Origin of the sequence: Mesorhizobium sp. M0140, from assembly GCF_040322475.1 — a bacterium.
Classification (GTDB): Bacteria; Pseudomonadota; Alphaproteobacteria; order Rhizobiales; family Rhizobiaceae; genus Mesorhizobium.
Genome location: NZ_JAMYTM010000017.1, coordinates 57,672 through 115,342, shown reverse-complemented (window position 1 = coordinate 115,342; position 57,671 = coordinate 57,672). Strand labels below are relative to the sequence as shown.

49 protein-coding genes and 2 pseudogenes (2 of these 51 cut by a window edge) are annotated in these 57,671 nt (G+C 62.4%); 19 read left to right on the top strand and 32 right to left on the bottom strand.

Annotated elements, in window-relative coordinates; genetic code table 11:
• Positions 1-38 carry the 3' portion of a DUF6460 domain-containing protein gene (locus NKJ37_RS18500; RefSeq protein WP_023813886.1) on the top strand. The gene continues 226 nt to the left of window position 1, outside the view, so 38 of the gene's 264 nt are visible here — the last part of the coding sequence; its start codon lies beyond the left edge, outside the window; its stop codon occupies positions 36-38.
• A gap of 91 nt (positions 39-129) precedes the next feature.
• On the top strand, positions 130-402 hold the full coding sequence (locus NKJ37_RS18495; RefSeq protein ID WP_352774608.1) for a DUF6460 domain-containing protein: 273 nt from the start codon (positions 130-132) through the stop codon (positions 400-402).
• Positions 403-462: 60 nt separating this feature from the next.
• On the opposite strand, the gene NKJ37_RS18490 is transcribed toward NKJ37_RS18495, so the two are convergent.
• Positions 463-1,365: a histone deacetylase family protein gene (locus NKJ37_RS18490; protein ID WP_352774607.1), complete on the bottom strand. Its 903-nt coding sequence runs from the start codon at positions 1,363-1,365 to the stop codon at positions 463-465.
• 132 nt (positions 1,366-1,497) lie between these two features.
• On the opposite strand from NKJ37_RS18490, the gene NKJ37_RS18485 reads away from it, so the two are divergent.
• Together NKJ37_RS18485 and NKJ37_RS18480 are read left to right on the top strand one after the other, a co-directional pair.
• On the top strand, positions 1,498-2,871 hold the full coding sequence (locus NKJ37_RS18485; protein ID WP_502902003.1) for an MATE family efflux transporter: 1,374 nt from the start codon (positions 1,498-1,500) through the stop codon (positions 2,869-2,871).
• 301 nt (positions 2,872-3,172) lie between these two features.
• On the top strand, positions 3,173-3,346 hold the full coding sequence (locus NKJ37_RS18480) for a hypothetical protein (protein WP_352774605.1): 174 nt from the start codon (positions 3,173-3,175) through the stop codon (positions 3,344-3,346).
• 7 nt (positions 3,347-3,353) lie between these two features.
• Here the strand turns inward: NKJ37_RS18480 and NKJ37_RS18475 are convergent, their stop codons facing one another.
• Both NKJ37_RS18475 and NKJ37_RS18470 read right to left on the bottom strand, forming a co-directional pair.
• A complete protein-coding gene (locus NKJ37_RS18475; RefSeq protein WP_352774603.1) occupies positions 3,354-4,430 on the bottom strand; it encodes a quinone-dependent dihydroorotate dehydrogenase in 1,077 nt (358 codons plus the stop codon).
• Complete coding sequence (locus tag NKJ37_RS18470) at positions 4,427-4,777, bottom strand: DUF952 domain-containing protein (RefSeq protein ID WP_023813891.1); 351 nt, start codon at positions 4,775-4,777, stop codon at positions 4,427-4,429. Before NKJ37_RS18470 ends, NKJ37_RS18475 begins: the two co-directional genes overlap by 4 nt.
• 187 nt (positions 4,778-4,964) lie before the next feature.
• Here NKJ37_RS18470 and NKJ37_RS18465 point away from each other — a divergent pair, with 187 nt between their 5' ends.
• Both NKJ37_RS18465 and NKJ37_RS18460 read left to right on the top strand, forming a co-directional pair.
• On the top strand, positions 4,965-5,393 hold the full coding sequence (locus tag NKJ37_RS18465) for a hypothetical protein (protein WP_352774601.1): 429 nt from the start codon (positions 4,965-4,967) through the stop codon (positions 5,391-5,393).
• A gap of 120 nt (positions 5,394-5,513) precedes the next feature.
• Positions 5,514-6,173 carry a response regulator transcription factor gene (locus NKJ37_RS18460; RefSeq protein WP_352774600.1) on the top strand — a complete coding sequence of 220 codons (660 nt, stop codon included), beginning with the start codon at positions 5,514-5,516 and terminating at the stop codon, positions 6,171-6,173.
• Positions 6,174-6,205: 32 nt separating this feature from the next.
• On the opposite strand, the gene NKJ37_RS18455 is transcribed toward NKJ37_RS18460, so the two are convergent.
• Positions 6,206-7,717, bottom strand: a complete 1,512-nt coding sequence (locus tag NKJ37_RS18455; RefSeq protein WP_352774598.1) for an MFS transporter — start codon at positions 7,715-7,717, stop codon at positions 6,206-6,208.
• 146 nt (positions 7,718-7,863) lie between these two features.
• Here NKJ37_RS18455 and NKJ37_RS18450 point away from each other — a divergent pair, with 146 nt between their 5' ends.
• Complete coding sequence (locus tag NKJ37_RS18450; RefSeq protein WP_352774596.1) at positions 7,864-8,772, top strand: LysR family transcriptional regulator; 909 nt, start codon at positions 7,864-7,866, stop codon at positions 8,770-8,772.
• Positions 8,773-8,919: 147 nt separating this feature from the next.
• Here NKJ37_RS18450 and NKJ37_RS18445 read toward each other — a convergent pair whose 3' ends face one another.
• Positions 8,920-12,408 (bottom strand): PAS domain-containing hybrid sensor histidine kinase/response regulator, encoded by a 3,489-nt coding sequence (locus NKJ37_RS18445; protein WP_352774594.1) that lies wholly within the window; start codon positions 12,406-12,408, stop codon positions 8,920-8,922.
• A gap of 264 nt (positions 12,409-12,672) precedes the next feature.
• On the opposite strand from NKJ37_RS18445, the gene mscL reads away from it, so the two are divergent.
• Together mscL and NKJ37_RS18435 are read left to right on the top strand one after the other, a co-directional pair.
• Positions 12,673-13,095, top strand: coding sequence for a large conductance mechanosensitive channel protein MscL (gene mscL / locus NKJ37_RS18440; RefSeq protein WP_027038576.1), 423 nt, complete (start codon positions 12,673-12,675; stop codon positions 13,093-13,095).
• Positions 13,096-13,207: 112 nt separating this feature from the next.
• A complete protein-coding gene (locus NKJ37_RS18435; protein WP_352774592.1) occupies positions 13,208-14,374 on the top strand; it encodes a pyridoxal phosphate-dependent aminotransferase in 1,167 nt (388 codons plus the stop codon).
• A 73-nt stretch (positions 14,375-14,447) separates the two neighbouring features.
• Here NKJ37_RS18435 and hemA read toward each other — a convergent pair whose 3' ends face one another.
• A complete protein-coding gene (hemA, locus tag NKJ37_RS18430) occupies positions 14,448-15,725 on the bottom strand; it encodes a 5-aminolevulinate synthase (protein ID WP_127297829.1) in 1,278 nt (425 codons plus the stop codon).
• Between the two features lie 268 nt (positions 15,726-15,993).
• On the opposite strand from hemA, the gene galE reads away from it, so the two are divergent.
• The 3 genes from galE (at position 15,994) to NKJ37_RS18415 (ending at position 20,174) form a co-directional block, all read left to right on the top strand.
• On the top strand, positions 15,994-16,989 hold the full coding sequence (gene galE / locus NKJ37_RS18425) for a UDP-glucose 4-epimerase GalE (RefSeq protein ID WP_352774590.1): 996 nt from the start codon (positions 15,994-15,996) through the stop codon (positions 16,987-16,989).
• 105 nt (positions 16,990-17,094) lie between these two features.
• Positions 17,095-18,345: a D-amino acid dehydrogenase gene (locus tag NKJ37_RS18420; protein ID WP_352774588.1), complete on the top strand. Its 1,251-nt coding sequence runs from the start codon at positions 17,095-17,097 to the stop codon at positions 18,343-18,345.
• 2 nt (positions 18,346-18,347) lie between these two features.
• The gene (locus tag NKJ37_RS18415) at positions 18,348-20,174 is read left to right on the top strand and encodes an alanine racemase (RefSeq protein ID WP_352774586.1); all 1,827 of its coding nucleotides are present in this window, start codon (positions 18,348-18,350) and stop codon (positions 20,172-20,174) included.
• Here NKJ37_RS18415 and NKJ37_RS18410 read toward each other — a convergent pair whose 3' ends face one another.
• The 7 genes from NKJ37_RS18410 to NKJ37_RS18380 form a co-directional block, all read right to left on the bottom strand.
• Positions 20,175-21,551, bottom strand: a complete 1,377-nt coding sequence (locus tag NKJ37_RS18410) for an FGGY-family carbohydrate kinase (protein WP_352774584.1) — start codon at positions 21,549-21,551, stop codon at positions 20,175-20,177.
• On the bottom strand, positions 21,548-21,865 hold the full coding sequence (gene rhaM, locus NKJ37_RS18405; RefSeq protein WP_352774582.1) for an L-rhamnose mutarotase: 318 nt from the start codon (positions 21,863-21,865) through the stop codon (positions 21,548-21,550). Before rhaM ends, NKJ37_RS18410 begins: the two co-directional genes overlap by 4 nt.
• Positions 21,865-22,860, bottom strand: coding sequence for an ABC transporter permease (locus tag NKJ37_RS18400; protein WP_352774580.1), 996 nt, complete (start codon positions 22,858-22,860; stop codon positions 21,865-21,867). The genes rhaM and NKJ37_RS18400 overlap by 1 nt, the downstream gene beginning before the upstream one ends.
• On the bottom strand, positions 22,857-23,837 hold the full coding sequence (locus tag NKJ37_RS18395; RefSeq protein WP_352774578.1) for an ABC transporter permease: 981 nt from the start codon (positions 23,835-23,837) through the stop codon (positions 22,857-22,859). The genes NKJ37_RS18400 and NKJ37_RS18395 overlap by 4 nt, the downstream gene beginning before the upstream one ends.
• Positions 23,834-25,384 carry a sugar ABC transporter ATP-binding protein gene (locus NKJ37_RS18390; RefSeq protein ID WP_352774577.1) on the bottom strand — a complete coding sequence of 517 codons (1,551 nt, stop codon included), beginning with the start codon at positions 25,382-25,384 and terminating at the stop codon, positions 23,834-23,836. Before NKJ37_RS18390 ends, NKJ37_RS18395 begins: the two co-directional genes overlap by 4 nt.
• Before the next feature lie 113 nt (positions 25,385-25,497).
• Positions 25,498-26,493, bottom strand: coding sequence for a rhamnose ABC transporter substrate-binding protein (gene rhaS, locus NKJ37_RS18385; RefSeq protein WP_023813908.1), 996 nt, complete (start codon positions 26,491-26,493; stop codon positions 25,498-25,500).
• Between the two features lie 55 nt (positions 26,494-26,548).
• A complete protein-coding gene (locus NKJ37_RS18380) occupies positions 26,549-27,358 on the bottom strand; it encodes a DeoR/GlpR family DNA-binding transcription regulator (protein ID WP_352774575.1) in 810 nt (269 codons plus the stop codon).
• 186 nt (positions 27,359-27,544) lie between these two features.
• Between NKJ37_RS18380 and NKJ37_RS18375 the strand changes: the two genes are divergently transcribed.
• The 3 genes from NKJ37_RS18375 to ggt all read left to right on the top strand — a co-directional run bounded on the left by NKJ37_RS18375 (position 27,545) and on the right by ggt (position 32,986).
• Positions 27,545-29,647 (top strand): bifunctional rhamnulose-1-phosphate aldolase/short-chain dehydrogenase, encoded by a 2,103-nt coding sequence (locus NKJ37_RS18375; RefSeq protein WP_352554096.1) that lies wholly within the window; start codon positions 27,545-27,547, stop codon positions 29,645-29,647.
• 13 nt (positions 29,648-29,660) lie between these two features.
• Positions 29,661-30,950, top strand: a complete 1,290-nt coding sequence (gene rhaI, locus NKJ37_RS18370; protein WP_352441455.1) for an L-rhamnose catabolism isomerase — start codon at positions 29,661-29,663, stop codon at positions 30,948-30,950.
• A 296-nt stretch (positions 30,951-31,246) separates the two neighbouring features.
• Positions 31,247-32,986: a gamma-glutamyltransferase gene (gene ggt, locus NKJ37_RS18365; RefSeq protein ID WP_352441454.1), complete on the top strand. Its 1,740-nt coding sequence runs from the start codon at positions 31,247-31,249 to the stop codon at positions 32,984-32,986.
• A gap of 86 nt (positions 32,987-33,072) precedes the next feature.
• Here the strand turns inward: ggt and NKJ37_RS18360 are convergent, their stop codons facing one another.
• Positions 33,073-33,420, bottom strand: a complete 348-nt coding sequence (locus tag NKJ37_RS18360) for a hypothetical protein (protein ID WP_032808338.1) — start codon at positions 33,418-33,420, stop codon at positions 33,073-33,075.
• Positions 33,421-33,934: 514 nt separating this feature from the next.
• Here NKJ37_RS18360 and NKJ37_RS18355 point away from each other — a divergent pair.
• Genes NKJ37_RS18355 through NKJ37_RS18345 form a run of 3 tightly spaced genes read left to right on the top strand, consistent with a single transcriptional unit; the run spans position 33,935 to position 37,761 of the window.
• Entirely contained in the window at positions 33,935-34,810 is an 876-nt protein-coding gene (locus NKJ37_RS18355) for an ABC transporter substrate-binding protein (protein ID WP_352441453.1), read from the top strand.
• Complete coding sequence (fhuB, locus tag NKJ37_RS18350; RefSeq protein ID WP_352774573.1) at positions 34,803-36,854, top strand: Fe(3+)-hydroxamate ABC transporter permease FhuB; 2,052 nt, start codon at positions 34,803-34,805, stop codon at positions 36,852-36,854. Before NKJ37_RS18355 ends, fhuB begins: the two co-directional genes overlap by 8 nt.
• A 25-nt stretch (positions 36,855-36,879) precedes the next feature.
• Positions 36,880-37,761: an alpha/beta hydrolase gene (locus NKJ37_RS18345; protein WP_352774571.1), complete on the top strand. Its 882-nt coding sequence runs from the start codon at positions 36,880-36,882 to the stop codon at positions 37,759-37,761.
• Here the strand turns inward: NKJ37_RS18345 and NKJ37_RS18340 are convergent.
• From NKJ37_RS18340 to NKJ37_RS18260, 16 genes and pseudogenes are all read right to left on the bottom strand, one after another.
• Positions 37,758-38,867, bottom strand: coding sequence for a DUF4432 family protein (locus tag NKJ37_RS18340; protein ID WP_352441450.1), 1,110 nt, complete (start codon positions 38,865-38,867; stop codon positions 37,758-37,760). The genes NKJ37_RS18345 and NKJ37_RS18340 overlap by 4 nt on opposite strands.
• A gap of 172 nt (positions 38,868-39,039) precedes the next feature.
• Positions 39,040-39,477 carry a hypothetical protein gene (locus tag NKJ37_RS18335; protein WP_023813918.1) on the bottom strand — a complete coding sequence of 146 codons (438 nt, stop codon included), beginning with the start codon at positions 39,475-39,477 and terminating at the stop codon, positions 39,040-39,042.
• A gap of 229 nt (positions 39,478-39,706) precedes the next feature.
• The gene (locus NKJ37_RS18330; RefSeq protein WP_352441449.1) at positions 39,707-40,216 is read right to left on the bottom strand and encodes an RES family NAD+ phosphorylase; all 510 of its coding nucleotides are present in this window, start codon (positions 40,214-40,216) and stop codon (positions 39,707-39,709) included.
• Positions 40,213-40,698, bottom strand: a complete 486-nt coding sequence (gene parS / locus NKJ37_RS18325) for a type II RES/Xre toxin-antitoxin system antitoxin (protein ID WP_352554104.1) — start codon at positions 40,696-40,698, stop codon at positions 40,213-40,215. The genes NKJ37_RS18330 and parS overlap by 4 nt, the downstream gene beginning before the upstream one ends.
• 358 nt (positions 40,699-41,056) lie before the next feature.
• Positions 41,057-42,370: an HlyD family type I secretion periplasmic adaptor subunit gene (locus NKJ37_RS18320; protein ID WP_352720444.1), complete on the bottom strand. Its 1,314-nt coding sequence runs from the start codon at positions 42,368-42,370 to the stop codon at positions 41,057-41,059.
• Positions 42,345-44,120 (bottom strand): type I secretion system permease/ATPase, encoded by a 1,776-nt coding sequence (locus tag NKJ37_RS18315; RefSeq protein WP_352774569.1) that lies wholly within the window; start codon positions 44,118-44,120, stop codon positions 42,345-42,347. Before NKJ37_RS18315 ends, NKJ37_RS18320 begins: the two co-directional genes overlap by 26 nt.
• Before the next feature lie 397 nt (positions 44,121-44,517).
• Positions 44,518-45,318 (bottom strand): calcium-binding protein, encoded by an 801-nt coding sequence (locus NKJ37_RS18310; protein ID WP_352632591.1) that lies wholly within the window; start codon positions 45,316-45,318, stop codon positions 44,518-44,520.
• A 720-nt stretch (positions 45,319-46,038) separates the two neighbouring features.
• A pseudogene (locus NKJ37_RS18305) lies at positions 46,039-46,551 on the bottom strand (beta-barrel domain-containing protein); the annotation flags it as partial.
• 904 nt (positions 46,552-47,455) lie between these two features.
• Positions 47,456-48,406, bottom strand: a complete 951-nt coding sequence (locus NKJ37_RS18295; protein WP_352632218.1) for a LysR family transcriptional regulator — start codon at positions 48,404-48,406, stop codon at positions 47,456-47,458.
• 66 nt (positions 48,407-48,472) lie between these two features.
• Positions 48,473-49,261 (bottom strand): ABC transporter permease, encoded by a 789-nt coding sequence (locus tag NKJ37_RS18290; protein ID WP_352632220.1) that lies wholly within the window; start codon positions 49,259-49,261, stop codon positions 48,473-48,475.
• A gap of 3 nt (positions 49,262-49,264) precedes the next feature.
• Positions 49,265-50,176: a nodulation factor ABC transporter ATP-binding protein NodI gene (nodI, locus tag NKJ37_RS18285; protein ID WP_023736276.1), complete on the bottom strand. Its 912-nt coding sequence runs from the start codon at positions 50,174-50,176 to the stop codon at positions 49,265-49,267.
• Positions 50,177-50,219: 43 nt separating this feature from the next.
• Positions 50,220-50,465, bottom strand: a pseudogene (locus NKJ37_RS18280) (carbamoyltransferase N-terminal domain-containing protein); the annotation flags it as partial.
• A 35-nt stretch (positions 50,466-50,500) separates the two neighbouring features.
• Positions 50,501-51,109, bottom strand: a complete 609-nt coding sequence (gene nodS / locus NKJ37_RS18275) for a nodulation methyltransferase NodS (RefSeq protein ID WP_023770905.1) — start codon at positions 51,107-51,109, stop codon at positions 50,501-50,503.
• Between the two features lie 35 nt (positions 51,110-51,144).
• The gene (gene nodC / locus NKJ37_RS18270) at positions 51,145-52,503 is read right to left on the bottom strand and encodes a chitooligosaccharide synthase NodC (RefSeq protein ID WP_023784692.1); all 1,359 of its coding nucleotides are present in this window, start codon (positions 52,501-52,503) and stop codon (positions 51,145-51,147) included.
• 14 nt (positions 52,504-52,517) lie between these two features.
• Positions 52,518-53,177 carry a chitooligosaccharide deacetylase NodB gene (gene nodB, locus NKJ37_RS18265; RefSeq protein WP_023766912.1) on the bottom strand — a complete coding sequence of 220 codons (660 nt, stop codon included), beginning with the start codon at positions 53,175-53,177 and terminating at the stop codon, positions 52,518-52,520.
• Positions 53,174-53,767: a NodA family N-acyltransferase gene (locus NKJ37_RS18260; RefSeq protein ID WP_023736281.1), complete on the bottom strand. Its 594-nt coding sequence runs from the start codon at positions 53,765-53,767 to the stop codon at positions 53,174-53,176. The genes nodB and NKJ37_RS18260 overlap by 4 nt, the downstream gene beginning before the upstream one ends.
• 238 nt (positions 53,768-54,005) lie before the next feature.
• Here NKJ37_RS18260 and NKJ37_RS18255 point away from each other — a divergent pair, with 238 nt between their 5' ends.
• A complete protein-coding gene (locus tag NKJ37_RS18255; RefSeq protein ID WP_352720455.1) occupies positions 54,006-55,028 on the top strand; it encodes a LysR family transcriptional regulator in 1,023 nt (340 codons plus the stop codon).
• Between the two features lie 472 nt (positions 55,029-55,500).
• On the opposite strand, the gene NKJ37_RS18250 is transcribed toward NKJ37_RS18255, so the two are convergent.
• The gene (locus NKJ37_RS18250; protein WP_023736284.1) at positions 55,501-56,532 is read right to left on the bottom strand and encodes a LacI family DNA-binding transcriptional regulator; all 1,032 of its coding nucleotides are present in this window, start codon (positions 56,530-56,532) and stop codon (positions 55,501-55,503) included.
• Positions 56,533-56,820: 288 nt separating this feature from the next.
• Positions 56,821-57,671, bottom strand: the 3' portion of a protein-coding gene (locus NKJ37_RS18245) for a dicarboxylate/amino acid:cation symporter (protein ID WP_032923201.1). Its footprint extends 478 nt past the window's final position; the window shows 851 of its 1,329 coding nt (coding positions 479-1,329); the start codon falls outside the window, past its right edge; the stop codon is at positions 56,821-56,823.

Sequence of the window (57,671 nt, the reverse complement as noted above, 5' to 3'; positions counted from 1 at the left end):
CCTTCATCCTGTTGAGGATCGCCAACTACCGGAAGTAGAGCATGATCCCGAAAAGTGGGAACCGGTTTTCCGACAAGACCGTGCTTGAAAAAGGACTATCAGGCGTAGCCCGCGGCGACCTCGAACAGGATGGCGTGGCGCGCCGCATTGACGCGCTTTCTTGGCGACTCGCCGCTCAAGGTGATCCTGAAACTGCTGGTGGTGTCTTTCCTCGTCGGCCTGGTCATGAATGCCTTCGGCTGGTCGCCGATGGATGTGCTCTACGGCATCCGGAAGTTCTTCATGGACCTGTGGAATCTCGGCTTCCACGCCATCGACCGCTTTCTCGGGTATATCCTGCTGGGCGCGGCTATCGTCGTGCCGGCCTTCATCCTGTTGAGGATCGCCAACTACCGGAAGTAGAGCATGATCCCGAAAAGTGGGAACCGGTTTTCCGACAAGACCGTGCTTGAAAAAGGACTATCAGGCGTAGCCCGCGGCGACCTCGAACAGGATGGCGTGGCGCGCCGCGAGTGCGGGCACATCCGTTGAATAGCCACCTCCGATGACGCCGCACACCGGAACGCCCTGCGCGCGAAAATGGCTGATGACCATGTCGTCGCGGGCGCGCAGGCCGTCATCCGACAGCGACAGCCTGCCAAGCCGGTCCTCAGCATGGACGTCGACGCCGGCATTGTAGAACACGATGTCCCAATGGGCCTGGGCGGACAGTTCCGGCAGGATGTCGGCGAGCCTCTCGAGATAGGCGGCGTCACCCGTGCCGTCGGGCAGCGCGACATCGAGGTCTGAGGCGATCTTGCGCACGGGATAGTTGCGGTCGCCATGCATGGAAAAGGTGAACACGCGCGGATCATCGGCGAGAATATCCGCCGTGCCGTCGCCCTGGTGCACGTCGAGGTCGACGACCAGGATGTTTTGTGCCGCGGCTTCGGCGAGCAGGACCAATGCGGCGACGGCGACATCGTTGAAGGTGCAGAAGCCCGCGCCCTGCGCGCGCCGCGCATGATGGCTGCCGCCTGCGGTGTTGCAGGCGATACCGTGGCGCAAGGCCAGCCGCGCCGCCAGCACGGTGCCGCCGGTGGCAAGCTGCGCGCGCAGCGAGACGCGGGGTCCGATCGGAAAACCGATCTCGCGCTCGATCTTCTCGGGCACGCGGCAGTTGACGACCTGGTCGACATAGTCCGCCGCATGGGCAAGCTTCAGCCATGACGCTGGTGCCGGTTCGGCGGTGCTGAGCGCGTCGGGGCCGGCGAGGCCGCGCGTACGCAGCGCCTCCATCAGCAACGGATATTTGCTCATCGGAAAGCGATGGTTGACGGCGAAGCCGGCGTCGTAGTCGGGATGATGGACGATCTGCAGAGGCATGAAATCGTATCCGGCTGGCTCACGCCAGACCGGGATTTCGGTTGGCCGTCAAGGGATAGGTGATTGCGCGGTGGCCGGAAAATGGGGCACATCGACGGTTCTATCAAGCCGCAATCAGCAAGGCAGCAATCCTTGGACAAAGGTGCAACACCAGCCGACGCCGGATCCCCTATCCACGCGGGATCCCCGATCCACCCCGGATCATTTGTCGTCACCAACCGCTCCGTGCTCGCCATCGCCGTGCCGATGACGCTTGCCTATCTGACGACGCCGATGCTCGGCCTGGTCGACACGGCTGTCGTCGGCCAGTTCGGCGATGCCGCCCTGCTTGGCGGCCTGGCGGCCGGCGCATTGATCTTCGACGTCGTCTTCACCTCTTTCAATTTCCTGCGCTCGGGCACCACCGGCCTTGTCGCACAGGCGTTTGGGCGTGGCGATGCCCTGGAGGAACAGGCGGTGTTCTGGCGCGCCGTGCTGATCGCGGTTATCGCCGGCATCGTGCTCGCGGCCCTTGCCCCACTGGTCGCCATCGCCGGGCAGAAATTCATGGGCGCCGAACCGCGCGTCAGCGAAGCGATGGGCGTCTACATCCGCATCAGGCTGCTTGCGGCACCCTTCTCGCTGATCAACTATGCCATCCTCGGCTATGTGCTGGGGCGCGGCGAGGGTGGGCTCGGGTTGATGCTGCAGCTGGTGCTCAACGGCATCAACATCGCGCTCTGCTTCCTGCTTGGGTTGGAACTTGGCTGGGGTGTCGCCGGCGTTGCCTGGGCGACCGTCACCGGTGAGTTCCTGGCCATGCTGCTCGGCCTGGCGATCGTGATCCGCCGGTTCCGGTCGGCCCCGCCCTTGCCGCGCCACCGCCTGCTCGACATGGCCGCCTTCCTGCGCATGATGTCGCTCAACCGCGACATCATGATCCGCTCGTTCTCGCTGCTCGCCGCCTTCGCATTGTTCACCCGCCAGGGCGCACAGTTCGGCACGGTGACGCTGGCCGCCAACGCCGTGCTGATGAATTTCTTTCTCGTCGCCGGCTATTTCCTCGACGGCTTTGCCACCGCCGCCGAACAGCTGGCGGGCCGTGCAGTCGGCGCGCGCGCCGCCGCACCGTTCCGCCAGGCCGTCCGGCTGACGCTGTTCTGGGGTTTCGGACTGGCGGGAGCCGCGACGCTGGTAATGCTGTCTGGGGGCGCCAATCTGGTCGCTCTCGTGACGACATCGGAGGACGTCCGTTCGGTGGCCGACATCTACCTGCCGTGGGCGGCATTCACGGCGCTGAGCGGTGTGCTGGCGTTCCAGATGGATGGCGTCTTCATCGGCGCGACCTGGTCCCGCGACATGCGCAACATGATGCTTCTGTCGTTCCTGGTTTTCGCGGCCGCGCTGCTGACCCTTGCGCCCGCCTTCGGCAACAATGGACTGTGGGCGGCGCTGCACGTCTTCCTGCTGGTGCGAGGCTTCAGCCTGCTGACGATCCTGCGGCTCAGGGTACGGACGGCGTTTTAGACGATGTCCCCCGGAAGGCCCTGCGCCGTCCAGGCACCGAACGACACCTGTTCGCGATAGGAATTTTTTCTTGACTCGGTGACCTCAGCTATGGTACATATTTGTTTATGGTGCTGATTTGCGCCAGTGACCCGCCGCACAGGCGGGTTTTTCGTTTGATGCTCCGTCAGCCAACGCCCCGGCGAGACTCCGAAGGAACCCGTTAACCCGGGTTCGTTGCCAATGCTGTGCGGTCGGATGCACTTGCACTTCCAGTCGATTTCCAACAGACTTGATGCACCAATCGTTCCAGGGCGAGCTTATGCGAAGCTACCTGCCATATGTCTTGGGCGCGGCGCTGGGATTGCTCGCTGCGTTCATTCTCTCCGCGGTTTCTGGCATCGGCGGAACCGCGCAGTTGTTTCTCTTCGGAGTGTTGCCTGCCATCGGCGGCACCATCTGCGAGCGGGCCGTCAGTCGCAATCTACGCTCCTGAGAGCGGTTCAGAGTTGCCTGGACGCCCAGAAGTCGAGGCGGCTGTCGCGCAACTCGCAAATCGACTTCAACCGTTCCTTTTCGACGAAACGGATCATTCCGGAAAGAATACGGGCTGGTAGCGAGGGCCCGGCATAGATCATCCCGGTGTAGAGCTGCACCAGATCAGCGCCCGCGCGGATCTTGTCGAGCGCCGTATCGGCGGAATCGACGCCGCCGACGCCGATGATGGCAAGCTCCGGCCCGAGTAATTTGCGCATCTTCGCCAGCACGATGGTCGAACGCTCGAAGAGCGGCTTGCCGGAGAGTCCCCCGGTCTCGCGCGCGGTGTCGCCGCTACGCAGCGGCGGTCGGGAGATGGTGGTGTTGGAGACGATGACGCCGTCCACCTGCTTTTCGGTGACCTCGGCGGCGATGTCCTCCAGCTCTGCCTCGACCAGATCCGGCGCGATCTTCAGGAACACCGGCGGCTGCGCCGTTCCCGTGGCGCGCGCGGCCATGACCCGCGACAAGAGTTCGCCAAGCTGCTCGCGCGCCTGCATGTTGCGCAGGCCCGGCGTGTTGGGCGAGGAGATGTTGACGGTGAGATAGCTGGCGTACTGCGCAAACCGGGCGACGCCGCGCTCATAATCGCCGATGCGGTCGCTGCTGTCCTTGTTGGCGCCGATGTTGACGCCGACGATGCCGGAGCGGCCCTTACGCGCGGCAAGGCGCTTTTCGGCCGCTGCATGGCCTTCATTGTTGAAGCCCAGCCGGTTGATCACCGCATCGTCGGCCGTCAGCCGGAAGATACGCGGCTTCGGGTTGCCGACCTGCGGCAGCGGCGTGATCGTGCCGACCTCGGCGAAACCGAAGCCGAGGCCAAGCAGCGCGTCGGGCACCTCGGCGTTCTTGTCATAGCCGGCCGCCATGCCGAGCGGATTGGGGAAATCGAGGCCGCAGACGCTGACCTTCAGCCTGTCGTCGCGGACCGCCGGCGCACCAACCGGAACGCCGCATCGCAAGGCGGCGATTGACAGGCCATGCGCCGTTTCCGGATCGAAGGCGAACAGCAGCTTCTGGCCGAGCCGGTCGAGCACGCTCATTGCCCCTCCAGTGCCGGGAACTGGTGCACACCATCGGCGCCAAGCGGCAGTGGTCGGACCCACAGCACTGCTTTCAGGTCCAGAACGTCGTAGAGATGCGGAAACAGTTCGCCGCCGCGCGAGACCTCGTATCTCAGCGCAGTGCCCAGGCCGGCGCCGTCGACGGCGACCAGCAAAAGGTCTGTCTGGCCGGCAAAGTGCTTTGTCGCCGTTTCCCTGACCTGTGCTGCCGTGGAGAAGTGGATGAAGCCGTCGGCGACATCGATCGGCGCGCCGGTGAAGCGGCCATGCGTTTCGGCCTCGCGCCATGGCGCTTGCGGGGTTATCTTGTAGATAATCTGAGACATGGTTGCGCTATAGAGCAGTTCCAGGAAAAGTGTGAAACGGTTTTCCCGGGGAAAGCGCATAGCGCTTTCCCTTGGGAATTGCGTCAAGAAGATTCCGAACCAGCCATTCGGGAAAGGCCACGCCAAGGGTCTTCCCCATTTCCGGCGCAAACTTGCGATATCTGAGGCCTTGGCCATGGAGGACAACATGCGTCTGCAGCACATCTTGATCCCCGCCGCGCTCGTTTCGCTGATCGCGGCTTCAGCTTACTCGGAAGAAACCGACCGCTACCGGCTGGAAAAGTCCGATAACGGCTTTGTCCGTATCGATACGCAGACCGGCGCCATGTCGATTTGCGAGGAGCGTTCGGGCCAGCTCGTCTGCAAGATGGCGGCCGACGAACGCGCTGCTTTCCAGGACGAGGTCGACCGCCTGCAAACCTCGATGAAGGTGATGGACGAGCGCGTCACCAAGCTCGAGAATTCGCTCTCCGCCCGCCTCGAATCGAAACTGCCGAGCGAGGAGGATTTCAACAAGACGATGAGCTACATGGAGCGCTTCCTTCGCGGCTTCATGGGCATCGTCAGGGATATGGACAAGGACAACGGCGCCCAGCCCAATTCGCAGAAGACCTGAGCGTTTCAACCACGGGAGGCGGCGCGCTGGCTTTGCCGCTTGAAAACAGCGCGCAGCCCCTCATAATCGTCCAATTGAACCCGAAAAGCCAAAAATCATCGGGGATTTGGGGAGGGACATTTGCCGGCAGGCTATTCTTTCGTCATCGCCGACGATCACCCGCTGTTTCGCGGTGCGCTGCGCGAAGCGCTCGCCGGCATCGGCAATGTCGCCGCCATCCATGAAGCCGGCGATTTCGAGAGCGCCAAGGCGCTGGTCGTGGCCAACGAGGACGTCGATCTGGTGCTGCTCGACCTGTCGATGCCGGGCGCCAGCGGCCTGTCCGGCCTGGTCTCGCTGCGTGGCATCCATCCGGCGGTGCCGCTGGTCGTGGTGTCGGCGCATGACGATCCGGCGACCATCAGGCGGGCGCTCGATCTCGGCGCTTCCGGTTTTATCTCCAAATCGGCCAGCATGGAGGAGATCCGCAGCGCGGTGCAATCGGTGCTTGCCGGCGACATCGCAGCACCAGTCGGCGTCGATCTCGGCATCGAGCGCGATCCCGAAATATCGGACCTTATCAAGCGGCTGCAGGCTTTGACGCCGCAGCAGACACGGGTGCTCGGCATGCTGGCCGAGGGCCTGCTCAACAAGCAGATCGCCTATGAACTCGGCGTCTCCGAGGCTACCATCAAGGCGCATGTCTCCGCCATCCTGCAGAAGCTCGGCGTCGACAGCCGCACGCAGGCGGTGATCCTGCTGTCCAAGATCGGAAGCGACCCGCTGCAGCCGGCGGGTTGATCGCCAGGGCGCCTGTTCAATCAGAATAGTGTTCAATCAGAGCACTGAACCTCCGTCCGCCGCATCGGCCGGCCGTTGAAGCTTGCGAAACTGATGGCGGCCATGATCCAGACGCCGATCCCGCCATAGAGCATGACCCAGCCAAAGCCGTTGCGCAGCGCATCCTGGGCGACGGTCCCGGCGGGCCCGGAGATGGGATTTCCAGCAGCGATAGCTTCGGCGAGAAGACGCAATTGGGCAGCGTCGAGGTCGGGCAGCGCATGCCTCAGATGCGCCAGCACACCGCTGGCCAGGATGAAGCCCATCACCGCGATGTTCAACGCCAATGAAACCATGCGCGCGCTCATGTCGATGCCGGAGGCCATGCCGGCGCGATCGCTCGAAACGGAACCCGTCGTCGTGTTGGTGACAGGTGTGTTGGTTATTCCCAGACCCATCCCCGCGATCAGGCAGCCGGGCAGCATCGTCAGCCAGTCCGGTTGCGCGGCGGCGCTGCCGAACTTCATCAGGATGAACCCGACGCCGATGATGACGAGGCCCGCCGGAATGATGATGCCGGGCCGATAACGCAGCGAAAAGCGTTCTGCCAACGGCGGCAGCACAAGCGTTGGCAGCGTGTAGGCAAGCAGGGCAAGGCCGGTGGAGACGGTGTCATAGCCGAGCCCGGCGTGGAACCAGATCGGCAGGTAGATCATGAAAGGCCAATAGCTGAGGTTCATCGCGGCCGAGCCGACGATGGCGCCCGAAAAGGGCCGGATCCGGAAGACCGAGAAGTCGAACATCGGCCGCTGGCTGACCTTCTCGGCAATGAGGAAGGCGATGAAGCTCACTATCGAGATGCCGAGGATCGCCAGCGCGGCAGGGCTGGAGAAACCCAGATCCGGCCCCTGGATGATGTAGAAAACGAGGCAGAAAACCGACGGCGACAGCGTCAGAATGCCTGCTACGTCGAGCTTGCCCGCCTGTGGATCCTTCGATTCGTGGACGCCCATCAGAGCGAGGGCGAACGCCAGCGCCGCAACCGGCACGTGGACAAGAAATACCCATTGCCAGCTCGAGACCGCGACAATGCCGCCGCCGATGATGGGGCCGAAGCCGAGGCCGGTGCCGAAGATGACGCCCCACCAGCCCCATGCGACGGCGCGTTCGCGCCCTTCCCGGAATTCATGCGACAGCACGGCAAGCTGGCAGATCAGCATCGCACCGCCGCTCAGGCCCTGCAGAAACCGGGCGACAATGAGCGTGGAGACGCTTTCGGCGACGCCGCAAATCAGTGATGTCAGGCCGAAGGCGGCGATGGCGACCAGAAAGACACGCTTGCGCCCGTAACGATCGGCGATCGTGCCGACCGCCATCAGCACCGTCGTGACCGCGATCGTATAGGCGTTCATCACCCATTGCAGTTGCTTGAAGTCGGCGTGCAGCATCTGCTCCAGTGTCGGCAGGATCGTGGGAACGCTTGAAATCTCCAGGCCGAACATCAGGCACGCCAGGCAGGCGGCAAACAGAACGATGATGCCTCGGCGGGTCAATACAGTGGGCATGATTCAACCTTTCGAACGTATTTGTCGGCAATCGGCGAATCCATTGCAACTCGCCCGGCGCGCGTATGGCCCAGAGTAGGCGAGGCTTGATCATTTTAGAATTGCATGGTTGGCTATTTCAGAGACAACAAGTGCGGATAGCTGACATGACGCTGGACGTAGACGCTGTGAAAACATTCGTCGCCATCGCCGATCTTCAGAGCTTTACGCGTGCGGCCGAGGCTCTTGGCAGCACGCAAGGGGCGATCAGCGTGAAGCTGAAGCGGCTGGAAGAGCGCGTCGGCCAGAAATTGATCGAGCGCACGCCTCGGCTGGTGCGCTTGTCGGCGCAGGGCGCGGTGTTTCTCCAGCCCGCACGCGACTTCCTCGCCGCGCACGACCGCGCCATCGCCAGCCTGTCTTCAGTTCGCCGCCGCTTCACCCTGGGCATCGCCACCCATGTCGGAGGCGCGGAAGTCCCGACATTGCTGGCGCGGCTCAATGCGCATGACCCGGCGCTCACCATCGAAGTGCGGCTCGATGATTCACACGACCTGCTGGACGCTTTCGATCGCGGTGAGATCGACGCGGCGATTATCCGCCGGGAGGACGACCGGCGCGATGGTGAATTGCTGGCGCCCGAACATTTCGGCTGGTACGCCGCGCCCGACTTCGTCCACCGGGCCGACGAGCCGCTGCGCCTGGCGGCATCCTCGCCATCATGCGGTATCCGCAACATCACGACCCGCGCGCTCGACGCTGTCGGAATACCGTGGACGGAGGTGTTCCTCGGCTGCGGCTCCTTCGCCGTTGCCGAAGCTGTCTCGGCCGGCCTCGCAGCCTCGGTATTTTCCTGCCGGCTTGCCCCATCCGGCACCATCGAGGTCAGCCGGAAATTCGGGCTTCCGGCGCTGCCGCCTTCCGAGATCGTGCTGCTTTCGACGCTGACGGACGCCAAGTCCCGCGAGGCGCTGAGGACGCTTGCAATGGCCTTTCGCGAGCATCGTCCGCCTGTGGCGGGCAATGCCGGACGGCCCCGGTTCCGCAGTTCCCAGATGGTCGACGGCCTGGCCTAGAGCAATTCTAGGAAAAGTGTGAAGCGGTTTTCCGTCTAGAATTGCGTTAAAACAAAGAGTTAGAGCAGAACGCCGTTTCCATGAAACGGTGAAATGCTCTAGGACACCACCCTCGGACACCAGGGCTGAGACCGGCCGCCCTTGATGCTATTCGGCCGCCGGTGCTAGCGGCCTGACCCTGGCCATCATCGAGCGCAGTACCGCTGGTTTGAGCGGTTTGTTGATCACCGCAATCTCGAGCCCGCCGGCGGCCGTGCGCACCTCGTTGGAGCGGTCGGCGGTGACCAGCACGGCCGGCAGGTTGTCGCCATGGGTCGCGCGCAGCCTGACGACGAGTTCGAGACCGGTTTCGCCGTCGAGATGGTAGTCGGCAAGAACGATGTCCGGGCGGTGTATCTTCGCGGTCTCCAGATCCTTTGAACCGGACACGGTGTCGACGTTGCAACCCCAGCCTTCGAGCAGGAGCCGCATGCCTTCGAGGATGCGGGCGTCGTTGTCGATGCACAGCACGTGCAGCCCGGCCAGCGAAGCCGTCGCGCGGGCAGGAACCCTGGCGTCGATTTCGCGTCGCGGTTCCTGCACGGCCGCGACGGGCAGGATGACGGAGAAGCGCGTGCCTTTGCCTGGGTTGGAAAAGATCCGGATCTCCAGGCGCAGCACCCGAGCGATGCGGTCGACGATGGAGAGACCGAGACCGAGGCCTTCGGCCTCGCGCGCGCCCTCGTCGAGCCGGGTGAATTCGCGAAAGACGGTGTTCAGCTTGTCGCCGGCGATGCCGATGCCGGTGTCGATCACCTGGATCTCGGCCAGTTCGCCGCGCCGCCTGACGCCAACCAGCACGCGGCCGTGGCGCGTGTATTTGATGGCGTTGGAGACGAGATTCTGGATCAGGCGGCGCAGCAGATTGCGGTCCGTCGTCACTGTCAGCGATGACGGCATGATGGTCAGCGCGAGCTTCTTTTCGGCGGCGAGCGGCCGGAAGTCGTTGCCGATCTGGCGCAGCAATCCGTCGAGGTTGAAGGCGGTATCGTCCGGCTTCATTGCGCCGGCATCGAGGCGGGAGATGTCGAGCACGGCGCCGAGAATCGTCTCGACCGATTCCAGCGAGGATTCGATGTTGACGGCCGCCTTGCCGGCAGGCCCCTTGCCGGCCTTCTCGATCAGCGAGGAGCAATAGAGCCGGGCGGCGTTCAGCGGCTGCAGGATGTCGTGGCCGGCGGCGGCGAGGAAGCGCGTCTTGCCGAGATTGGCCTCCTCGGCCAGCATCTGCGCCTGCGCCAGCTCCTCATTGACCCGGGTCAGTTCGATGGTGCGGGTCTTGACGCGCTGTTCCAGCGATTCATTGGCACGCTTCAGCGCCAGATCCTGTTCCACGCGCCCGGAAATGTCGGCATAGGTGGCGACGATGCCGCCGTCCGGCATCGGGTTGGAGCGCAGTTCCAGGATGCGGCCCGAGGTTTTCAGCTCCATCTGCCATGGGCTGACGAAACTGGTCAGCCGGTTGAGCATGGCCACACGCTGATCGGCGGGGATGTCGCCGCGTTCGGCGAGATGGCGCAGGATGCGGTCGAGCGAGACGCCGACCTGGCCCATCTCGTCGGGCAGGTCGAACAGCGCCCGGTATTGGCGGTTCCAGCAGATCAGGCGGAAATCGCGATCGAAGACGGTGATGCCCTGTTCCATCTGGTCGAGCGCGATCTGCAACAGGTCGCGGTTGTGCTGCAGCGCCTCGGTGGCGTCGTCGAGCAAGCGGAAAGCATCCCTGGATTCGCGGTCGTGGCGCCGAAACAGCAGCGACAGGATCAGCCGCGCCGAGGAGGAACCGACGGCGCTGGCGAGCAATTGCTCGGAGAAGCGGATGACGTCCATGCTCGCCTGCTCGTTGCCGTGCAGCGAGGCTCCGTTGGTCTTTTCGAACGACTGGAAAGAGCGCTCGGTGCGCTCGACGCCGAGATAGCGCCCGATCGTGTCCTTCAGGTCGTTGACGGTGATGGCGGTGCGGAAGCGGCGCAGGCTTGGCATCGGGCCGGCATCGCGCGGCACGAAGATCGACGCCTGGATGCGTTCCAGCGGCACCGATGCGCGCGACAGCGAGCCGAGCACGAAGAACACCGCGTTGAGCGACAGGCTCCACAGCACGCCGTGGTTCAGCGGTTCGGCGACGGTGCCGAACAATGCCTGCGGCCGCAGCGCCTCGAAGCCGAACAGCCCGTGCACGATGATGCCGGTATCAGGGGCGGCAAGCGATGGAAACAGCAGCGTGTAGCCCCAGACGAGGATGCCGGCGACCATGCCAAGTGCCGCACCCCGACCATTGGCGCCGCGCCAGATCAGCCCGCCGATCAGCGACGGCGCGAACTGGGCGATGGCAGCGAACGACATCAGGCCGATCGACGACAGCCGCGCGCTGTCGGTGCTCTCGCGATAATAGAGGAAGGCGATGAACAAGAGGATGAAGATCGCCCCGCGCCGCACATTGAGGATCAGCGTCGACCAGTCCTCGGTCTCGGAAGTCGAGGTCTTGAGCAGGCGGCGCACGAACAATGGAATGACGAGGTCGTTGGAGATCATGATCGACAGCGCCACGCTTTCCACGATCACCATCGCCGTCGCCGCCGACAGGCCGCCGATGAAAGCCGCCATCGCCAGCACATCATGACCGCTGAACAGGGGCAGCGACAGCACGTAAAGATCGCTGCTGGTTCCGGTGCCGACCAGCGAAAGGCCGGCGAAGGCGATCGGCAGCACGAACAGGTTGATCGCCACGAGGTAGAGCGGAAACACCCATGTCGCGGTGCGCAGTTCGGCCTCGCCGCGGTTCTCGACGATGGTGACGTAGAACTGCCGCGGCAGCATGATGATGGCAAAACCGCTGAGGCACGTCAGCACCAGCCAGGTGGCGAGCGAGGTGTTGTAGCTCATCGCCTGTCGGACCTGCGCGTTCTCAGCGAGCTTGTCGAACATGTCGCCCGGGCCGCCGAAGATCAGGAAGGTGACCATCAGGCCGATCGCCAGGAAGGCGGCGAGCTTGACCACGGTTTCGACCGCCACCGCCAGCACCAGCCCATCCTGGTGTTCGGTGGCGTCGGCGTGACGGGTTCCAAACAGCACCGCGAACAGCGCCAGGAGCATGGCGACGACCAGAGAGATGTCGCTGACGAAGGGATCGAACGAAGGCGGCGATCCCGTATAGTGCTCGACCATCAGGCTGACCGAACCGGAGATCGCCTTCAACTGCAGTGCGATATAGGGCACCGCGCCGATGGTGGCGATCAGCGTGGCGATCGCCGCGACGGTGAAACTCTTGCCGTAGCGCGCGCCGAGGAAATCCGCGATCGAGGTGATCTTCTCGGTCTTGGCCAGCCGCACGATGCGGTTGAGCAGCGGGAAGCCGAACACGAAGACGAGCACCGGGCCCGTATAGATGCCGAGGAATTCGAGGCCGCGTTCGGAAGAAAGACCGACCGAGCCGAAGAAAGTCCAGGATGTGCAGTAGATTGCCAGGCTAAGCGCGTAGATGAAAGGCCGCCCCCGGCTCGGCTCGGAGATGGCCGAGCGGCGGTCGCCGATGCTGGCGATGGCAAACAGCAGCGTCACATAGGCGATCGCGATGATGACGATGAACAAGCCCTGCACGCTTGGACTTTCCTCCTCTGCCGTCTTTCTATCCGGCTTGCCCGGACGCAATCACAGCTTGGCGTCCGAGTCCATTGCGGCTTTGGAAGCATGATCGCGACCGCGATATTCAGACAGTACAAGCAAGGTGCCGTCAGGTAAGAAGAAAGCGGTTGTTTTCTCCCTTTTATCGATGTTGCAACCGGAGGTTTTTGTTATGTTGCCTCAGGTCGATGCCGCAAGGACGGAAACGGCAGCTTGGCCAGTCACGACAAGGAGGGTCGAATGCTGAAAGAATTCCAGGAATTCATTTCCAAGGGCAATGTGATGGACCTTGCGGTCGGCGTCATCATCGGCGCGGCCTTCGGCAAGATCGTCGATTCCCTTGTCAACGACATCATCATGCCGATCGTCGGTGCGATTTTCGGCGGATTGGACTTCAACAACTATTTCTTCGGATTGTCCTCAGCCGTCAACGCGACCTCGCTGGCCGATGCCAAGAAGCAGGGCGCGGTCTTTGCCTATGGCAGCTTCATCACCGTGGCGCTGAACTTCCTCATTCTCGCGTTCATCATCTTCCTGATGGTCAAGGCGGTGAACAACATGCGCAAGCGGCTTGAGCGCGAGAAGCCCGCTGCTCCGGCCGCTCCGCCGCCCGCCGATGTCGCTCTGCTCACCGAAATTCGCGATCTGCTCGCCAGGCGCTGACCGCGGCTGGCATTTGCTGGACCAAAACCCCGGTCGTTCGCGGCCGGGGTTTTCTGTTTTCGCATCTGGTATGGACCGCTGACGAAAACCGCAGACCAAAACGGACCCGCCAATGACCCTGATCGACAGCTTGCGCCCTGAGGCCCGTGCGGCACCCGAAAGCGGCATTGTCGCCGTCGTCAATTACGGCCGCCTGCGCGAAGGCATGATTCCGCTCTGGGCCGGCGAGGGCGACCTGCCGACGCCAGCCTTCATCACCGATGCCGCGTCGAAGGCGCTGGCCGGCGGCGAGACATTCTACACCTGGCAAAGGGGCATCCCCGATCTCAGGCAGGCGCTCTCCCGCTACTATGCCAGGCATTTCGGCAAGACCTTCCCGGAGGAAGAATTCATCGTCACCGGCTCCGGCATGCATGCCATCCAGCTGGCGCTCGACGCGCTCGCCGGCGCGGGCGACGAGGTGGTTTATCTGTCGCCGGCCTGGCCGAATTTCGATGCTGCAGCAGCGATAGCGGGAGCCGTTCCAGTCGCGGTCACGCTCGATCATTCCGGCAATGGCTGGTCCTGCGACGTCGAGAAGATCGCGGCTTCGATCACGCCGCGCACAAAGGCGCTGTTCATCAACACGCCGTCGAATCCGACCGGCTGGACCGCCGATCATGAGACCTTGCAGGCCATCCTCGATCTGGCGCGCGCGAAAAACCTCTGGATCATCGCCGACGAGATCTATTCGCTTTTCCACTATGGCCACGGCCGCGCGCCGTCCTTCCTCGACATCGCGTCGGCGGAAGACCGCATCCTGTACGTCAATTCCTTCTCCAAGAACTGGGCGATGACCGGCTGGCGCGTCGGCTGGATCAAGACGCATCCGAGCTTGCAGCAGGTGTTCGAGAACCTGATCCAGTATTCGAACTCCGGCGTCGCCCAGTTCATGCAGCGCGGCGCGGCCGCCGCGCTTGACGGGGGCGATGCCTTCGTTGCCGAACAGGTGGAGCGGGCGCGCAAGGCGCGTGACCTTGTCTGCGGCATCCTCGGTGCCACGGATCGTGCTCGGTTCACCGTGCCGCAGGGCGCGTTCTATCTGTTTTTCACTGTCGACGGCATCACCGATTCACGCACCGCTGCCTTCGACATTGTCGACAAGGCCAATGTCGGCTTGGCGCCAGGCACCGCTTTCGGCCCCGGCGGCGAGGCGTTTTTGCGGTTGTGTTTCCACCGCCGCCTCGACCAGGTCGAGGAAGCGGCGCACCGGCTGGCAAATTGGATGAAGGCTATTTGAGCCGCCGACGAAGCGCGGATTGAAAATCGCTCCGGCGAGCCAGATAGCCGCCGGAGCAGAGTTTCAAACGGCTTCAGCCGCCTGACTTGGGCACCAGCAGGGGAATGATGCGGTCGCTCTTGGCCACCGAAGGCCGCCCGGCGGAGCCATAGGGGATGCCGAGCGCATCCCAGGTCTCGACCAGCGCATCCTGCAATTCGGCGATCAGTGCATCGGAATGGAACGGCGTCGGCGTGATGCGCAGCCGCTCGGTGCCGCGCGGCACGGTCGGGTAGTTGATCGGCTGGATGTAGATGCCGTGCACGCCGAGCAGGCGGTCGCTGGCCATCTTGCAGGCCTCCGGATCGCCGACCAGCAGCGGCACGATGTGGGTCGGCGAGTCCATCACCGGCAGGCCGGCGGCCGACAGGATCTGCTTGGTTCGGCTCGCCTGCTGCTGCTGGGCGTCGCGCTCGGCCTGCGAGCGCTTGAGATGGCGGATCGACGCGGTCGCGGCAGCCGCGATCGCCGGCGGCAGTGCCGTGGTGAAGATGAAGCCCGGCGCATAGGAACGCACGGCGTCGATCACGGCGCTGGTGCCGGTGATATAGCCGCCCAGCGTGCCGAATGCCTTGGCCAGCGTGCCTTCGATGATGTCGATGCGGTCGGCCAGGCCTTCGCGCTCGGTGATGCCGCCGCCGCGCGGCCCGTACATGCCGACGGCATGGACCTCGTCGATATAGGTCATGGCGTTGTAGCGCTCGGCGAGCTCGACGATCTCTCTGATCGGCGCGATGTCGCCATCCATCGAATAGACGCTTTCGAAGACGATCAGCTTGGCGCGTTCGCGCCCCGCCGCCTGCAAAAGGCTTTCCAGATGCGCCACATCGTTGTGGCGGAAGATCTTCTTCTCGGCGCCGGAACGCCGCACGCCTTCGATCATCGAGGCGTGGTTCAATTCGTCCGAGATGATCAGGCAGTTGGGCAAAAGCTTCGCGATGGTCGAGATCGAGGCTTCGTTGGAGACGAAACCGGAGGTGAAGACCAGTGCCGCTTCCTTGTCGTGCAGGTCGGCAAGCTCCACCTCGAGCTCGACCAGCGGGTTCGAGGTGCCGGAAATGTTCCGGGTGCCGCCGGCGCCCGAACCCATCTTGCCTGCCGTATTCTGGAACGCGGCGATGACGTCGGGATGCTGGCCCATGCCAAGATAGTCGTTGGAGCACCAGACGGTGATTTCCTCGGCGCGGCCATTGGAACGCCAGATGGCGCGCGGGAACTTGCCCGCGATGCGCTCCAGGTCGGCGAAAACGCGGTAGCGACGCTCGGCATGGAGCTGGTCGATCGCTTCCTCGAAGAACCGCTGATAGTTCATGTCGACTTCCCAATTTTTGCGCGGGATCATAATCATTGGCCTGTTGGTCGTCCACCTGGCCTTTTTGGTCAAAATGCCACGCCCCGGACCTGTTCCTAACGACCACGGATCGTGGCCTATTCCCTTGATGTGGATCAACTTTGTTTCAGGACGATGCCACTGGCCGGCAATGCCGGTTACCACGGGTTCCAATGGTCATGCGGCGGGCTTTCCAGTAGAGCGGGGGTTGAGACAGTTTCCGATAAATCTTGGATAAGCGAGGACGCGGATGACGGTTTTGGTTACAGGCGGCGCCGGTTACATCGGCAGCCATATGGTCTGGGAGCTGCTGGATGCCGGCGAAAGCGTGGTCGTTCTCGACCGTCTTTCCACCGGTTTCGAATGGGCGGTGGCGCCCGAGGCAAGGCTGGTTGTCGGTGATGTTGCCGACAGGGAATTGGTCGGCGGGGTCATCAGGGAGAACAAGGTCGACGCGATCATTCATTTCGCCGGCTCGATCGTGGTTCCGGAATCGGTCGCCGACCCGCTCAGCTACTATGAGAACAACACCTCGAAGACGCGCACGCTGATCGAAACCGCGGTGCGCGAAGGCGTGCCCAATTTCATCTTTTCCTCGACCGCCGCCGTCTATGGCGGAGCCGGCCTGGAGCCGGTGCGCGAGGACGCCCGCCTGTCGCCGGAATCGCCCTATGGCCTGTCCAAGCTGATGAGTGAGTGGATGCTGCGCGACGCGTCGATCGCGCATGGCCTGCGCTATACCGCGCTGCGCTACTTCAACGTCGCCGGCGCCGACCCGAAGGGCCGCACCGGCCAGTCGACGCCGGGTGCCACTCATCTGATCAAGGTTGCCTGCGAGACGGCACTTGGCAAGCGGCCGTTCATGCAGGTGTTCGGCACCGATTATCCGACGCCGGACGGCACCTGCATGCGCGACTACATCCATGTCAGCGACCTGGCGGCGGCGCATCGCCTGGCCCTGCAGCGGCTGCGCGCCGGGGGCACCAGCCTCGTCGCCAATTGCGGCTACAGCCATGGCTATTCGGTGCTCGAGGTCATCGACAGCGTGCGCCGCGCCTTTGGCCGTGATTTCGAGGTGAAGATGGGCGACCGTCGCCCTGGCGACGCCGCGGCGGTGGTCGCCAATTCGGATCTCGCCCGCGCCGAGCTCGGCTGGACCCCGCAACGCGACGATCTCGACCAGATCGTCGCCGACGCGCTCGCCTGGGAGCGCATCCTGACCGGCAAGAACTCCGCGCGCGGCTGAGCCGGGTTCTCCCAAGGGCTCGCAAGGCGGGCAGTGAAGCGCTATTGAAGGCATTCGCGGCAAGGCGCGGAGGCGCCGCACCGCGAGGAGCTCTTGGGGGATGGCATGAAAATAACGGTGCTCGGGGCCGGTGTCGTCGGTACGGCGGCCGCCTATTATCTGGCCAGCGACGGCCATGAGGTGACGGTGATCGAGCGCCATCCGGCGGCGGCACAAGGCACCAGCCAGTCCAACGCCGGCCTGGTGTCACCGGGTGACGCCACCGCCTGGGCCTCGCCGGCGGCTTTGAAGACCTTCCTGCGCGGGCTCTACAACCATGATCTCGGCATCAAGGTCAGGCTGCGCCTCGATCCCTATTTCCTCGCTTGGAGCATGCGTTTCTTGCGCCAGTGCACGGTGGCGCGCCTGCGCGCCAACACCGACATCAAGCTCAGGCTCGCGCTCTATTCGCGCGACTGCATCAATGCGCTTTCGGAAGCCACCGGCATCCACTACGATGAGCGCAAGAAGGGCATTCTCTATTTCTTCCGCTCGCAAAAGAGCCTCGACACCGGTACCGACAATTACCGTTATCTTGCCAAGCACGGCCTGCCGATCGAAATCGTCGGCCGCGACCGGCTGGTCGAGCTGGAACCAGGCCTTGCCGGCGTCAAGGACAAGATTGCCGGTGGCGTCTATTCGCCAACCGACCAGACCGGAGATTCCAAGCAGTTTGTCGACAGGCTGGCCGCCTATGCTGCCGAGAAGCTCGGCGTCAAATTCCTGTTCGCAACGACAGTCGAAGGCCTCGACATCGAGGGCGATCATGTGCGCGCGGTGATGACGTCGGCCGGCCCGGTCGCTGGCGATGCCGTGGTCATCTCGATGGGACCGGAGAGCGGCCTGCTCGGGCGCCGCTACGGCATCGACCTGCCTGTCTATCCGGTAAAAGGCTATACCGCGACGATTCCCTTGGAGGACGAAAGCAAGGGACCGACCATGGGCGGCGCCGACGAGGACCGGCTGATCGGCTATTCCCGGCTGGGCAACCGCTTGCGGATGTCCTCGACGGCTGAATTCACCGGCTTCGATCGAACTTTCAAGCCCGCCGATTTCAAGACGATCATCAGCACCGGCAAGGATCTTTTCCCGGGTGCCTTCGACGAGAAGAAGGCTGTGTTCTGGGCGGGCCTGCGGCCGATGATGCCCAACTCGGTGCCGGTCATCGGCCAGGCGCGCTACAAGAACCTCTATCTCGACACCGGCCACGGCCACGTCGGCTGGACCATGGCCTGCGGCTCCGGCAAATTCCTTGCCGACCTCGTTTCCGGCCGCAAGCCGGAGATCGACCCGCAGGGACTGGTCTACGGGGGCTAGTGATGTCGGGACCGCAAGTCGCTATCGATCTTGGCCGCATCGAGCGCAACGCGCGCACCATCGTCGAGCGCTGCGCGCTCTCGGGCATCAAGGTGTTCGGCGTCACCAAGGGCACGTGCGGCATGCCGCAAGTGGCGCGCGCCATGCTGCGCGGCGGTGTCGCCGGCATCGCCGAATCGCGCTTCGAGAACATCCGCCGGCTGCGCGACAGCGGCATCAACGCGCCGATCATGCTGTTGCGCAGCCCGCCGATGGCGCGGGTCGAGGAGGTGGTGCGCACCGTCGACATCAGCCTGCAGTCGGAACTCGCAACCATCCGCGAAATTTCGCGCATCGCCGAACGCATGGGCCGCGTCCACGACATCATGCTGATGATCGATCTCGGAGATCTCCGAGAGGGCATCTGGTCGAACGACCTGATCCCGACGGTCGAGCAGATACTGCAGTTCAAGGGCGTTCGCATTGCCGGCATCGGCACCAATCTCGGCTGTTTCGGCGCCATCATGCCGACGCCGGAAAATCTCGGCCAGCTCGTCGCCCATGCCTACAAGACCGAGCGCCTGTCCGGCAGAAGCCTCGACGTGATCTCCGGCGGTGCCTCGTCGTCGCTGCCGCTGCTGCTCGAAGGCAGACTGCCGGCCGGCATCAACAATCTGCGGGTCGGCGAGGCGATCCTGCAAGGCGGCGTCGAGACCTTCCGCGACACGCCGTGGGCGGAGCTCGAACCCGATGCCTGCCGGCTGACCAGCGACATCATCGAGGTCAAGCTCAAGCCGTCACGGCCGATCGGCCAATCCGGCTATGACGCCTTCGGCAACCAGCCGGTCTTCCCCGACGAGGGCGACAGGCTGCGCGCCATCGCCAATATCGGCCGCGAGGACGTGCTGGTCGAGGGGCTGACGCCGATCGCCAAGGGGATACGGGTGCTGGGCGCCTCCAGCGATCATCTGCTGCTCGACGTCGCCGATGCCGACCCGAGGCTCTCCGTCGGCGACCGCGTCGCCTTCCGCATGAGCTATGGCGCCATGCTTTTGGCAATGACCTCGGAATATGTCGAGAAGGCCCCGATGCACGACGTCGAGGATTTTTCCGGTCGCAAGATGGTGCAGATCACGGCCGGGCAGGGAGCCGCCGGCATCCTGGCCCGGGAAGGCACCGGCGCGCGGCTGGAAGCGATGAACTTCGACGTGGTGGAACTCGCCGATGTCGAGAGGCCGCCATCGGGGCTGGTCCGCCTCATCGCAGGCGCCGACCGGCGCATCGCCCACAAGGCGCTGACCGCGACGGCGCGCGCGACACATTCCTTCGGCCTGATCTGGATCGATTCGATCGCCGCCCTGATGCCCGAGGACGAGGACGGCATCGACCTGCCGGAAGGCTCGGTGCTGGCGCGCACTCTCGGCCTCGACCACAAGGCGGGTGCGCTGCAGCCGCAGCTGTCGCCGGAAAATGTCGTCATCGTCGGCTTGCGTCACGCCGATCCGGCCGAAGCGCGGGTGCTGAAGGATTCGCGCGTGTCGGCATTCACCATGACCGATATCGACGCCATGGGCATGCGCGACCTGATGCATGAGGCGATACGCATCGCCACCTCTGGTACGCAAGGCTTTCACGTCAGCTATTCGCCGACCGCGACCGAATTCGCCGGCTGGGCTGCGGGCTCCGGCGGGCTGACCGTGCGCGAGACGCATCAGGCGATGGAGGCGATCGCACTCTCCGGCGGGCTGCTGTCGATGGATGTGTCGGGCCTGACGGCGGATCTGGAGCCGCGGATCGGCACCGACGCGGTCAACTTCGTCATGTCGGCCTTCGGCAAGCGGATTCTTTGATCAGCCCTGCACGTCCACTGCCGCGCGCCATGCGCTGGCATAATCAACCCAGGCCGGGTCTACAGGCGGTTCTATTCTTTCGCCCTTGCCGTGCGTCGCCGGCTGATCGGATGCCAGCAGCGCCGCGCCGATGCTGGTGCCGGTGGCGGCCTCGGACGCAACCACGGCGCGCGCCGTGGCTGCCGCCAGCATGCCGACAAAGAGCCGGTTACGGGCAAAGGGGCCTTCGACCGTGGTCGGACCGTCCGCGCCGATCAAGTCGAGGCAGGTCGCCGTCATCAACGCCAGATAGAACGAGATGGCGGCAAAGCGCTGGCCGCTGTTCAGGCCCTCGGCATCAAGCCATATTGCGACATGGTGCGGGAATGGGCCCGAGCCTTGCTGGGTCGACGGCAGCAGCAGCATCTTTCGCCCCAACACGGCGCCGACATCATCTTCAGTCCACTGCTCCGGCTGGTCCTTGGTCAGCACGGAAAACTCGCGGCCGCCCATGAAGCGCGCAGAGGGAACGGGATTGCCGAGTGCGTTGACATTGACCAGCGTGTCGCGCGTGGCATCCAGCGCAATCTGTTTGCCGCCGACCGCCATCGACACCACCCAGGTGCCGGTCGAGACGACGGAGAAAGGCGGTTTGTCGGAGAGAAGATGCGGCAGCAGCGAGGCGTTGGAATCATGCAGGCCGCAGAACACCGGCGTTTGCGGATCCAGCCCGGTTGGCATCGCAACGATGGGCAGGATCGGGCCGAGGCGGTCGCTGGCCGGCCGCACCGGCGCCGTCAGGCTCCGCCACTCCAGCCTGTCGACCAAAGATGAAAAATCCGCTGTCCACGGGTTCCACAGGTCGGTGTGGCAGCCGAGCGAGGTAACTTCGTTGGCGGCGATGCCGGTCAGGCGCAACGCCCAGTATTGCGGGTACATCAGCATCGCGGCGGCCCTGGCGAATTCGGCCGGGAAGCTTTTCTGCTGCCAGAAGAATTGCGCACCGAGATTGAGGCCGAGCGGCAGGCGCGGCGTGCCGGTCTCGGCGAAAGGCGGGCGGATCGCGTCATAATCCGCTGCCAGCCTGTCGGGGCCATCGAACTCATAGTCGAGGACCGGCAGCACCAGTTCACCCGCCGCGTCGACCAGCACGCCCGTCGCGCCGTGGGTGGTGATCGAAATGGCGTCGATGCGCTGTTCGTGGTTGAGGCCGGCAAGGCTTTCGAGGATGAATGCCCACAAGGCCTCGACATCGTGGTGCGGGTAGGGCGCCTGTCGCACCGGCGCATTGGCCATTCGGCGCAGCGCCACCTCGCTCAACGTAGCGAGGTCGACCAGCGCCACCTTGGCGTTGGTCTTTCCGATGTCGATGACGGCGATGTGGCGCATAGCACTCATGCCATGTGGAACATTGTTTCCAGCGGCACGGCCACCGGCTCGTTGTCCGGTCTGGCTTCCATGATGTCGGCCATTTCAGCCCACCAGCGCTGCATCACCGAATGCCTGGGCAATTCGTCCATGCCGTGGTCGTCTCGCCGCCACAGCACACCGAACAGGATATTGGTCTCCTCATCGAGATGAATGGAATAGTCGGAGACGCCGGCCTGCTTCAGCAGCGCGACCAGCGACGGCCAGATTTCGTCATGGCGCTTCTTGTACTCGGCCTTCATGCCGGGCTTGAGCTTCATCTTGAATGCGTATTTTTCGGCCATCAACGCCCTCCGCGGAGCCGCCGCCAGACGATCGGCAAGGCAATGACGATGATCAGCAGCAGGCCGATGAAGATCGACATGACGATGCCGGGCACGTTGAGCAGGCCAAGCCCGAAGGTCACCAGTCCCATGATGAAGGCTGCAAGCACGACGCCAAGAATGCTGCCGGCGCCACCGAGGATGCTGACGCCGCCGAGCACCACCATGGTGATGACTTCCAGCTCGTAGCCTTGCGCGATCGACGGCCGTGTCGAGCCGAGGCGGGAGGTGATCAGCACCGAGGCGATGCCCGACATCAGCCCGGTCAGGCAGAACAGGATGAACTTGGTGCGGCCGACGCGCACGCCGGAAAATTGCGCAGCGACCGGATTGTTGCCGATGGCGAAGACGCGGCGGCCGAAACTCGTGCGGTGCAGAAGGAACCAGTAGACGACGGCCGCGATCAGGAAGAGCACCAGTTCGAACGACACCACCCACCAGACATAGCCCTGGCCGAAGAAGGCGAAGTGTGAGGGATAGCCCTTGTAGGCCTGGTCGCCGAGGATGATGAAGGCGATGCCGCGAAACAGGCTCATCGTGCCGATGGTGACGACGATGGAGGGCAGGCCGAGCCTTGTCACCAGCAGACCGTTGAAGGCGCCGCAGCCGAGCCCGACGACGATGCCGATCGCCACCAGCACCGGCGTGCCGGCGCCGGCCTGCACCGCCATGCCCATCATGGTCGACGCCAGCGCGATGATGGCGGCCACCGACAGGTCGATCTCGCCCGAAATGATCAGCAACGCCATGGCGAAGGCGATCAGGCCCTTCTCGGTGAAATTGAAGGTCAGATCGGACAGCGAGTAGGGATCGAGGAAATAGGGCGAGGCGAAGCTGTTGATGGCGAAGATGGCGACGGCCACGACGACCAGCAGCGCTTCCCAGGAAAAGATCGCCGAACGAAGCGGCTTGTCGAGCCGGTCGGGAATGTGGCGCGGGGCAGGGATGTCGGTCATGTCCCCGCCTCCACCTTCCTGAGGATGATGCGGCCTTGCTGGCGTTCGCCGCGCGCATTGAGCACGACGGCCAGAATGATGGCGCTGCCCGAAATCGCCATCTGCCAGAAGGGTGAGATGTTGATGACCGGCAGCGCGTTGGAGATGATGCCGAGGAACAGTGCGCCGAGCACCGCGCCGCCGACCGAGCCGATGCCGCCGGCGATTGAGATGCCGCCGATGACGCAGGCGGCGATGATGTTGAGCTCATAGCCGTTGGCGACCTCGACCGACGCGATCACATAGCGCGAGATCCAGAGATAGCCTGACAGGCCGCCGATCATGCCGGAGATGCAGAAGACGATGAATTTCGTTCGGCCGACATCGATGCCGGCATAGACGGAAGCCGTCGGGTTGACGCCGATGGCATAGATCGAGCGGCCGAGTGCGGTGCGCGTCATCAGGATGAAGAACAGCGCAATGACCAGGATGGCGATCCACGACAGCACGGGAATGTTGAGGAAGGCGGCGCGCTGGAAGCCGATGAAGTCCGGGCTCATCTTGTCGGCATTGACCCAGGCGCCGCCGGACAGCACGAAGGTGGCGCCGCGATAGATGGTCAGCGTGCCCAAAGTCACCACGATCGAGGGGATGTTCAGCCGCCAGACCAAAAGGCCATTGATGGCGCCGAGCACCAGGCCGACGGCCAGCGCAATGACGATCAGCAACGGGATCGGGATTGCGGGATGCGCGGCGTTCAGCATCGCCACCACCATGCCGGTGAAGCAGAGATTGGACGCCATCGACAGATCGATCGACCGGGTCAGGATGACCACCATTTGGCCAAGCGCCAGGATCATCAGGATCGAGGTGTCGTTGAACACCTGACGCAGATTGCCGGGGTCGGCAAAGGCCGGGAAGCGCGTCGATATCAGCCCGATCAGCACGACGATGGCCGCGAGCAGCCAGATTTCACGGTATTTGAAAAAGGCCTTCATGCCGCGATCCCTGCTGCCGTCCTGACCAGCGTCTCGGCGTCCAGCCCCTTGTTGTCGTAGACCGCAGCGATGAGACCTTCCCGCATGACGACGACGCGATCGGACATGCCGAGGATTTCGGGCAGCTCGGAGGACACCATGATCACCGACAGGCCTTGCGCCACCAACTCGGCCATGAAGCCGTGCACGGCGGCCTTCGAGCCGATGTCGATGCCCTTGGTCGGTTCGTCCAGGATGATCACCTTGGGCGCGGTCGCCAGCCATTTGGCGATGACGATCTTCTGCTGGTTGCCGCCCGACAGCGTGCCGACGTCCTGGCTCAGCGAGGAGGCCCTGAGGTCGAGCCGCTCGGTGTATGAGCGGGCCAGATCGAACTCCTCCGACAACCGCAGCAGGCCGGACTTCGACGTGCGCTTGAGCGAAGGCAGCGAGACGTTCTGGAAGATCGGCAGGCCGATCACCACGCCTTGCTTGCCGCGTTCCTCGGGCACGTAGACGATGCCGGCATCGATCGAATCCGCCGCCGATTTCGGCGCGATCGTCTTGCCTTCCAGCGTGATCGTGCCGCCTGAGGTGCGGGTGATGCCCGAAATCGCCTGCATGACCTCGCTGCGTCCGGCGCCGACCAGGCCGTAGAAGCCGAGGATCTCGCCCTTGTGCAATTCGAAGCCGATATCGTTGAATTCGGTCGGATGCGACAGGCCGGAGACGGTGAGGACGGGCGCGCCGATCTCGGCCTTGCGCTGCGGAAAGATATGGTCGACCGCACGGCCGACCATCAGGCGCACGATCTGGCTCTGGCCGGCATCCTTGATCAGGCCTTCGCCGACCATCTCGCCATCGCGGAACACCGTGTAGCGGTCGGCGATACGGTAGATCTCGTCGAACTTGTGGCTGATGAACAGGATTGCCTTGCCGTCGCTCTTGAGGAACTCGATCAGCAAAAAGAGCTCCTCGATCTCCTTCATCGAAAGTGCGGCGGTCGGCTCGTCCATGATGACGATCTGCGCGTCGACCGACATGGCGCGCGCGACGGCGACCAGATGCTTGTTGGCGATGCCGAGGTCCTTCAGGCGCGCGTCGGCGTCGATGTGGCCGGCATGCATGGTATCGAGCACTTCGCGCGCGTTCTTGCGCATCGTGCGCCAGTCGATGGTGCGCAAACGCGTGCGCGGCGCGTGGCCGAGAAAGATGTTTTCGGCCACGCTTAGATCGTCGAACAGCACGGTTTCCTGGTGGATGGCGGTGACGCCATGGCCGAAGGCGGCATGCGCGCTCGGCAGGGTGACGGCCTGGCTGTCGATGCTGATCGTACCCTCATCGGGCTGGTAGATGCCGGTCATGATCTTGACCAGCGTCGACTTGCCGGCGCCGTTTTCGCCGATCAGCGCCGTCACCTGCCCGGGGTAGAGAGACAGGCTGACATTGTGCAGCGCGCGCACGCCGGGAAAGCTCTTGGAGATGCCGGACAGCGTCAGGCGTGGAGCCGCCTCCCCCTTCTGGGGAGGGTCGCGAACGACTGGAGCGGGGTGGGGGTTGTCTAGCATATCAAGGTCCTGGTGCGTGGAGATGTCGCCACCCCACCCCGTCTCGCCGGTTTTGCTTCGCAAGACCGCCTCGCCGACCCTCCCCACAGGGGGGAGGGTGCAAGCGCTCCAGATCAATAGATCTTGGAGAACTTCTCGATGTTCGACTTGTCGAACTGGAAGGGCGGAGCCATCGCAGCCGAGTTGGTGTCGTCGAGCGTGACCTTGCCGACACGGCCGATCGACAGCGTGGCGCCGGGCTTGGCCTCTTCCTTCTTCACTGCCAGATCATGGGCGAGGTAGACGGCCGAGTAGCCGAGGTCGATCGGGTTCCACAGCGCAACCGCCTGGCTGGAACCGTTGTCGATGAACTTCTTGAACTCGGACGGCAATGCGAGACCGGTGACATTGACCTTGCCGATCAAGTTCTCATCGGTGACGACCTGGGCGGCGGCAACGACGCCGACGGTGGTCGGCGCTATGATCGCCTTGAGGTTCGGATAGGACTTCAACAGGCCCTTGGCCTCATCAGTGCTCTTGGCCGAATCGTCATCGCCATAGACGGTGGCGACAAGTTTGATCTTGGGGAACTTCTCCGGCAGGATTTTCTTGGCCGCATCGATCCAGGCGTTCTGGTTGGTCGCGGTCGAGGAGGCCGACAGGATGGCGACTTCGCCGCCTTCCGGCAGGTAATCGGCGGCAAGCTTGATGATGGTCTCGCCGATCAGGCCGGTGTCGGACGGGTTGAGGTGAAGCTGGCGGCCTTCCTTGGCGACGCCCGAATCCCAGGAGATGACGGTGATGCCGCGTTCCATGGCCTTCTTCAGCACCGGTACCAGCGCGTCGGCGTCATTGGCCGAAATGGCGATGGCGTTGACCTTCTGCGCGATCAGCGAATTGACCACTTCGATCTGCGCTTCGGCGGTCGCCTTGGTCGGGCCGGTGTAGATGATGTCGACATCGCCGAGTTCCTTGGCCGCCTCTTCGGCGCCCTTGTTGGCGGCATCGAAGAAGCCGTTGCCGAGCGACTTCACCACCAACGCGATCTTGACGTTCTCGGCATAGGCGGCATTCACGAACATGGCGGCTGAGAATGCAGCCGTCACCATCAATTTCTTCAAGAAGCTCATCGAATTTCCTCCCTTGAGCGTTGCATTCCATCGCCGCTGCGAGCGCGAGTTGGCCTCAGGCCTGCAGTGAAGATTCTTCCTTGTTGGTTGCGGATGTGCGGGCGACGACCAGCGTCACGCCGGCGGTTTCCAGCATCTTGGCTTCGCGATCCTCGATGCCGTCATCGGTGATGACGGTGGCGATGCGCGACAGGCCGCACAGGATCAGGCTGGAGCGTTTGCGGAATTTCGAGGAATCGACCAGCACCACCAGCTCGTCGGCCTGGTCGATCAGTTTCTGCTCCGCCTGGATCAGCAGCGGGTCGCCCTCCATCAGGCCGAGCGGCCCCAACCCTTGCGCGCCCATGAACATGCGGCGCGCATAGAAATTGCGCGTCACGTCATTGTCGAAGGGCGACAGGATGATGTTCTGCTCGCGGTAGATCGTGCCGCCAGACAGCATGACGGTGTTCTTGGAGTGCTTGAGCAGGTGCTCGGCGATCGGGAACGAATTAGTGAAGATCGGCGTGCGGCGGCCGGTCAGGAAATGCACCATCTGGAATGTGGTGGTGCCGCCATTGATGATGATCGGTTCGCCGTCCTTGCACAGCTCGACCGCTTCGCGCGCAATCGCCCGCTTCTGTGAGGCGTTGATCGTTTCGTTGACGGAAAAGGGCCGGCCGGCCAGCCCAATGAACTGCGGCGGCGAGATTGCCTCGGCGCCGCCGCGCACACGGCGCAGCCGCTTCTGGACGTGGAGGGCCGCGATATCGCGCCGGATCGTCGCCTCGGAAGACTCCGTCAGGTCGACCATCTCCTGCACCGTCACCACAGGCTTTTCCTGGACGGCGGACAGAATGATCCTGTGGCGCTCTTTTTCGTGCATGGTTCCTCCCTGCCTGAGCATCTAGGCACCCAAAACGCGCAGTGTCAATCATTTCCGATCATATAATTTCATTGTGCAGTGCAATATGATCGATATTGATCGTTTGTGATTGACAAGCCGGCCGCTTCCGTGGAAATTCGGGGCCAAATGGCCGCACCTTTTGCGTGCCTTTCGGGAGGATTTCTTATGCTCGACAAGCGCACCGGCGCGAGCCTCGCCAATCTGTGGGACGAGGCCAAGGCTCACGCTATGAGCGGGCCGGAACTTCTGGTCTACCGCTCGAACACACTTGGTTCCGACAAGCGCGTCACCAACTATGGCGGCGGCAACACCTCCTCGAAGATATGGCAGAGAGACCCGCTCACCGGCGAGGATGTCGAAGTGCTTTGGGTCAAGGGCTCGGGCGGCGACAGCGCCTCGATCAAGCTGGACGGCTTTGCCACGCTCTACATGGACAAGCTGCGCGCGCTCAAAGGCCTCTATCGCGGCGTCGAGCACGAAGATGAAATGGTCGGCTTCCTGCCCCACTGCACCTTCAACCTCAATCCGCGCGCGGCCTCTATCGACACGCCGTTGCATGCCTACGTGCCGAAGCCTTTTGTCGACCACATGCATCCCGATGCCATCATCGCCATTGCCGCCGCCAAGGATTCGAAGGCGCTGACGAAAGAAATCTTCGGCGACGCCATCGGCTGGCTGCCGTGGAAGCGTCCCGGGTTCGAGCTTGGTCTTTGGCTGGAGAAATTCTGCCTCGAACACCCCGATGCCAAGGGCGTCATCCTCGAAAGCCACGGCCTGTTCACATGGGGCGACACTCCCCGGGAATGCTACGAGACGACGATCTCGGTTATCAACCAGGCGATCGAATGGTTCGAGCGCCGCTCCGAGGGTGTCGCTATCTTCGGCGGTGAGGAGGTCAAGGCACTCGACGCCACCGAGCGCCGTGCCATCGCGGCCAAACTGATGCCGAGGATTCGCGGCCTGATCTCGGAAAAGAGCCACAAAACAGGCCATTTCGATGATTCCGCCGCCGTGCTCGAATTTGTCAATTCCAGGGATCTGCGCCCGCTGGCGGCACTCGGCACGTCGTGCCCCGACCATTTCCTGCGCACCAAGATCCGCCCCCTGGTCATCGAATTCGATCCGGCCAAGCCCGATGTCGATGCGGTGATTGCGCGGCTTGCCGACGACATCGCAGCCTATCGCGTCGGCTACCAGGCCTATTACGAGGGCTGCAAGCATCCGGATTCGCCCGCCATCCGCGATCCCAATGCCGTGGTCTACCTGATGCCCGGCGTCGGCATGTTCACCTTCGCCGGCGACAAGGCGACGGCGCGCATTTCGGGCGAATTCTATGTCAACGCCATCAACGTCATGCGCGGCGCCTCCACCGTCTCGTCCTATGTCGGGCTGCCCGCACAGGAAGCCTTCGACATCGAATACTGGTTGCTCGAGGACCTGAAGCTGCAGCGCATGCCGAAGCCGAAGTCGCTTGCCGGCCAGATCGCGCTGGTCACCGGCGGCGCCGGCGGCATCGGCCGCGCCACGGCCAACCGCCTGCTGCGCGAAGGCGCCTGCGTCGTGCTGGCCGACATCGACGAGACAGCGCTGGCCGGCGCCAATGACGAACTGGCGAAAGTCTACGGCAAGGATTTCGTCCGCCCGGTGTTGATCAACGTCACCTCGGAGGATCAGGTCATTTCGGGCTTTGCCGAGACGGCGGTCGAGTTCGGCGGCATCGACATTCTGGTGTCGAACGCAGGGCTGGCCTCCTCGGCGCCGATCGAGGAGACGACGCTGGCGCTGTGGAACAAGAACATGGACATATTGTCGACCGGTTATTTCCTGGTCTCGCGGGAAGCGTTCCGGCTGTTCCGCGCGCAGAAGATTGGCGGCAACGTCGTCTTCGTCGCCTCCAAGAACGGCCTTGCCGCATCGCCCAACGCTGCCGCCTATTGCACCGCCAAGGCCGCCGAGATCCATCTCGCCCGCTGTCTGGCGCTGGAGGGCGCGGAGGCGCAGATCAGGGTCAATGTCGTCAACCCGGACGCGGTGCTTCGCGGCTCGAAGATCTGGACCGGCGAGTGGAAGGAACAGCGCGCCGCCGCCTACAAGATGTCGACCGACGATCTGGAGGAGCACTACCGCTCGCGTTCGATGCTGAAGCGCTCGGTCTTCCCGGAAGACATCGCAGAGGCGATCTATTTCCTGGCGTCCGACATGTCGGCCAAGTCGACCGGCAACATCATCAATGTCGACGCGGGCAACGCCCAGTCGTTCACGCGCTGAGCGGAGGAGGACGATGGAACAGATCATCGCCGCCGATACCGTCGACAAGGACAATGCCGCGCGGAAGGCCGACCTCGAACGCGACTACGCCTCGCTCGGCGAACGCCTCGACCGTCGCGGCATCGCCATCGACGCCATCCGCGACAAGGTCGAGAAATTCGCGGTGGCGATCCCGTCCTGGGGTGTCGGCACCGGCGGCACGCGCTTTGCCCGCTTTCCCGGCGCCGGCGAGCCGCGCGACATCTTCGACAAGATCGAGGATTGCGCCGTCATCCAGCAATTGACGCAGGCGACGCCGACCGTCTCCCTGCACATTCCGTGGGACAAGGCCGACCCGAACCGGCTGAAACAGGCCGCCTCGCGCTTTGGCCTCGGCTTCGACGCCATGAACTCCAACACCTTTTCCGATGCCAGGGACCAGAAACTCTCCTACAAATTCGGCTCGCTCTCGCATGCCGATGCCGGGACGCGCCGGCAAGCGGTCGAGCACAATCTCGAATGCATCGAGATCGGCGAGACGCTTGGCTCCAAGGCGCTGACGGTGTGGATCGGCGACGGCTCGAACTTCCCGGGCCAGGTCAATTTCGCCAAGGCGTTCGAGCGCTATCTCGACGCCATGAAAGAGGTTTACGCCGGGCTGCCCGCCGGCTGGAAGCTGTTTTCCGAGCACAAGATGTACGAGCCGGCCTTCTATTCCACCGTCGTGCAGGACTGGGGCACCAACTACATCATCGCCAGGGAATTGGGCGACAAGGCGTTCTGTCTCGTCGACCTTGGCCACCATGCCCCCAACGTCAACATCGAGATGATCGTCTCGCGGCTGATCCAGTTCAAGAAGCTCGGCGGCTTCCACTTCAACGATTCGAAGTATGGCGACGATGATCTCGATGCCGGTTCGATCGACCCCTACCGGCTGTTCCTCGTCTTCAACGAACTGGTCGATGCCGAACTGTCCGGCGCCGAGGGTTTCGACCCGGCCCACATGCTCGACCAGAGCCACAACGTCACCGATCCGATCGAAAGCCTGATGCTGTCGGCGGTCGAGGTGCAGCGCGCCTATGCGCAGGCGCTGCTCGTCGACCGCAAGGCGCTGGAAGGTTTTCAGGACTTGAACGACGCGCTGATGGCGACGCAGACGCTGAAAGCCGCCTACCGCACCGATGTCGAGCCGATCCTCGCCATGGCGCGGCTGAAGACGGGTGGCGCCATTGATCCGGTCGCGGCGTATCGTGCGGCGGGCTACCGGGCGAAAGTCGCGGCGAAGCGCCCGGCGGTTGCGGGCGGTTCAGGCGGGATTGTGTAGGCCTTTAGTTCGATTTTCCGTCGATTGGACAGAGAGGGCGGCACTTGAGCACCCCCCTCTGTCCTGCTGGACATCTCCCCCGCAAGGGGGGAGATTGGCCGCTTCATCGACAGCGCTCTTCCTGCAACGTCGGAGATTGGCGAAAGCAGAGACAACAACCGATCTCCCCCCTTGCGGGGGAGATGTCCGGCAGGACAGAGGGGGGTGTGAAGGATCGCCACCCGTTACTATTGGCTAGACTAACCCACCCCAAGAGGCTCTTCTAGGCGCACCCCTCACGCTCCCGGAGGCACGCCATGCCGCTCACCCGCAGAACACTGATCGCCGCCAGTCTTTGCATCACCTTCGCCCTGGCGCCGTTGACGAGCGCCTTTGCCGCTTCCCCGCAACCGGCCAAGGGCGAGCACGGCATGGTGGTGACGGCCCAGCATCTGGCGTCCGAAGTCGGCATCGAGGTCTTGAAGAAGGGCGGCAATGCTGTCGATGCGGCGGTTGCCGTCGGCTATGCGCTCGCGGTCGTCTACCCCAATGCCGGCAATATCGGCGGCGGCGGCTTCATGACCATCCGCTTCAAGGACGGCAGATCGACCTTCCTCGATTTCCGCGAGCGGGCGCCGCTGGCGGCGACAAAAACCATGTATCTCGACAAGGACGGCAACCCGGTGAAGGGGGCCAGTCTCGACGGCTATCTTGCGGTCGGCGTGCCGGGTTCGGTGGCCGGTCTGGAGATGGCCCGCCAAAAATACGGCAAACTGTCCCGGCAGGATCTGATGGCGCCGGCAATCGGCTATGCCAAGGACGGCTTCATCCTCAACCAGGGCGACGCCGCCTCGTTTGCCGGCAGTGCCGACAGGCTGGCGAAGGACCCCGCGGCCGCCGCCATATTCCTGAAACCCGACGGCAAGCCCTATGGCATCGGCGAGCGGCTGGTCCAGCCCGACCTCGCGGCGTCGCTCGCCGCCATTTCCGAAAAGGGTACGGATGCCTTTTACAAAGGCGCCATCGCCGATGCCATCGTCAAGGCGAGCGGCGCCAAAGGCGGCATTCTCGCCAAACCGGATTTCGAGCAATATGCGGTGCGCGAACTCAAGCCCGTGACCTGCACCTATCGCGGCTACGAGATCACCTCCTCGCCGCCGCCCAGCTCCGGCGGCGTCATCATCTGCGAAATCCTCAACGTTCTGGAGGGCTATCCCTTATCCTACCTCGGTGCCGGTTCTGCCGAGACGATCCACGTCATGATCGAGGCGATGCGCTACGCCTATGTCGACCGCAATTCCGCGCTCGGCGATCCCGATTTCGTCGACAATCCGGTCTCGAAATTGCTTGATAAGGCCTATGCCAAGGATATCCGCGACAAGATCGACCCGTTCCGGGCCGGCGTGTCGCAGGAACTGATGCCGAAGGGCTTTGGCGAGAGCAAGGAGACGACGCATTATTCGATCATCGACGATGACGGCAACGCGGTCGCGGTCACCTACACGCTGAACGGGTCCTTCGGCGCCGGCGTCGTTGCCGACGGCACCGGCATCCTGCTCAACAACGAGATGGACGATTTCACCCAGAAGCCCGGCGTGCCCAACCTCTATGGCCTGGTCCAGGGCGAGGCCAACGCCATCCAGTCGAAGAAGACGCCGCTGTCGTCGATGAGCCCGACCGTGGTGGCCAAGGACGGCAAGCCGTTCATGGTCATCGGCAGCCCGGGTGGTTCGCGCATCATCACCATCACGCTGGAAGCGATCGTCAATGTCATCGACCACGGCATGAACATCCAGGAGGCGATCGACGCGCCTCGCATCCACCATCAATGGCTGCCCGACAAGGTTTATGTCGAGCCGTTCGGCCTGTCGCCGGACACAGAAAAGCTGCTGGCCGGCATGGGATATCACCTCGATCTCGCTGACCAGACCTGGGGGCAGGCGGCCGGCATCCTGGTCGGCGGCAAGAGCCTGGCGGAAATCGAGAAGGGCGGCGGCGCGCGCTACAACGGCGCCATCGACAGCCGCGCGGCCTCTGGCGAGGCGCTCGGATACTGACAGCTCGGAGGAAAAGCTTGGTGCCGCGCGGCGATTCGGGTTGATCGCCCGCTGCTCAAGTGGATCGGCTCACACCGATTTGACCGTCACAAGACCAGCGTGAGGGTGGACGCAACCAGCATCAAGGCGGCAATGCCGACGAACAGCGCATAGATACGCGGCCGGTCGAGCAGCAGCGCGTTTCCGGATATCCAGGCGGACGTGGCGCCGCCAAGCGCGAAGAGGAAGCCGTTGCGGTGCCCGAAGACCATCGATGCGGCCATCAGCCCGCCAATGATCAGCGCACCGAACACGATGATCACGGCAACGGCATATCTCTCGAAATCATTGCCGCTACCCATGCTCGGGCCGATTGCGTTCAACGTCGGCAGGTCGTCCGGATCGAAGGGGTTCGTCGACCCGTATTCGTCTTGACCGGCAGGCTCTCGCATCATTCGTTCTCCGTATAGCGGCAACAAATCATCAAGCCTTGCCGAGTGCAACCCGATCGCGCTGCCTTGATGCGTTCGACCGGTCCTTGACGTCTTCAGGCGGCGGCTTGCTGCCGGCTTTTTTGGTTCGTTCCTTGGCCGTCTTTGGTCTCTCAGGCAATCCAGGAAACGGCTGCCCAAAGGCGACCGTGGCTTCGTCTATCATGGAATGCCTTCGTGGAGGAAAAATGATGCGAGGCGCGGATTGGGCTTCGCGGGCCGTGATTTTTTGGCGGCCACATCGCACAGCGCTGTTGTACGGGCGAATCGCCTTGCGGCCAAGCGGCGGCTGCGCCTGGCATGCGGTTGCGTAAAAGTTGACTTGTCAGGCCACCAAAATGTTGACTATTAAACTCATGTTTCATAGTCAACCGGGCAGTGGTCACTGGAGACCGTATCCCGAAAAGCAGGGCACGCCGCATTGCAGAGAGACCGAGAGCCCCAGTCGAGAGCCGCGTCCGATCACTTGCGCAGCCGAATGACCCGGCGCCAGGCGCTCGGGCTTTTCACGCTGCCGTTCGCCGGCATGGGGTTCTCCACGGCTGAAGCCCGTCCGTTGCGCATAGTCTGCCTGGATGACGGGTTGACCGAGACCTTGCTCATGCTCGGCGTCAGCCCGGTCGCCATTGCCGATCGGGAGGTCTGGGAGAAATGGGTGGTCGAGCCGCGGCTGCCGCCTGACATCGCCGATGTCGGCACGCTGCTCGAGCCCAATCTTGAATTCCTGCAGCAGCTCAGGCCCGACATCATCCTGTCCATGCCGTATCTCGACGGCATCAAGCCGCTGCTCGAACGCGTGGCTCCGGTGACGACGATCGGTCTCTACACCGAAGCCGGGCAGCCCTATCAGCACGCCGTCGAGGCGACGCGCCAGCTCGCCGGGCTTGTCGGCAAGGAAAGCGAAGGCGAAGCGCTGATCGTGGCGACAGACGCGTATTTTACGGAAGTTCGCCAGCAACTGGCGCCGCTGTCGGCACGGCCGATCTATGTCGTCAGCTTCCTGGACCCCCGCAATGTGCGCGTCTACGGCGCAAAGAGCCTGTTTCAGGAGGTGTTCGACCGCATCGGGCTCAGCAACGCGTGGACGGCCGAGACCAATTACTGGGGGTTTTCGACCGTCGGTATCGACGGGCTGGCAACATCCAGCGATGCGCGCCTCGCCTATCTCGAACCCTTGCCTGAGGGCGCTGGCGGCACGCTGACCGAAAGTCCGGTCTGGAACGCCATGCCTTTCGTGCGCAACCGCTGGATCATGCGCCTTCCTGCCGTCCTGATGTTTGGCGCGCTTCCATCCGCGCGCCGTTTTGCTCGGGTCCTGGCGTCGGCGATGACCGCGGAGGCCGCCCATGGCTGAGGATGCCGCGGCCGTCACTCAAGAAGGAAAGCTTGCGCCGTCGGGCCGCGCCTTGCCATGGGGCTCTCTTGGCAATCAGCCGGTAGGCGCGATCCTGCTTTGCGCGGTGCTGCTCGCGACGGCGATCGCGGCAACCGTCTCAAACCTCACCGTGCAGCTGCCATCGGCGCTCTGGCTCCAATCGCTCGCCGCCCCGGACATTGATGATATGCGGCAGGTGCTCGTCCACTACGCCTTCCTGCCCAGGCTTGCCGTCAGCCTTTTATGCGGTGCGGCGCTCGGGCTTGCCGGAACCGTCCTGCAGCAGGTTCTGCGCAACCCGCTTGCCTCGCCCGAAACGGTTGGCGTCTCGGCGGGCGCCTATCTGGCGCTGGCACTAGCAACGCTTCTGTCACCGTCGCTGCTTGCCTTTGGCCGCGAATGGGTGGCGCTGGGCGGCGCATTCGTTGCCCTTGCCGCCGTCATCGCTCTGTCCTGGCACAAAGGCCTGTCACCGCTTTCGGTCGTGCTGGCGGGGCTTGTTGTCAGTCTCTATGCCGGCGCTATCGGCGCTGCCCTCATTGTGCTGCGGCATGAATGGTTGGCCGGCCTGTTCATCTGGGGCGTCGGTTCGCTGGGCCAGCAGGACTGGTCGATGACACTGTGGCTGTTGCCACGCATCGGCGGCGCGGCACTGGCGATCTTCCTCATGGTGCGGCCGCTGGCCCTGCTTGGTCTCGACGATGAAGGCGCGCGCAGCCTTGGCGTGCCGCTCGGCGCCTATCGCTTCGCAGGACTAGCGGCCGCGGTCGCCCTGATCGCGTTTGTCGTTGCCGCTGTCGGCGTCATCGGTTTCGTCGGCCTGGCTGCGGCGACGCTCGCGCGCATCGGCGGTGCCCGGCGGCTGGGCCAACAACTGGTGATGGCGCCGCTGATCGGCGGGGCGCTGTTGTGGACAGCCGACCAGGCCGTACAGATCGCCACTGGACCGCAAGGCGACCTGCTGCCGACCGGAGCGATCACAGCACTTCTCGGCGCGCCTCTGCTTCTCTGGCTGCTGCCGCGCCTTGCTCTTGGCTCGGAAGTCCCGACCTTGATGGCCGCGCGCCTGCCGCGCGCAAGCCGGCCCGGCCTTGTGCTGGTGGCGATCGGCCTGGCTCTGCTTCTGCTGCTCGGGCTGGCCCTGCTCTATGGACCGGGTCCGCATGGCTGGACCCTCGCCTTCGGCGACCAGTTGCAGCCTTTGCTGTCGTGGCGGTGGCCTCGTGTGCTTGCCGCGCTGAGCGCCGGGGCGATGCTGGCGCTCGCCGGGCTGATGATGCAGCGGCTGACCGGCAATCCGATGGCCAGCCCGGAAGTGCTTGGCATCAGCGCCGGTGCCGCCCTTGGCATGATGGTGGCGCTGTTTGCGCTCTCCGATGCCGGACGCCCGGTTCAGACGGCGGCGGCAACCATCGGCGCCTTCGCCGCTTTGCTGGTGACGCTGGCGATCGGCCGCCGTGCCGCCTATGCGCCGGAGCGGCTGCTGCTCGCAGGCGTTGCCCTGACGGCCTTGTTCGACGCGCTGATCCTGGTGCTCACCGCCACCGGCGATCCGCGTGCCATGCTGCTGCTCAACTGGCTGACCGGCTCGACCTATGGCGTCGATGTCGGTGACGCCTTGCTGACCGCTGGTATCGCCGTCTGCCTCTTCGCGCTCGCGCCTTTCTTCATGCGTTGGCTCGACATCCTGCCGCTTGGCCCCGCCGCTGTGCAGGGCCTTGGCATTGACCTGAAGAGGACGCGGCTTTTCGTGCTGCTGGTGGTCGCGGCACTCACCGCAGCCTCGACGCTGATCGTCGGTCCGCTGACCTTCATCGGCCTGATGGCGCCGCACCTTGCCCGTCGCTTTGGCCTCTCCCGTGCGCTGCCGCAGGCCATTGGCGCGGTGCTCGCCGGCGCGCTGATCATGGTCGCCGCCGACTGGGTGGGCCGCACCGCCATCTTCCCGCGCCAGATCCCGGCCGGTCTCGTCGCCACGCTCATCGGCGGCCCGGTGCTGATGTGGCTGCTGCGCCGCCGCTGACTTTTTTGTCCCTCTGGAGATATCCATGTCCAAGTCGATGGCGGCGCCAGCCTTGATTGCCGACACCACGATCCACGACTTCGTCCCGGCGCAGGGCGGCGCCCCCTGGCGGATATTCCTGCATGTGCCGTCCGGGCCGGTGCCAGAAGCCGGCTGGCCGGTCCTCTACATGACCGACGGCAATGCCGTCATCGGCACGGCGGTCGACGCCGTGCGCGCGCAGGCCTTCTATCCAACGGGCACCAATGTCGGCTGGGGCGTCATCGTCGCCATTGGCTATCCCGTCGAGGGCGGCTACGACCCGTTGCGCCGCTCATGGGACCTCGGCCCGCCGCCGGGCAAGACCTATCCGCCCTTCTACGAGGGCACGCCCGAAGTCCGGACGGGTGGGGCAGCGGAATTCCTTGCCTTCATCGAAGACGAGCTGAAGCCATGGGTCGCCGGTCGGGTCACGGTCGACACAAGCCGCCAGGCGCTTTATGGCCATTCTTTCGGTGGTCTGTTTGCGCTCTATGCCTTGTTCACGCGGCCTTCTGCCTTCCAGACCTGGATCGCGGCAAGCCCCGCCCTCTATTGGGAAGAGCGTGCCATCGACCGCTTTCTCGAAACCTTCGAGGCCGCCGTTCCCGCTGGTTTGGCGGCGACCATGATCCTGTCGGCCGGCGAGTACGAGACCGAGAAGCTGGCACCGTTCCAGATTGGCGCCGAGGACGAGGAAAAGCGCCTGCGGCAGAAGAAGGTGACACGCACCGACGAATTCGCGCGGGCAATGGCGCAGCGGCTTGATGCTCTCCCGGGCGTGCGCGCGCGCTTCGAGCTGCACGCCGGCGAGAACCACATGTCGATCCTGCCGGTCACGGTCAATCGCGCGGTTCAGGCAGCGTTTGCGGTCAGGGCTTGCGACTAACGGCCTTCACCTCTCAACGCTGCGATGGCTTGTTCCCGTTGTGCGGCTGCGTCCGCGTCCATAGCGCCAAAACGCAGGGCACAGCGGAATTTTTCCCCGGGTACGACGCGAACCAGGCGGCCTCTTTCCTTGGCCGCAAGATAGCCGTCTGGTTCGGCGGTGGCCGGCAGCACGAGGCCAAGTGCGTCCTGGTCGGCGCCGCGCGTGATCCAGCGGACGGCATAATTGAGCTCGTCGGGGCGAAAGCTGACGAAATCCGCCGTACGGTCCGGATGGACCTGCAAGGCGTGCGCCCAGCCCTGGAGGTCCGCCTTAGCCCTCATCGTCAGCACGAGTTCTGGGTCGATCGGCTCGCCCTTGGTCAGCAGGCGATGCCGCGAAGGATCGGCGACAACGGCATCGCGGTAAGCAAGGTAGCTTTCGCTCGGTGTGAAAAAGGGCGGCAGCGTCTGGCGCACGACAATGTCCGCGGAATCATCCGCTACGGTGTCGACCAGGCGCCCGCCGTCGGCCGGCTTGAAATTGATGTGCGCCAGGTACATCAACTCCATGGCCGAGCGTTTCAGGTTCTCGATCACGATGTCGACTGCGACGCTGCTGGCATCGAGTTGCAGCCGTACGGTCGGCTCCATCACATAGTCATGGCTGAAAGCGACGGTCTGTCGGCAGCGCCCCGTCAGCGCCAGGAAGGGTCCTTCGGAATTGCTGCCGGCGATCAGTTGCACGTCCTGATAAGGCGCATTGGGCAGATCGCCGTGAAGCGGGTGACGATCATCCGGGCCCGGATTTCCCATTGCGGTAGCGCCGCAGTGAATGAAGAACGCGCCGTAGTTGGAAAGATAGTCCCGGGTCGCGACCGGCTCATCGAACATCGAGCGCATGGTCAGGGAGCGGCCGAGGAAGGTCACGTCCCAGATCTGCTGTCCTTGGAACGGCAGCATGACGATTTCGCCCTTCGCGTTGCTGATCCGAAGCCCGGCAACGCCGGATCGATAGCGAAAGGCGGTGGCGACAAGCCCGCGATAGCGCGCGACGATGGTTTCCGACGGGCCGAACTGCTCGGGCACGAGGTCGACGAAGACGTGATCGGAGTGGTCCAGATGCATTGTTTCGACCTCTATCTTCCGCAAGCGTGCGTTCCGATAGTCGCAGGAAACATCTGGAAATCAACGGCAGCGCGTCTCACAGCTTCTGCCAGGACGGCTGGTGGCAGAGCTTCGCGCCCTCCTGGGAGAGCGCTTCGAACTGCAAGCTTGCCAGGCAATATCCCGCGATTGCTTATCCGCGAGCCGGCGGCAGCTCGAACAAAGTGGCGCCGTTCTCCCGGCCGCGCTCGACATAGCCGATAACGCCAAACCATCTTGCGACATCCGGCCCCTGCAGCCAGCTGCGCGAGTGGATGGCGAGGTTGCCGGCGAGCGCCTGGATGTGCCGGATATGCCGCTTGCAGAAGCGAACGGTCGCCGCACGGAAGAAATCCTCCCGTGCGGCGAACAGCGTGTCGGCGGCGTCGCTGTTCTCGTGCCAGGCGATAATCGCCACGGCCTTGTCGCCCTCGACAAGCGCGTGCGCGCGGCCCTCCTTCAAATTCATCATCAGATTGTCGTAGGCGATCTTGCTGTCCTTGCCGGCCGCCACGTATTCGTCCGACATCCGCTTGGACAGACCGCGAAAGACATCCTCCAGATCCCCAAGCGTTGCTGCGCGTGCTCTCATTTCACCTCCTGCAGCCCCGGCAGGCAGTTTGCCCCAGGGTTGACGGGTGGCCAAGCAAATTAAATCCGCATGCAGGCAGAAGAGCGCAAACTTGTTTCGGCCAATGATGCTTGCGGTGACCGGTTGGCCAGCTTTTATGGCCACCCTGCTGGCCGTCACCAAGCGGCAGATATTTTGGCTGCGACTCCCGGTGAGCCGACGCCTTGCACACAGCGCCCACGCGGCCAGATTAGCGGCCGGCCGGGGGATGCAGCCTTGTGTCGAGAGCAAAAGTTTCCTGGAGCTTCAGCGCATAGGTATCTGTCGCTACGCTTGCCACGAAGATCAAGTTCCAGCTATGTGAAGAGACCGCACTCGGTATCGCCACCACGCGATGGCCCATCAGAAGGTCATCCCCGAATGCCTGCTGACCCGCGCTTGGTATGCCGGGGCGCAGCCAGTTCGGATTGGGCACGCTTGCAGGATCGACGACATGTATAGCCGATGCATCGCTGATGACAGCGGCTGTTAACGTGTGAGGAACTGTGTCGAGGGCGCGAAAACCCTTATGTACGGCGACTTCGAGGATAGCCGTGGCGGGATCGATCGAGCAGTACACAGCTCTTACGCCCTTGCTGTTCCAGCGGCCGCCCACCCGATAGGCACCTTCGCCACTATTCCATGTCGCGGCATGGACGGCCTGGTCAAGCCGCCACGCGATGAGTTCCGTTCCTCCGAGCGCTATTGGCAGAGGCGTCATGCATAGACGCCGTATTCAAGCCGTTCGAGATAGTCTTCGACCAGTTCCACGCCGGCGGGAGTGCCCAGAAGATCGATCGGACGGCGCTGGTCGAGACCGATCGCCGGGCGCTCCAACCATTGCTCAGCTTCCGCCTGCGTACCGAGGACATCCGTCGCCTTCGCCAGGATCTCTGCGAATTTCCAAGTCCGTCCGCTTTGCTCTTGGCTAAGAGGCTTGGATGGAGCGTCTTTGCGGCGCTGCCAGGTTCGCAGGCTCATACCAACCGCCTTTTCGAGGGACGCCGTCTTGTCAATGAAGACCAGTTGTCCGACGAGATGGTTTAGCGCCGAGGCAGGCAGGCCACTTAGAAGCAATTCATGCGCATCAAGTGCGCTGGTCAATCGACGCGACAATATACGAGACCCGCCGAGCAGTGCCTCCACTCGTTGGAGACCGCCGTCTCTCGCTTCCGTAACGACCTTATCCGCCGTAGCCGTCATGTGCGCCTCCTGCGTCAACTGTCGCGTAAAATATGACAGTTGACGGTGGCGATTTCAAGTGGGCAGCGGGCGCTACTTGAACCCAGTCCGGAAGATATGACCGAGTGCGCGGCGTCGGTAGCCAGATGATTAGAATTAAGGCCGGAAAGGCGGTCGTATCTGACGTAGTGGGCAGGGTCTTGACGGCGCGCAAGACGGCTAAGCGTCCAACGATTAAGTCATTGATATTGTCTGGAAAATGGTGCCCAGAGGCGGAATCCAAGTGAGGAAAGTATGCCAGTACTTTCAGGATGTTACTACCCACGTAGCCTGCGAACAACCAACATAAATACCAACAATATATTTCTGTGGATTACTTTCATTCCTCGTGGAATGCCCGACTGATTTGGTCCGACAGCGGCTTCACAAAATAGGAAAGCGCCGTACGCTCGCCCGTCTGGACCATCGCTTCGGCCGGCATGCCGGGCACGAGCGTCAGGTCCTTGAGCTTCGTCAGTTCCGCATGCGGAACCGATAGACGCACCAGGTAATACGAAATGCCGTTTTTTTCGTCCGTCGCCAGATCGGCTGCGATCCGGCTGACATATCCGTTCAATTCCGGCGTGGTTCTCAGATTGAAGGCTGACATCCGCAGCACGGCCTTGTGACCAAGCTGGATTTGGTCGATGTCCTTCGGGGTGATCCGTACTTCCAGCGCAAGATCGTCGCCTTCCGGCACGATTAGCATGATCGGATCGGCGGGCGTAATCACTCCGCCGACCGTATGAACTGCGAGTTGTTGAATGGTGCCTGACTGCGGCGCGACGATATCGATCCGTCGCAGTTCCTGTTCAGCCGCCACCTTGCGCTCACCATACTCCCCGATCTGCGCCTGAACCTCTCTGAGCTCCTGGCCGACTTCGGTCTTGAAATCCTGATCGATCTGCGGGATCTGCAGGCGCGTTTCGGCTATGCGGGCTGCTGTCTGTGCCTGATGTGCGATCTTCTCACCGCGTTCGCCACCGAAAGTGGCAACCTGGATCTTCAGGCTGTTCAACCGTTGGTCCGAGACAATGCCTTGGTCGCGCAGCCCACTCAGAACAGCAATTTCCTTAAGGAGAACCTCGATCCTTTTTTCACAGGCAATTTCCTGCGCCTCGAATCCTTCGATCTCGTGGTGATATTGAGTAATGTGTTCCGCCAGTTGCGCCTGCTTTCCGTCGCGGGATTGTCTGCGGAATTCGAACAGCAGCGTCTCGCTATGTATTGCCGAAGCTACGTCCGGAACATCTCTTCGGACGAGCAGCCAGTCCGGGAAGGCGATCTCCGCGAGATCGTCACGTTCAGCATCGAGTCTTGCCTGGTAGGCGGCGAGCTCATCGAGCCGCTTGGTGACTATGGCGAGATTGGCGCGCGTCTGGGTGGCATCGAGCCGCATGAGGATGTCGCCGGCTTTCACTTTATCGCCTTCGCGCACCAGGATTTCTCCCACCACCCCGCCGGTCGGGTGCTGCACCTTCTTGACATAGGAATCGACGACAAAGTGTCCGGACGCGACAACCGCACCGGAGAGATTCGTGAAGGCCGCCCAGGCTCCGGCTCCTCCCACAAAGATTACGCTCGCCAGAAGGCCCGCCACCAGGTGGCGGCGAATGGAGCTGGAAACGTCATTGTTCTGATGAATGCCGGACACCGGGATCCTCCATGTCAGCGCGCTCTCCCACATGATCCTGTGTAGATTCGATGGCCTTGACGCCAGCGCCTCGTGCCATCGCTGTCCCCTTCAGGACTTTGGAAAGTGCTTCATCACGCGCACCGAATGCTCGCTGCCGTCCACCTTCCATCACCAACACCAAATCCACGGCGCGGATGGCGCTCGGCCGATGGGCGACGACAACCGCAATGCCCTTGCGCTCGCGCACGGAGGCGATCGCCTTAACGACCGCAGCCTCGCCTTCCGCATCGAGATTGGCATTGGGTTCATCCAGCACAACAAGGAAAGGGTCTCGATAAAGAGCACGGGCAAGACCGATACGCTGGCGCTGCCCGGCGGAAAGTGCCGATCCGGCCTCACCGATCGGAGTTTCGTAGCCGTGCTCAAATCGGAGGATCAGTTCGTGCGTGCCCGCTGCTTTCGCCGCGGCGACAATAGCCTCAGGGTCAGGATTATCTTCAAAACGAGCAATGTTTTCGGCAATGGTGCCGTCGAACAGTTCAACACCTTGCGGCAGATAGCCGATATGACGGCCTAGTGCTTCCCGGTCCCATTGATCGAGGCTTGCGCTGTCGATGCGAACCTTTCCGGCGACCGGCGCCCATGCGCCGACGATGGCGCGCGAGAGTGTCGACTTGCCCGAGCCCGATGCACCGATGATCCCGAGTGCGCTTCCCGCCTGAATGGCAAACGCAAGGCCGGTCACGGTCGGCTTCCTTTCGCCGGGCGGAACGATTGTCACGCTTTCGAGGCGCAGTTCGCGTTCAGGTGCAGGCATTGGCATAACAGGAGCGGATTCAGGAACCTTTTCCAAGAGGTCCTCCAGCCGCGCCCAACCCTGGCGCGCCATGAGGAAAGGTTTCCAGCTTGAAATGGCCAGATCGACCGGAGCCAGCGCACGCCCCATCATGATCGAACTGGCAATCATAACCCCGGCCGTAGCCTCCTGTCTGATGACAAGGTACGCGCCGACGGCAAGAATGGCCGATTGCAGCAGCACGCGCAGCGATTTTGAAATGGCACCCAGCCCACCTGCCACGTCCCCAGCTTTCCGGTTGGCGGCCAGACACTTGGCATTGGCCTTTTGCCATCGGGCAGCGATCCGCTTTCCAAGGCCGAGAGCTTGCACGACCTCGGCATTGCAACGCGCTGCTTGCAGCAGACCATTGCGTGCCATGTTGTGGGCAACGGTATCGCTTATCGGCCGTTGCGAGAGAGTGTTGGCAAGGAGTGTCAGAGATGTGAGGCCGACCGCCCCGATAAGTGCCGTCATGCCGATCCAGAAATGAAGGAGGAAGCAAATGCCAAGATAAAACAGCATCCATGGCAGATCGAAGAACGCTGTCGGACCGTTTCCACCCAAGAAGCCGCGAACATTGTCGAGATCGCGAAGCGGCTGCAAGCCGTCGCCCGGCATGCGCGTTGAAAGCGGAAGGCGAACGATCGCATCGTGAACGCGTCCGGAAAACTCTCCATCGAAACGCTCGCCAATCCGCAGCAGCACGCGGGCGCGCAAAATGTCGAGCAGGCATTGGAACGCATAAAGCCCCGCAGCAAGCACGACGAGCCCCACCAGCGTCGATACGCTGCCACTTGCCAGAACGCGGTCATAGACCTGAAGCATGAACAGCGGCGAGATCAGCGCAAGCACGTTGACCGCGCCGCTGATCAACACAACGCCCCAAATAGCGGAACTCAGAGGGAAAGGTCTCAAAGCTGAATCCTTCAAGGAATGGCTTCTCACGTAAGTTCCGGAGGCTGGCGACTCAGCCCCATATTGCTCCCCGACCGGCGACCGACTGCATCCGCTCGCTGGTTCAGGATCAATGCTCCCGCCGAATATGTTTGGTCCCGGCATTTAATGGAGCGGGTCAACAAACCGTCCGGCTGAAGGTTTGGAAGGGCAACGTCATCGTGGCCGGCCGCAAGGGCCCGGACAGGCTTCCGCCTCCACACTTTCAGGAGATTTCGGTGCACGACCAGCGCGACGCGCAGGGCTTCGTCAAGCTATCCACGCTGCAACTGCTCCAGGGCGCCCCTCGGCCGCCCCGGCCCATGGCAAGTAGCGGAAACGGGAAAGCGCCCGCCCAGGGGGGCGGGGCGCGGTTCCGTATCGGTTTTCTGGATCAAACGAAGGTGAAGTCCGACGCGGTCAGGCCTAGGTCGGCCACGGTGACCACACCGCCCAGGTGGGCGAACTCGTGCGCGCTGCCGTCGGCGGTGACATAGGCCAGAGTTGCGACTCTGTCGGTGTAGCTGCTTTGGTAGACAATGATGTCGCCGGCGTGCTCGCCGGAGATCGCACGCGCTGCCTCATTAGCAGAGTTGAAAGATTCGCCAGTGATTACCACGACATGTTCGCCGTTCGCACCCGAGGCCGCGCCACTGTAGAAGCTGCTCACCGGGTAGCCGGACTGTATACTGGCGTTGTTGACGAAGTTCGCGCCAAAACCGTCGTTGTAGAGGCCCACCGCATCGAAGGCGAACTTGTCCTCCGCCGGGTTGAAATCGGTGATAGTGGTAATGTCCGGCTTCGACCCGACACTCGGATCGACCCCAGGCACCGGATTGTGGAACTGGAACACGAACGTGTCATTGTCGGTGCCCCCGGTCAACGTATCCTGGCCGTCACCCACGTAGAGGACATCCTGGCCGGGACCGCCGCTGAGCCTGTCATTGTCCTCACCGGAGATGCGCGCGTTGAAGCGGCCGTTGTCGCCGGAGAGATCGTCCCAGCCATCTCCGCCGAAGATGCGGTCGTTACCCTCGCCGCCAAGGGCTCGGTCACTGCCCGGGCCAGCCGAGATCTCGTCGTTGCCGCCACGACCGTCAATCCAGTCACCGCCCTGGAAACCCTCCATCCAATCTTCACCCTTGGTGCCGAGGAGTGTTTCGGCATCCGGGCTACCCTTGATAATGTTTGCCATCGAAAAATACTCCTGATGATGCACCCTGCCTGACGCGTTCATATTGCTCATCGGGTAATTAGAGAAATCGATTGCTTGGATAGACACACATTTACGAAATGGATGCATTCACGTTCACTTCGCCCTTCCGCTGAGCAGTAGCGGGCTCGCAGGCGGCGGGGACGCGCCCAGACGATCGACCCGAACATTCACACTCAAGCGGACGAGGAAAACTTGGTAACCGGCCGCCCTGGTTGGGCCCAAATCTCTCTCTGTTTGCTCGACGCCGGCATACCCGCACCGTAAGCGCTGGACGTGGACAAGTTCCGGTGGCGGCGGGTACGGCGCGGCCTCAGCGATGAATGGGGGCCGGAGACGGTTCCTTCCCCGACACGCATGCTGCTACCGCGCAACAAGGGGAGGGCAATTTGCCGCCAATGGCCTCGTGATAGCGCCTTTCGCCGACAGGCTGTCGAAGTTGACGAAGCCGAGCTGAAACGACAACTGACGGGTCCTCACAGCTGCGTTACGCATTCGCTCACCGTCAAGCCGGCCTCGGAAGAACAGGCATAGGGCTGTGTTGCCGAGTATCTCGCCAGCACTGCCCATTGCGAGCAATGGAACAAGGGAGCGCGTTCGCGCGAGCCGCGAGTTCAAGGATCTCGGAACGACAGCTTCCGCACGTCGGCCGCACGGGCTCTACGCGACGCGGCCTACGCCAAGCTAATAGAATTACTTTCATTACTCGTGGAATGCCCGACTGATTTGGTCCGACAGCGGCTTCACAAAATAGGAAAGCGCCGTACGCTCGCCCGTCTGGACCATCGCTTCGGCCGGCATGCCGGGCACGAGCGTCAGGTCCTTGAGCTTCGTCAGTTCCGCATGCGGAACCGATAGACGCACCAGGTAATACGAAATGCCGTTTTTTTCGTCCGTCGCCAGATCGGCTGCGATCCGGCTGACATATCCGTTCAATTCCGGCGTGGTTCTCAGATTGAAGGCTGACATCCGCAGCACGGCCTTGTGACCAAGCTGGATTTGGTCGATGTCCTTCGGGGTGATCCGTACTTCCAGCGCAAGATCGTCGCCTTCCGGCACGATTAGCATGATCGGATCGGCGGGCGTAATCACTCCGCCGACCGTATGAACTGCGAGTTGTTGAATGGTGCCTGACTGCGGCGCGACGATATCGATCCGTCGCAGTTCCTGTTCAGCCGCCACCTTGCGCTCACCATACTCCCCGACCTGCGCCTCGCTGGACGAGGACAAGTTCCGCTGGCCGCGGGTGGAGAACGGCGTGATCCGGCTTGCCGCGCCCAACTGATGGCGCTCGTCGAAGGCATGGACTGGCGCGCTTAAGCCGAACGGAGACGGCGTCCGACGTTGGCCGGATAGGCCGTGGCGAAGTGACTCAGGCGCAAAAGGCGGGCCTCTGGCCGTGCAAAATAAGCTTTTGTCGGCGTCATGAAGAGAAGCGCTTTGGCCCGTCTCCACGAAATCGTTCCGCTCAAGGCGATATTCGTCCCCATGGCGGCGGAGAAGGCCGAACTGCAACAACTCCGGAGCGAACACTCAAGGCCGAGATCGTCCGGATGGCGACACTCAACGAGCGTGCCCAGGAGAGGCTCGCCGACCTTCAGGGATCGTCAAGCAGCTGGAGCGCGCCGCTTCGGTCGCAGCTCCGAGAAGCTCGAACGTGCCCAGCAGGCCTTCGCCTTCGAATCCAGACCGGGCTCGGCGCGATTGAGTCCGAACTCGAGGCCGCAAGACCGCAAGACCGACAGGCGAGCCGCGACGTGCTGCGCGACCGCGCAAGGCGTTCGCGGTGCATCTGGAGCGGGTCGAGATCGTCATCCGGCTCGACCCATGGGGGAAGAAGCGCTCCCGCAGCCAATCGTCCAGTCCGTCAAACGCCGTCGGCCGCACGGGCTTGCGAAACGGAACAGTCCAGCCCTCGCTTAGATGCCGAGGCACGGTGTTGCGCGCGCACCCGAATTCCTTCGCCCGTCGGTTCCCCGCCAACCTCATGCCGCCGCAGCATCGCTGCCACCTCTTCAGGCTGAAGGATCTGCTCTCCCTGCATCGTTCTCGACAATGCAGGAATCGCCCAATCCCAATCGCCATCCATGCCTCCTCTCATAACCGAGGGGTCAGTTTCTCAATTCGGCCGACAACTGAGACGTCCGGTGCTCTTAGGCAGGGCAATCATACGAGATGCCTCCTGCAACATCATTTCCCGCATCCATAGGCTTGCCGGATCATTATTGTGAAGCGCAGGCCATTGGACGGCCTCCGTGAATGCGGCAGGAAGTGGCGGCGGAAGTTCGACAATCCGCAAGGGTGTTGATTTCGCGAAATGCTGCGCCAGCCGCAACGGCATGGTCCCGATGCGGCTGGTGCCTGATAGAAGGGGCGGGATCATGCTAAAGCCGTGTACGACGACCTCGATACGTCTCTCGAAACCGTTCTCGAGCAAATACCATTCCTCGATGGAGGGCTGCCGGGTGTCCCCGAATTTAAGCACAACCTGCCCCATCGACAAGTATCGGTCGAATGTAAGTGGCTCTGACAGCTGCTTGTTCGTGCCGCAGCCTACGCATACGAGCATATCTTCGAACAGGGCTGCGCGAGGATGTTTGGACATGAACACTTCCGGCATAATCAGAAAATCAACGTCGCCGCGCCGGAGAAGCTCCTCGGGGTCGTCGGAAATAGGCAGACATTCGAAGCGGACGGCGGGAGCTTCCCGCGCAGCACGCTTTACGATTTTCTTAAAAAATACGAGTGTGAGGTAATCGGAAAGGATGATGCGGAAGCGACGATCCGATCCGACCGGGTTAAAGGGGTCCCAGGAAATAATCGACAGCTGGATGTGCAGCAATGCCTCCCGGACTGCTGTGGCGAGCCCCTCCGCGCGCGGTGTCAAAATGAGTTCGCGGCCGTTCATCGTAAATAGCTCATCGCTGAAATAGGCGCGTAACCGACCGACGGCGGCGCTCATGGCCGGCTGGCTCAGGTTAATACTGCGGGCTGCGGCGGTGACTTTACGCTCCCTGATCAAAGCGTCCAGCACAACGAGGAGATTTAGATCGAGTCCCTTAAAACGCATGCATTGACCTATCCGATGCGTGGATGGGTATCGCCCAAACAATCAATTTCACGAATGGTGAGAGCGTCAACGCATCAGCCGACGACGAAACAGAGCAACCGATAGGAAGAACGGCAAAACCGTGTATATGCCAAGCGCGCCGATATGCAGGCCCATGCTGCCGGCGGGACGGCCAAGCATCGCCGGACGAATGAGGTCAATTGCATGTGCGAGCGGCAACAAGGAGGCGACGTCCTGAAAAGCGCCGGGCAATTGGTTGACCGGAAACATCGCGCCGCAAAGGAACAGCATGGGTGTTATAACAAGCGTATTATAAAATATGAAATATTCATAACTGGGCGCAAGCGCCGTGACGACCATCGCTAGACTCGCGAAGGCGAGGCCACTGAGAGCGATGACTGGCAGCAAGCAGAGGATGGATGGCCACGATGCGTAGCCTAGCGTGGTCGCAACAATAGTGATTGCTGTGCCCGCCATCAGGGCCTTGGTGGCTGCCCACGCCAATTCGCCGAGTAAGATATCGCCGAGCGTCAGCTGAGTGCATAGCATTCCTTCCCAGGTGCGCTGGTCGCCCATGCGGCCGAAACTCCCGTAAACCGTTTCAGCGGTCGCCGATGCCATCGCGCTTGTGGCAACCATGCCAGCCGCGAGAAACGCAATGTACGAAGTGCCCTCAACAGGACCTATCATTGTTCCGATTCCAAAGCCGAGACCGAACAGATAGATCATCGGATCGGCGAGGTTGCCGAGCACCGATGCAAGCCCGATTTTCTTCCATCCAAGATAGTTGCGGCGCCAAACCGCGACCCAATTCCACGCATTGGCGGGCATGCCCGCCGCATAACGTTCGCCCATTGTTCAGTCCTCCATCTCGCGCCCGGTTAGGCGCAAAAACACATCCTCGAGATTGGGGGGACGCTGCAGAAGGCGTAGACCCGCGCGCCCGCGTAGCTGCGCCAGCACCTGCTCCGGATCGGGTGCATAGCAAAAAAGCGTCTCACCGCTCACCTCGATGCGCTGTGCGTACGGCCGGATCAGCGCACCCAGTTCATGCGGATTGCCGCCGTAGACCTCGACCACGTCACAGCCGATCTGCTCGTCAATGAGTGCGGACGGGCGGCCTTCGGCGATCTTGCGCCCCTCCTCCATAACGCACAGCCGATCGCACAGCCGCTCGGCCTCTTCCATGAAATGGGTAGTCAAAAGAATAGTCTTGCCCCGCGCCAGCAGCGATCGCAGCCGTTCCCAGATCAGGTGGCGGGCCTGCGGATCGAGGCCGGTGGTCGGCTCGTCCATCACCAGCAAGTGTGGGTCATTGATCAGCGCACGCGCGAGCGTCAGGCGCCGCTTCATGCCGCCCGACAGTTCGGCGACGCGCGCATCCGCTTTGTTCTCGAGGCGGGCGAACTCAAGCAGCGATGGTATGACCGCATCGATCTGGCGTCTGCTCATCCGGAAGTAGCGCCCGAACACCAACAGGTTCTCGCGTACAGTGAACGCGGTATCAAGATTGTCGAACTGCGGGACCACGCCGATGCGCATACGTGCCAAACGCGCGCGCGCCGGCACTGGAACGCCGAGCACAGTAATCTTCCCCGCATCGGGCGATGTCATGCCGAGGACCATACGCGCAATCGTGCTTTTGCCCGCGCCGTTCGGTCCCAAGAGCCCGAAGCATTCCCCCGCCGCAACGCGGAACGACAGTCTGTCGACAACGAGCTTGTCATAAGTTTTGCTTACGTCAGTAAGATCGATCGCTACCATGGACATGGGTTCATTTTACCGAGAGGGACGCCAAGACTGGCGGTTGCTTGGTTGCCTGCCGGACCTGAAACTGTGACTCATCTTCGCCATCCCAGCCGTCGATAACCAACTGATCGACATCACAAGGATTTAGCCCCTGTTCCGGTAAAGCGGCGACAATTGCGTAGAGATTATCGATGGCTTGGTAACGCGGATCGTTGTGCCGCTTTTCCTGGTCAACGCAGAAGACGAGCCGTCCATCCTCGACCAGGGCGATCGCCCCATCATGGGTCAGCTTGATACCAAAGATGCGCATAGTGTCTCCAGGTTAACGGCGATAGATTCGATTCATCAGGAAGCGGAAAGCGGGTTTCGGAAACGGACGAGCAAGCAGTCTTCGTTGACCGACTCGCCCCGACACTCAAGACGCTCTACCTCGATCAACGTTTCGTTCAGCATGGCGATGACCGGCTCAGCACCAGCGGCGTGGCCCCAGCGACGGCAATTAGCATCCCTTGCCGATCCGAAGATCAGATGCCCGCCAGGCGCAAGCACCCGCACCAGGTTTTTGACGGCCGCGCGCATCTCGGCTATGTCTTCGAGATAGTAGAGGACCTCCGCCACAACGATCAGGTCAAACAACTCGTCGGTCGAAAACTGTTGAACATCGGAGACTATCCAGTTGATGCGCGACGGCTCGTTTATCCGTTGACGTGCTCGAGCAATCGCTTGCGCCACGACATCGATGACGGTGAGCCCTTGGCAGTAGGGGGCTAGTTTTTCCGTGAATGCGCCGGCAGCGCACCCGACTTCGAGGGCATTTGAAATGGAGCCTTGGGCAAGCGCCAGCTGGAGCATTTGCGTGTGGCGCTTCCGCTCGAACGGATTGCCGTCGAGAAGCCACGGATCGTCTGCGGCCAATTCCCGATCAAGCAACTGATGATTCACGTTCTGGGTCAAACTCGTGCACCTCTCGTCCACTAGGTAATTAGCGATCACTCGTCGCCGCAAATGTTGCCCGACAGCACTAATTCCGAAGAATCCCGCGCAAGATTGAGCCTGCGAAGCGGAGCCGCATGCGGCGAGAATTCTGCCCTGCTGGAACCAGTGATCGGAGTTTGGGTGGGGGCCTGTTTTCCCCCAGTGTTCGATGTAGCGACAGCAGAGCCTCGCGACAGCCAATCGCTATTGCTCAATGTACACAGCGCGTAGGCTTTCAACGGAAGCAAGAGAAAGATGTTGATGAACGTGTGCAGCGAAAAGCCCAGAAATCGAAACTGTCGGGCACGAAATGCTACCACGCTGCATCGGAGCATGGTCATGGACACAATCATCAGTCCTGTCCACCAAGGCACAGAGCCTGTCAGTGCGAAATGTGCGAGGCCCGTTAATACCGATACGGCGAGGAGTAGCGCGCCGAGATTCTGTCCGACCACGTCCAACGTGAGATAGCTATTCAGGCTGGGCAGCAAGCGCAGCCCAAGCAGCGTGTCCCGGAATGTGCTTCGTGCCCAACGGAGTTGTTGGCGCAGATACGGTCCTAGTCTGTTCGGGACGACTGTGGCCGCGATGGCGCTCGGAACGTACTCGGTTCGAAAGCCTGCTTTCAGCATCAGGATAGTAAGATGGCGATCCTCACCGAAGTCGCTTGGCTTGCCCCGAAAAAACTGCGACTCATACTGGTCCAGTAACAAAAGGAGCGCAGACCGGCGGTACATGGCACATGGGCCGCAACAGCACATAACGGCACCGAAGCGAGCCTGCGCCGCGCGCTCCTCGTTGCAAGCCAGCCAGTACTCCATGTCTATCAGCCTGGTCAGCCAGCTCTCGGTCCGGTTACTGGCCGTCAACTGACCCATGACTGCGCCGACCGCTGAATCTCGCATCTTCGGTACAAGCTTGGCAATGACGTCGGACGCGAGTAACGTGTCTGAATCAACGTTAAGCACCAGATCCCCTGATGAGCGGCGTATCGCGGCGATCTGCGCCTTGCGCTTTCCAACATTCTCGGGAAGCAAAATGATGTCGAACCTAGGGTCGCGCGCGTAGGCTTCGTGGACAGTTCCTAAGGCTTCGCGATTTCCAGAACCGTCATCAACCACATAGACCCGAAGTCTTCCGGCGTATTCTTGGTCGGCAATGGAAGCCAGGCACTCTGAAAGCGTGCGCGGATCCTCGTTGAAGCAGGGGACGATGACATCCACGCTGGGCAGTTGATCGGAGCCGACGAGAACCTCCAACGCCGATGAGTCGTTTGTCGGCAGAGCATAAAGCCCCTGCATGCTCTTATAAGCAGTCGAGAGCAGCGCATAAAGCGATATGGCCACAGTGCTGGTTGTACCAAGAAGAGTCATGGGATCTCGTTTGTTCAGTGATGTTGAGGAAGTGAGCGGATTACAAATCCGCGCTCACGCAATGCTGGAATCAGCCGGGACAGCGCCGTGACCGTCTGGTCGCGCAGACCGGCGTGAGCGCCCCGGCCCAACTCGCCGGGAGGGCATCCGTCGTGCAAGAGTACGATTGCGCCCGGCCGGACAGAGGCGAGCACTTTATCGATAATCGCGTCGACCCCAGGGCGAGACCAATCTCGAGGGTCGACGGACCAATGGAGGGCCGCCAGCCCGGCGATCTGTGACGCTGTGAAGACTTCTTCGCTCCAGGCGCCGTAGGGCGCGCGAACATAGCGCACCGAGGCCTGCGGGCACGCTCTCATGATGGCGTCGTTCGCTTCAAAGACCTCACGTTGCACTTCGCCGAAACCGCATTGGTACAGATCCGGATGAGACATCGTGTGGTTGCCTACCTCGTGCCCTTCTGCGATCATCCGTTGGATTAGATCTGGGTGCTCTAAGGCGTAGGCGCCGATGACGAAGAAAGTCGCCGGCACCCGCTGCTCTGCCAGCACATCGAGAATCTCCGGTGTGAAAAGTCGATTGGGACCGTCGTCAAACGTCAGATAAACGCTGCGACGGCCGGTGCCGTCAGAGCACTCACGGCGCACTTCGTACAAGCAATCGGGACGGCTCATAGCTCTGGTCCGTTCCGATCTATCATCGTGCCCGTGGGCCATTCGCTGATCGGCCGTCCAACCGGCAGAACAATGGTGAGTGCGTCATCGATGCGTGTGGGCGGCAGGTCGAGGCGGGCCTCTGGTCGGGTCGAGCGCACGCGGATTCCCGACAAAACGGCCAAAGGCCTGTATCGCCGCCCGAACCTCTCAACATGATTCCGCAGCGCGTCCCGGACCGTTCCGAAAGCGAATGGAACGCCAAGCTCCTGCAGTATTGGAAGCATGACATGGATTGAATGGGCGATTCCGAGACCCTCAAGGTCCGGGCGTACCCCGTACAGGCCCAGCTCAGCCACCAACAGGTCGACCGCGTCAACCTTGATGAAACGGCGCAGTATGCCCATGTGAGCCGCTACACCACTTGAATCATAGGCGATCACGCGGAGTTCAGGCCTGGCTCCGGCCCAGCTTCGACTACCTTCGAACGGTTCTGCGTTGGACGCCCCAGTCGGCCCGTACGTATCACGAAAGAACTCGGCGAGCTCAACGTGATCGGAGAGCTGCAATTCGTTTTCCCAGCACAACTTCCACTGCACCTGGTGGCGCATTCAGGACCTCTCTTCATATTAGTTTTTTGCGGCCGCATTACCCGACCAAAGCGGCGCTGTTGGCTGCATTCAGCCGTTGTCGTTGGCGAAGGTGAGCCAGACGCTCTCTCGAAGTTCCGGCCCGTGTCGTCGATTTGAGCTTGACGTCGCTCATTAACGTTCCTCTAATGCATGGCTCGTAAATTCGTAAAATTGATTGTTTGAATGATACGCATCCACACGTTGGATAGAACATGACATGCGTTTCAAGGGACTCGATCTAAATCTCCTCGTTGTGCTGGACGCTCTGATGAGGGAGCGTAAAGTCACTGCCGCGGCTCGCAGTATCAACCTGAGCCAGCCGGCCATGAGCGCCGCCGTCGGTCGGTTACGCGCCTATTTCAACGATGAGCTATTTACGATGAACGGCCGCGAGCTCCTTTTGACACCGCGCGCCGACGGGCTCGCCCCAGCAGTCCGGGAGGCATTGCTGCACATCCAGCTGTCGATTATTTCCTCCGACGCTTTCAACCCGGCCCAATCGGATCGTCTCTTCCGAATGATGCTTTCCGATTACATCACGCTCGTATTTTTTAAGAAGATCGTAGAGCGTGCTGCGCGGGAAGCTCCCGCCGTTCGCTTTGAATGTCTGCCTATTTGCGACGACCCCGAGGAGCTTCTCCGGCGCGGCGACCTTGATTTTCTGATTATGCCGGAAGTGTTCATGTCGAAACATCCTCGCGCAGCCCTGTTCGAAGATATGCTCGTATGCGTAGGCTGCGGCACGAACAAGCAGCTGTCAGAGCCACTTACATTCGAGCGATACATGTCCATGGGGCATGTCGTGCTCAAATTCAGGCACACCCGGCAGCCCACCATGGAGGAATGGTATTTGCTCGAGCACGGTTTCGAGAGACGTGTCGAGGTCGTCGTACAGGGCTTTAGCCTGATCGCGCCCTTCCTGTCAGGCACCAACCGCATCGGGACCATGCCGTTGCGGCTGGCGCAGCATTTCGCAAAAACAACACCCCTCCGGATTGTCCAACTTCCGCCGCCACTTCCTGCCGCATTCATGGAGGCCGTCCAATGGCCTGAGCTTCACAATACTGATCCGGCAAGCATGTGGATGCGGGAAATGTTGTTGCAGGAGGCATCTTGCCTGGCGCCTTTGCCTGAAATCATTGAGCGTGTCGGGCACGCCGATCCGACCTTGCGGTTGTTGGTACCGACTGCCACCGCGATTTCGCGTGCGAAGTCCCGGAAGATGTTAAGCCCCACTTAAACACCGGGCCTTTGACCAGCAGAGCGGCGCAGTTGCTTGTCAAGTACGAGGGCCAGGAACGAGCAGAACACACGCCCGGGGTTGCTACTGAATGACTGCCGCCTCCGATTTTGCTTGCGGAGTCCCAGAAGATGCTCAGCCCCACTTAAATGCCAACGTCGCAGGCCTTGCCGCGGCTTTTCACGCGCGGCCAGGCGAGGAGATGGCGCCGATCCAATCTGTGCCAGCCTCGCTCGGCTACTGGCGTTGACGACAGTGCCCTGCACCGAGAAAGTCGGGCACTTGGCAATGAAGCCGGTGGAGCTTGACGCTGCGGACCCAGGCAATTGACCCCGCGCTTCTGCCTGAACGCGTGGCCGATCCGTTCATCTAATCGGCGCTTCATCCTGCCCGGCTGAGGCCCGTGGGTGCGGCCACCCCGCGGGATGGGATCATCATTCAACTCCCCGACTTACGACAGAGTCCATGAGTTTCATATATTTTCCGGCAGATGGATGTCGAACGGGAGAAATGTCTGTCCGGGCGTTTCAGCGGTGCCGGTCTCGATAGCCCGCGTCATCAGCGTTATCAGCTCCCGGCAAAGTCGGCGCATTGGCGTGGCGACCGCCATCGTGACGATATTATCTGCGAGCGCCGCCCGAGACTCCGGTGTGATTTCATTCACGATCGCGACGAGATCGCGACTTTTGCCCTCTTCTCGGAGCGCGGAGATGGCGCCCTCCATGCCGCCGCCGGCGACATAGAAGCCGACGAGCTCGGGCTCTCGCTGCATGAGATCAAGCGTTGCCTCGTAGGTGATCTGCCGTTTCTCGAGGTTCATGACAGGATCCAGCACCTCGAACGTGGGCGCGTTCTCACGGCAATAGGAGCGAAAGCCGACGTCACGGAGCTCGTGCCCCTGGAAACGATGGCTGCCGACAAAAACCGCCACTTTGCCGGGCCGTTTTGCGACCTTCGACACCATCCAAGCGGCCGTGCGCCCCACCTTGCGGTTGTTAAGGCCGATATACCCCTGTCGTACGCCGGCGGCGAAGTCGGAAAGCAGCGAGAAAACCGGAATGCCTTTGGCCTTGAGGTCCTCAACCGCTGCTGTAATTTTCGGGTGGTCCGGTGCCACCATCGCGATCGCATGGCAGCGTGCGCCCAAATCCTTGAGCCGCGCGATCAGGTCGCTCGGCATATGTGACGGGGCGAATTCGACGAGCGGAATGCCGTGGAAGGACTGGGCCAAATTGACCGATGCTTCGACCTCGCGCGCAAAATCTTGGTAGAAATGCTGGGCCGGTTTTCTCAAGATGAAGCCCAGACGGTAGTGCGGTAGGTCTCGCCGCAAGCGCTGCTTGATTAGCCCGGCAGCATGATAGCCGATCGCGTGGGCGGCGTCGTGGACCCGCCGCGCGGTCTCCTCGCGCACCGGATGGCGGGCGTTCAGAACCCGATCGATCGTTGCTACGCTGACTCGGGCTTCGCGGGCGAGATCGGCAATTGTGGGGCGCTTGGTCATATGTCCTATTCTGATCTTTTTGACGCCGGCCGGCTCTCTGTCGCCTAACGGGTTTCGGTTTCGGGTGGCAAAGTGAAAACGTCCCATACGAATGGCCAACAGCGTGTTGGACGAACATCATTCCAGACGTAAACCGGCCGGGTATACTGAAAGGCTCATTCGCTTAAAGGGCGGTGACGGTTTGCACTCACACATTTAGCGCTTCGGCTACATGGTCCGTGAGCTGCGGGTCGGTCGTTCAGTTCATGTGACCAGCTAGGCGACTTAACAGGTCGTGGGCCGCCCACCTTACTTGGAGGAGGGTAGCCGGTTTGATGCCTCGGCAAGCTGATGACCGCAGAAGGCGGCTTTCATCTGTGCTCGGTCCAATTCTCCTTCCCAGCGGGCGACGACGAGGGATGCCACTGCGTTGCCGACGCAATTCGTCAGCGCCCGGCATTCGGACATGAAGCGGTCGATGCCGAGTATCAGTGCCATCCCAGCAACGGGAACACTCGGAACTACGGCGAGCGTAGCCGCCAGGGTGATGAAGCCCGCGCCTGTGACACCTGCAGCGCCCTTGGAGGAAAGCATTGCTACGAGCAGCAGCAGCACCTGATCGCCGATGGACAGATCCGTGTTCGTCGCCTGCGCGATGAAGAGGGCCGCCAGCGTCATGTAGATATTCGTGCCGTCCAGATTGAATGAGTATCCGGCCGGGATGACGAGACCCACAACCGAACGCCTGGCGCCCGCCTTCTCCATTTTCTGCATCAGCGAAGGGAGCGCCGCCTCCGAGGAGGACGTTGCGAGGACAAGCAGCAGCTCTTCCTTGATGTAGCGAATGAGAGAACAGATCGAGAAGCCGTTGTAGCGACAGACCGCGCCGAGAACCCCGAACACGAAGAGGAAGGCGGTGAAATAGAACGTCGCGACCAGCATCGCGAGGTTGACCACCGAACCGATGCCATATCTGCCGATGGTGAAGGCCATTGCGCCAAAAGCGCCGATCGGCGCGGCCTTCATCAGAATTCCAACGAGCTTGAAGACAGGCGCGATGAGCGCCTGAAGGAAGCAAACGACAGGCTTGCCCGGCTCGCCGGCCATCGCAAGCGCCATGCCGAACAGAACCGAGAAGAACAGCACCTGCAGGATGTCGC

Bases quoted from the DNA above. Each gene is read 5' to 3' on its own strand.
- NKJ37_RS18495 (WP_352774608.1), top strand. From the start codon at position 130: ATGGCGTGGCGCGCCGCATTGACGCGCTTTCTTGGCGACTCGCCGCTC.
- NKJ37_RS18490 (WP_352774607.1), bottom strand. From the start codon at position 1,365: ATGCCTCTGCAGATCGTCCATCATCCCGACTACGACGCCGGCTTCGCC.
- NKJ37_RS18480 (WP_352774605.1), top strand. From the start codon at position 3,173: ATGCGAAGCTACCTGCCATATGTCTTGGGCGCGGCGCTGGGATTGCTC.
- NKJ37_RS18475 (WP_352774603.1), bottom strand. From the start codon at position 4,430: ATGAGCGTGCTCGACCGGCTCGGCCAGAAGCTGCTGTTCGCCTTCGAT.
- NKJ37_RS18470 (WP_023813891.1), bottom strand. From the start codon at position 4,777: ATGTCTCAGATTATCTACAAGATAACCCCGCAAGCGCCATGGCGCGAG.
- NKJ37_RS18465 (WP_352774601.1), top strand. From the start codon at position 4,965: ATGCGTCTGCAGCACATCTTGATCCCCGCCGCGCTCGTTTCGCTGATC.
- NKJ37_RS18455 (WP_352774598.1), bottom strand. From the start codon at position 7,717: ATGCCCACTGTATTGACCCGCCGAGGCATCATCGTTCTGTTTGCCGCC.
- NKJ37_RS18450 (WP_352774596.1), top strand. From the start codon at position 7,864: ATGACGCTGGACGTAGACGCTGTGAAAACATTCGTCGCCATCGCCGAT.
- mscL (WP_027038576.1), top strand. From the start codon at position 12,673: ATGCTGAAAGAATTCCAGGAATTCATTTCCAAGGGCAATGTGATGGAC.
- NKJ37_RS18435 (WP_352774592.1), top strand. From the start codon at position 13,208: ATGACCCTGATCGACAGCTTGCGCCCTGAGGCCCGTGCGGCACCCGAA.
- hemA (WP_127297829.1), bottom strand. From the start codon at position 15,725: ATGAACTATCAGCGGTTCTTCGAGGAAGCGATCGACCAGCTCCATGCC.
- galE (WP_352774590.1), top strand. From the start codon at position 15,994: ATGACGGTTTTGGTTACAGGCGGCGCCGGTTACATCGGCAGCCATATG.
- NKJ37_RS18420 (WP_352774588.1), top strand. From the start codon at position 17,095: ATGAAAATAACGGTGCTCGGGGCCGGTGTCGTCGGTACGGCGGCCGCC.
- NKJ37_RS18415 (WP_352774586.1), top strand. From the start codon at position 18,348: ATGTCGGGACCGCAAGTCGCTATCGATCTTGGCCGCATCGAGCGCAAC.
- NKJ37_RS18410 (WP_352774584.1), bottom strand. From the start codon at position 21,551: ATGAGTGCTATGCGCCACATCGCCGTCATCGACATCGGAAAGACCAAC.
- rhaM (WP_352774582.1), bottom strand. From the start codon at position 21,865: ATGGCCGAAAAATACGCATTCAAGATGAAGCTCAAGCCCGGCATGAAG.
- NKJ37_RS18400 (WP_352774580.1), bottom strand. From the start codon at position 22,860: ATGACCGACATCCCTGCCCCGCGCCACATTCCCGACCGGCTCGACAAG.
- NKJ37_RS18395 (WP_352774578.1), bottom strand. From the start codon at position 23,837: ATGAAGGCCTTTTTCAAATACCGTGAAATCTGGCTGCTCGCGGCCATC.
- NKJ37_RS18390 (WP_352774577.1), bottom strand. From the start codon at position 25,384: ATGCTAGACAACCCCCACCCCGCTCCAGTCGTTCGCGACCCTCCCCAG.
- rhaS (WP_023813908.1), bottom strand. From the start codon at position 26,493: ATGAGCTTCTTGAAGAAATTGATGGTGACGGCTGCATTCTCAGCCGCC.
- NKJ37_RS18380 (WP_352774575.1), bottom strand. From the start codon at position 27,358: ATGCACGAAAAAGAGCGCCACAGGATCATTCTGTCCGCCGTCCAGGAA.
- NKJ37_RS18375 (WP_352554096.1), top strand. From the start codon at position 27,545: ATGCTCGACAAGCGCACCGGCGCGAGCCTCGCCAATCTGTGGGACGAG.
- rhaI (WP_352441455.1), top strand. From the start codon at position 29,661: ATGGAACAGATCATCGCCGCCGATACCGTCGACAAGGACAATGCCGCG.
- ggt (WP_352441454.1), top strand. From the start codon at position 31,247: ATGCCGCTCACCCGCAGAACACTGATCGCCGCCAGTCTTTGCATCACC.
- NKJ37_RS18360 (WP_032808338.1), bottom strand. From the start codon at position 33,420: ATGATGCGAGAGCCTGCCGGTCAAGACGAATACGGGTCGACGAACCCC.
- NKJ37_RS18355 (WP_352441453.1), top strand. From the start codon at position 33,935: ATGACCCGGCGCCAGGCGCTCGGGCTTTTCACGCTGCCGTTCGCCGGC.
- fhuB (WP_352774573.1), top strand. From the start codon at position 34,803: ATGGCTGAGGATGCCGCGGCCGTCACTCAAGAAGGAAAGCTTGCGCCG.
- NKJ37_RS18345 (WP_352774571.1), top strand. From the start codon at position 36,880: ATGTCCAAGTCGATGGCGGCGCCAGCCTTGATTGCCGACACCACGATC.
- NKJ37_RS18340 (WP_352441450.1), bottom strand. From the start codon at position 38,867: ATGCATCTGGACCACTCCGATCACGTCTTCGTCGACCTCGTGCCCGAG.
- NKJ37_RS18335 (WP_023813918.1), bottom strand. From the start codon at position 39,477: ATGAGAGCACGCGCAGCAACGCTTGGGGATCTGGAGGATGTCTTTCGC.
- NKJ37_RS18330 (WP_352441449.1), bottom strand. From the start codon at position 40,216: ATGACGCCTCTGCCAATAGCGCTCGGAGGAACGGAACTCATCGCGTGG.
- parS (WP_352554104.1), bottom strand. From the start codon at position 40,698: ATGACGGCTACGGCGGATAAGGTCGTTACGGAAGCGAGAGACGGCGGT.
- NKJ37_RS18310 (WP_352632591.1), bottom strand. From the start codon at position 45,318: ATGGCAAACATTATCAAGGGTAGCCCGGATGCCGAAACACTCCTCGGC.
- NKJ37_RS18295 (WP_352632218.1), bottom strand. From the start codon at position 48,406: ATGCGTTTTAAGGGACTCGATCTAAATCTCCTCGTTGTGCTGGACGCT.
- NKJ37_RS18290 (WP_352632220.1), bottom strand. From the start codon at position 49,261: ATGGGCGAACGTTATGCGGCGGGCATGCCCGCCAATGCGTGGAATTGG.
- nodI (WP_023736276.1), bottom strand. From the start codon at position 50,176: ATGTCCATGGTAGCGATCGATCTTACTGACGTAAGCAAAACTTATGAC.
- nodC (WP_023784692.1), bottom strand. From the start codon at position 52,503: ATGACTCTTCTTGGTACAACCAGCACTGTGGCCATATCGCTTTATGCG.
- nodB (WP_023766912.1), bottom strand. From the start codon at position 53,177: ATGAGCCGTCCCGATTGCTTGTACGAAGTGCGCCGTGAGTGCTCTGAC.
- NKJ37_RS18260 (WP_023736281.1), bottom strand. From the start codon at position 53,767: ATGCGCCACCAGGTGCAGTGGAAGTTGTGCTGGGAAAACGAATTGCAG.
- NKJ37_RS18255 (WP_352720455.1), top strand. From the start codon at position 54,006: ATGCGTTTCAAGGGACTCGATCTAAATCTCCTCGTTGTGCTGGACGCT.
- NKJ37_RS18250 (WP_023736284.1), bottom strand. From the start codon at position 56,532: ATGACCAAGCGCCCCACAATTGCCGATCTCGCCCGCGAAGCCCGAGTC.